The sequence below is a fragment of the Nocardia pseudobrasiliensis NBRC 108224 genome (assembly GCF_001613105.1).
Classification (GTDB): domain Bacteria; phylum Actinomycetota; class Actinomycetes; order Mycobacteriales; family Mycobacteriaceae; genus Nocardia; species Nocardia pseudobrasiliensis.
Genome location: NZ_BDBS01000068.1, coordinates 1 through 50330, shown reverse-complemented (window position 1 = coordinate 50330; position 50330 = coordinate 1). Strand labels below are relative to the sequence as shown.

Genomic DNA, 50330 nt, shown 5'->3' with positions numbered 1-50330 from the left:
GCCGCGGCCGGGACCGGTGCGGTAGCCGGGCTCGAGGCGGGCCTGTCGGCCGGACTCGGCGCGCTCGCGGGAACCGCGGCGAGCCTGAGCCAGACGGTGTCGGCGGGCGCGAATCTCAACACCGATATCGGCGCGGACCTGACGGCCGGCCTGTCCACCACCGCTGCGGCCCTCACCGATGCCACCGCCGACCTCACCGGCGCGATCAACGGCACGCTCGGCGGCATCACCGACGCCACCACCCATCTCGGCACCGACCTCTCGGCGGCCGTGAACAGCGCCACGCATGTGGGCACGGATCTCGGTGCCGCACTGGGTGGTTCGGTGAACACCGCGCTGACCGGCGCGACGAATATCGGCGCTTCACTGAGCAGCGGCCTGGAGACCGGCCTCAGCGGCGCCACCGGCGTGGCCGGAGACCTCGGCGCGACGCTGGGCGGCGCGGCCTCGACCGGCGCGCAGCTCGGCGGCAACCTGTCCGGCGCACTCGACGGCGCGGCCCATGCCGGATCGGATCTCGGTGCCGCGCTGGGCGGTTCGCTCACCGGAGGCATCGACACGGGCCTGCACGCCGGAACCGACCTGGGAACCGGACTTTCGACGGGCATCAACGGCACCCTCGACGGCGCGACGCAGATCGGCACCGGTTTGGAGACCGGTTTGTCCTCGGGCGTGAATGGCGCCCTGGGCGGTGCGGCCCAGGTGGGCACCGGGCTGTCGACCGGCGTGAACGGTGCGATCGACGGTGTCGCCCACGCCGGAACCAGTCTGGAGTCGGGGTTGTCGACCGGTGTCGATGGTGCGCTTGGTGGTGCGGCGCATGCGGGTACGGGTTTGGAGTCGGGGTTGTCGACCGGTGTCGATGGTGCGCTCGGTGGTGCCGCGCACGTCGGTACGGGTCTGGAGTCCTGGTTGTCGACCGGTGTGAATGGTGCGCTTGGTGGTGCGGCGCATGCGGGTACGGGTTTGGAGTCGGGGTTGTCGACCGGTGTCGATGGTGCGCTCGGTGGTGCCGCGCACGTCGGTACGGGTCTGGAGTCCGGGTTGTCGACCGGTGTGAATGGTGCGCTTGGTGGTGCGGCGCATGCGGGTACGGGTTTGGAGTCCGGGTTGTCCACAGGTATCGGTGGCGCGCTCGACACCGGGTTGCACGCGGGCGGGGATCTGGGTGCGGGGGTGACCGGTGGCGTCGATACCGCCGCGCACGGGGCCTCGAACCTCGGTGGGGATCTGAGCACCTCGGTCGGCGGTGGCGCGAATCCCTGGGCGGGTGTGGATGTTTCGCATGCGTTCGGCAGCGGCGTCGGCGCTTCGTTCGGTGCGGGTGGGCTGGACGGTTCCCTCGGCGGCTCCGCGAACGGCGCGATCGACAGCACCCTGGACGCGGGCGGCCACGGTTCGCTCGGCGGCGGCCTGGATACCACCGGCCACGGCTCGACGAGCCTGTTCGGCGACACCGGAGCCACGGCCACCGCGGACACCCATGCCGGCGGTGACATCACCGGCGGCCTGCTGCACTGATCGACCGACGAGTGAGGACGGGTATGACAACCGTGGTGGCCGAAACCGCATCCGGCACACCGGCATTGCCGCTGCTGACGGTGCTCGCGGAGACCATCGCCGCCGCCCGGACCGCGCATCGCGACGACCTGGTCGGCCGGCTGGAACAGCTGGCCGCCCGGGTGCGCGATCCGCGACGCCGAATCATGGTGGCCGGACTGGGCAATCAGGGCAAGAGCCAATTCGTCAACGCGCTGTTGAATCTCGAGGCATGCCCCGTCGGTGACGACGCGACCACTACGGTGCCCGTCCTACTCCAGCACGGCCCGCACCCACTGGCCGAACTCGTCCTCGCGGGCCCGGCCGGAACCGAGGCCGACGGCCGTCGAATCGAGTTGCCGCTCACCGAGATACACACGGTGACCCCGCACTCGCCGCACGGCCACGTGCTGCGCCTGGACATCCACGCGCCCAACCCACTGCTCGCCGACGGCATCGTACTCGTCGACACCCCCGCCCTCGGCGGCCACGGAAACCCCGGGGCCACAGCGGTTCTCACCATGGCCCCGACCGCCGACGCGGTACTGGTCCTCTCGGACGCCTCCACCGAACTCACCGAACCGGAGGTCGACCTCCTGGCCCGGCTGCGGCAGCTGTGCCCGGTGGTCGCCCTGGTGCTCAGCAAGATCGACCTGTATCCGCACTGGCGTCAGGTACTGGAAGCGGATCAAAATCACTTGCAGCGCAATGGTTTGGAGGTTCCGATCCTCCCCGTCTCCGCCCTGCTGCGCACCCACGCCATGCGCCTGCGCGATGAACAACTCGGCCGCGAATCGGGTTTCGGCGCACTGTTCGACTTCCTGCGCGAGCAGGTGGTGACGCGCGATCAGCTCGAAACACGTCGCGCCGCGGCCCTGGACATCTCCTCCGCCGCCGAACATGTCGCCCTGGCGCTGGGCAGTGAGCTGGTCGCCCTGCGCGATCCCGAACGCGGAGCCGCCGCGATCCGCGAATTGCGCACGGCCAAATCCCAGGCCGAGGAGCTGCACCGCCGCACCGCGGCCTGGCAGCAGACCCTCGGCGACGGCATCACCGATCTGGCCGGGGATATCGACCACGATCTGCGAGATCGCCTGCGCGCCATCGGCCGTACCGCCGAGGACTGGATCGACGACAACGATCCGGCCCGGCTGTGGGAGCAGATGGCCGATTGGCTGACCGCGACCGTCGACACCGCCGTCGGCGACAATCTGCTGTGGACACACGCCCGCGCGATGCATCTCGGCGAGCGGGTGGCCCAGCATTTCGTCGAATTCGGGGCGGTCGATCTGCCGAATGTGCACTCGGGCCCGGAATCCGGCGGCTCGCGCGTCGAATCGGTCAGCCTCGTCGATCTGGAACCGGATCTGGGGCTGGGCCACAAACTGCTGGTCGGCATGCGCGGCTCCTACGGCGGCATGGTGATGGTCGGCCTGGCCAGCACCGTCGCGGGCTTGGCGCTGATCAATCCGGTCTCACTCGGCGCCGGAGTTCTGCTGGGCGGCAAGGCCTTCCGCGACGACAAGCGGGAGCGGCTGGCCCGGCGGCGGGCGGAGGCGAAAACGGCCGTCCGGCGCTATCTCGACGATGTCAGCTTCGAGGCGGGTAAGGAGTCTCGCGATCGACTGCATCGCGTGCACCGGGTGCTGCGCGACCATTTCACCGGTATCGCCGACCGCAGCCTGCGCTCGATCAACGATTCGCTGCAGGCGGCCCAGGACGCGGCCGGGGTGGAGACGGCCCGGCGCAACGAACGCTGCGCCGAACTGGAGCACCAGCTGCGGATCGTCGCCGAACTGCGCCGCCGGGCCGGGGTGATGCTGCCGGGGTAGTACGGTGACCGCGTGAGTTTCGAGGTCACCGGCACCGCCCAGGGCATCGTGCCCGAGGCCCGCCGGTTGGTGGCGGCCGCCCGGCAGGCATTCGCGCCGCGTTCCCGCCCGGCCGCACTGCTCGACGACTGCGCGCGGCGGCTCGATCAGCCGCTGCGGGTCGCGTTGGCCGGGCAGCTCAAGGCCGGTAAATCGACGCTGTTGAACGCCCTGGTCGGCCAGGACATCGCGCCGACGGACGCGACCGAGTGCACGCGCATGGTGACCTGGTATCGCCACGGTTCCGCACCGCGCGTCACCGCCTTCGCCGCCGACGGCGTGCGCGCGAATGTGGTGGTCCGCCGCCAGCCCGGCGCCGACGGCCTGCCGGGTGCGCACGGGCTGAGCTTCGACCTGTCCGCGCTGCGCTGGGATTCCGGCGCGGCCCGCGAGGTCGACCACCTCGAGGTCGACTGGCCCGCGGCCGCGCTGGCCCGCACCACGATCATCGACACCCCGGGCACCTCCTCACTGTCGCGCGAGGTATCGATGCGGACCGCGCGGCTGCTGACGCCGGAGGATTCCGGATCGGCCGCGGCCCCGCCGGGCGCCGACGCCATCGTCTATCTGCTGCGCCGCCTGGACGCGGCCGATGTGAGCTTCCTGGAGCGGCTCGGCGCGACCGGCGGGGATTCGGGGCCGCTCGGCGTGATCGGCGTGGTCTCGCGGGCCGACGAGATCGGCGCGGGACGCATCGACGCCCTGCATTCCGCGCGCGATGTCGCCGATCGCTTCGCGGGGGAACTCGAGCGAACGGGCCTGTGCCAGTCGGTGATTCCGGTGGCGGGTCTGCTCGCCTTCGCCGCCGCCACCCTGCGCCAGCGCGAATACGATGCCTTCGAGGCGTTGGCGGCGGTGTCCGCGGAGGAATTGAGCGGGGCCCTACTGTCGGCGGACCGCTTCGCGCGCTCGGACCTGCCCTTGCCGGTGGCGCCGGAACTCCGCGCACATCTGACGGCCCGCTTCGGACTGTTCGGAATCCGCATGGCCGTCACGCTGATTCGGCTCGGCGTCCGCGACTCCGCCACGCTGGCAGCGGAATTGACCCAGCGCAGCGGCCTGGACGAGCTGCGGACGGTGCTCGATGTCCAATTCGCCCAGCGCGCCGACCAATTGCAGGCGCATTCGGCGCTGACGGCACTGGCCCGCATCGTATCCGCCCACCCCGGCACCCCGGCCGATCAGCTGCTGCCGCGGGTGCGCACCCTGCTCGCCGATGTGCACGGCTTCGCCGAACTGCGCCTGTTGGGACGGCTGCGCACCGACGAACTGCCGCTGCCCGCCGACGATCTCACCGAGCTGTATCGCCTCATCGGCGGCGCGGGCGTCGCACCGCACCTACGGCTGGGCCTGCCTGCCGACGTGGACTCCGCGACGCTGCGCGCACAAGCCCTTGCCGCCGTGCGCAAATGGCGGGCGCGGGCCCGTCACCCGCTGGCGGATCAGTTCACCGCCAACGCGTGCCTCACCGCCGCCCGCAGCGCGGAGGGCCTGGTCGAACTGCTGCGCGAACCGCCGACCACCCCGCTGCTGCGGCTCAGGCGTCCGTGACCGCGCTGGCCGGATCGATCAGGATCTTGGCGTGATGTTCCGGATTACCGAGGGCGGCAAAGGCATTGCCGACGCCGTCGAGGCCGACGGTGCCGGTGATCAGCGGGGCCGGATCGGCCTTGCCGTCGGCGATCATATGCAGCGTGTCGCGGAATTCGCCCGGGTCGTAGCCCAGGACGAAGCGCAGTTCGATCTCCTTGTTGATGGCCGTCGCGGGATGGATCGTATCGGCCTGCATACATACGCCGACCACGATCACGCGTGAGCGCGGGGGTACGGCGGTCAGGATCTGATCGATGATGCCGGGCACGCCGACACATTCGAACACGACCGCGCCCGAGGGCCCCGCGTCCAGGGTGTGCGCCAGTCGAAAGCCGTACCACCACGGCAGATTCGGGATTCGGCGCAGCCGCTCCATGGCGTCGAAGCCGAGGTTGAGCACATCGGCGGCCCCGGTGATGCGGCTCTTGCGGGGTACGGCGGACCACGGTTCGGTCTCCGCGGGGTCGACCACGACATCCGCGCCGCAGCGGGTCGCGAGTTCGCGGCGACGCTTCGACAGATCACTGGCGACAACGGTTTTCACGCCCGCCGCCTTCAACATCGTGATCACCGCCAAGCCGATCGGGCCGCAGCCGATGACATAGGCCGTCTGTTTGGTGCTGACCCGGCCCCGGCGCACGGCGTGCCAGGCGACCGCCATCGGCTCGGTGAGCGCGGCGTGGTCCGACGACAGGCCGTTCGGCACGGTGAAGGTCATCGACTCCTGCACCACGACCTGTTCGGCATAGCCGCCCGGCGCGGCCTCCGACAGGCCGGTCAGATGTGGTTCGCGGCCGCGCCGCTGGATCGGCAGCGCGACCACCCGGGTGCCCGGCTTCCAGCGCTTGCGGCAGTCCGGGCCGTATTCGACTACCTCACCGACGAATTCGTGGCCGAGCACGACCCGCTGATCCGAACGCATGAAATGGTCGTAGCCGGTCGCGCGTGCCAGGTCGGCCAATTCGTCGCAGTGCACCCGGGCGTGCAGATCCGATCCGCAGATGCCGCAGCGCACCACATTGATCAGAACCTGTCCCGGTCCCGGTCTCGGCGCCGCGAGCTCGGCGACCTCGAGCTTGCCTTCGGAACAGACCACAGCCTTCATATTCGGCACGGTACCGCGCGATCGCCGTGACAGAGGTTACTTCTCTGTCCGGTCACAGGGCGTCGCGGCGGTGTCCAACCGAATGTCGGCAATCCCGGCCGCCTGTCGAAAACGCCTGGAGCGCGCCGAATCCCGCCTCGGCGACTTCCTGAACTTCGCGCCCGGCGTCGGTCCCGTCGCACGCGACGCCCTCCCTGCGCTCGAAACGCTTCCCCATCCTCGGCGTGTGAGCCCCGAACCGAGGGGTATGCCGAGCTCGTCGAAGGGAGGTACGCGATGAGTCGATCGCAGGACGAAATCGTGCGGGCGCTGCTGGACCGGGCCGGAACCAGCTACGCGACCGAGGCCGGAATCTCCTTGGCGGACAAGCCCGCTCCGCTGTTCCAGCTGTTGATGCTCGCCCAGCTGCTGAGCACCCGCATCTCGGCGGAGATCGCGGTGGCGGCCGCCCGCGAACTGGTCGGCTCGGGCTATACCACCGCGCAGCGCGTGGCCGACGCCGACTGGCAGGAACTCGTCGACGCCCTGGGCCGCGCCCACTACAAGCGCTACGACGAGTCCACGGCCAGCCGCCTGGGCGCGAACGCGTCCTATCTACTCGACAACTACCACGGTGACCTGCGTGGACTCGCCGACGAGGCCGAACGTGACTCGGCCCGCCTGGCCCAGCTGCTGCAGAACTTCCAGGGCATCGGCCCGGTCGGCGCGGATATCTTCCTGCGCGAGGCCCAGGGCGTCTGGGATTGGATCGGCCCGCATTTCGACGAACGCGCGCGCAAGGGCGCGGACCGCCTCCACCTGCCCACCGAGCCGGAGGAACTCGCCGACCTGAGCCCAGCCGGCCGCGAGGCCGATCTGGCCGCCGCCCTCGTCCGGGTCAGCCTCGACGACACGCTCGCCGACCAGGTGCTGTCCTGACCGGACGCGCCCCACGAGCCTTCCGCTCGTCGAGTTCGGCCGTCGCGCATACGCCCATTCGAAGAAATTTCGCGGACCGGGAATCAATCCCGAGGGCCGCTCGTTGAGCTGATCGAGGCAAGATTGAGTGCGACAGGCTCAAGTCTGTGGTTGACTCGGACAGGGTCGGCGGGCAGGATTGAGCGGACTGCGCTCAGCGTTGCTGACATGGACGTCAATTAGGAGGAACCCACTATGGCTCGTGCGGTCGGTATCGACCTCGGGACCACGAACTCGGTCATCGCTGTTCTCGAAGGCGGTGAGCCGGTCGTCGTCGCCAACTCGGAAGGATCGCGCACTACGCCGTCGGTCGTCGCATTCGCGAAGAACGGAGAGGTTCTCGTCGGTCAGCCGGCGAAGAACCAGGCCGTCACCAACGTCGACCGCACCATCAAGTCCGTCAAGCGCCACATGGGCGAGGACTGGACGGTCGAGATCGATGGCAAGAAGTACACCCCCCAGGAGATCTCCGCGCGCACGCTGATGAAGCTGAAGCGCGATGCCGAGTCCTACCTGGGCGAAGAGATCACCGATGCCGTGATCACCGTCCCCGCCTACTTCGAGGACGCGCAGCGCCAGGCCACCAAGGAGGCCGGCCAGATCGCGGGCCTGAACGTGCTGCGTATCGTCAACGAGCCCACCGCCGCCGCACTGGCGTACGGCCTGGACAAGGGCGACAAGGAACAGACCATCCTGGTCTTCGACCTCGGTGGCGGCACCTTCGACGTCTCGCTGCTGGAAATCGGCGAGGGTGTCGTCGAGGTTCGCGCCACCTCCGGTGACAACCACCTCGGTGGTGACGACTGGGACGAGCGCATCGTCAAGTGGCTGGTCGACAAGTTCAAGGGCAGCTCGGGCATCGACCTGACCAAGGACAAGATGGCCATGCAGCGGCTGCGTGAGGCCGCGGAGAAGGCGAAGATCGAGCTGTCGTCCTCGCAGTCGACCTCGATCAACCTGCCCTACATCACCGTCGACGCGGACAAGAACCCGCTGTTCCTCGACGAGCAGCTGACCCGCTCGGAGTTCCAGAAGATCACCTCGGATCTGCTGGACCGCACCCGCAAGCCGTTCCAGTCCGTCATCAAGGATGCCGGGATCTCGGTCGGCGATATCGATCACGTTGTGCTGGTGGGTGGTTCGACCCGCATGCCTGCCGTCTCCGAGCTCGTCAAGGAGCTGACCGGCGGCAAGGAGCCCAACAAGGGCGTGAACCCGGACGAGGTCGTCGCCGTCGGCGCCGCCCTGCAGGCCGGTGTGCTCAAGGGTGAGGTCAAGGACGTTCTGCTGCTCGATGTCACCCCGCTGTCGCTGGGCATCGAGACCAAGGGCGGCGTGATGACCAAGCTCATCGAGCGCAACACCACCATCCCGACCAAGCGGTCGGAGACCTTTACCACGGCCGACGACAACCAGCCGTCCGTGCAGATCCAGGTCTTCCAGGGTGAGCGCGAAATCGCCTCGCACAACAAGCTGCTCGGCTCGTTCGAGCTGACCGGAATCCCGCCGGCCCCGCGCGGCGTGCCGCAGATCGAGGTCACCTTCGACATCGACGCCAACGGCATCGTCCACGTGACCGCCAAGGACAAGGGCACCGGCAAGGAGAACACGATCAAGATCCAGGACGGCTCCGGCCTGTCCAAGGAGGAGATCGACCGGATGGTCAAGGACGCCGAGGCGCACGCCGCCGAGGACAAGCAGCGTCGCGAGGAGGCGGAGACCCGCAACCAGGCCGAGTCGCTGGTGCACCAGACCGAGAAGTTCATCAAGGACAACGAGGACAAGGTCCCGGCCGATATCAAGGGCAAGGTCGAGGCGGCCATCGCCGAGGCCCAGGAGGCCCTGAAGGGCACCGACATCGCGGTCATCAAGTCCGCGGTGGAGAAGCTGGCCACCGAGTCGCAGGCCCTGGGCCAGGCGATCTACGAGTCCAGCGCGTCCGAGCAGGCCGCGTCCGGCAACGGTGCGGGCCCCGACTCGAATACCGATGACACCGTCGTCGACGCCGAGGTTGTGGAAGAGCCGGAGAAGAAGTGACGAACCAGAGCCCGGAACAGGAGCCGGTCACCATCGTGGACAACCGGAAAGTCGATCCCGAGACGGGCGAGGTTCGTGAGCCCGCGGCGGCCGATGGCGCCGCCGCGGCCCCGGCCGATTCGGCTGGGGCGAACCAGGATTCGACCCTTTCGGACAACGGTTCGGACATTCTCGCCGACACGATCAGTGGTGAGCTCGCCGAGCGCACCGCCGATCTGCAGCGGCTGACCGCCGAATACGCCAACTACCGTCGGCGCGTCGAGCGTGACCGCAAGGCGGCCGTCGAGACGGCCAAGGCCGCGGTGGTCACCGAACTGCTCGGTGTGCTCGACGATCTCGACCGTGCCCGCGCGCACGGCGATCTGGAGGCGGGACCGTTGAAGTCGGTGGCGGACAAGCTCGCCGACGCGCTGCGCAAGCAGGGCCTCGAGGAATTCGGTCTCGAGGGCGAATCCTTCGATCCGACCCTGCACGAGGCCGTGCAGCACGAGGGCGATGGACACAATCCGGTGATCGGTGTGGTCATGCGCAAGGGTTACCGCTTCGGTGACCGCGTGCTGCGGCACGCACTGGTCGGAGTCACCGATGGGGTGGCGGATCTGGCGGCGACGCCGGATGTGACGAACGCTGGCACGGATGCCGGCGCGGGCGAGCAGTAAACAGAAAGGAGGAGATGCCCGGTGAATCGGGAGTGGCTGGAAAAGGACTTCTACAAAGAGCTGGGTGTTTCCTCCAGCGCCACGCCGGACGAGATCAAGAAGGCCTACCGCAAACTGGCCCGTGATCTGCACCCGGACAAGAATCCGGGAGACAGCAAGGCCGAGGAGCGGTTCAAGGCCGTCAGCGAGGCCCATGCCGTGCTGTCGGATGCCGAGAAGCGCAAGGAATACGACGAGGCGCGCAGGCTGTTCGCCAGCGGAGGTTTCGGTCGCGGCGGATTCTCGCCGGGTGGCGGTTACGCCGGACAGAGCGGTTTCAGCGAGTTCAACCTGGGTGACATCTTCGGCGGCGCCGCGGCCGGCGCGGGCGACGGTGGCCTGGGCGATCTGCTGGGCGGTCTGTTCAATCGCGGCGGCGGAACGCGGGCGTCCTCGCGCCCGCGCCGCGGCAGCGATGTGGAGACCGAGACGACCCTCGGTTTCCGGGAGGCCGCACAGGGCGTCACCGTCCCGCTGCGGATGACCAGTCCGTCGCCGTGTACGACCTGTCACGGCAGCGGCGCCAAGCCGGGTACCAGCCCGCGAGTCTGCCCGCACTGCAACGGAACCGGCGTCATCAGCCGCAACCAGGGTGCGTTCGGATTCAGCGAGCCGTGCGACGACTGCCGCGGGACCGGATCGATCATCGACGATCCGTGCTCGGACTGCCGCGGCACCGGTATCCAGAACCGCACCCGCACAATCACCGTGCGCATCCCGCCCGGGGTGCGCGATGGTCAGCGGATTCGGCTGGCGGGTCAGGGCGAGGCGGGTCTGCGGGGCGCTCCCGCGGGCGATCTGTTCGTCACCGTGCACGTCAGCCAGGACAAGGTCTTCGGCCGCAACGGCGATGACCTGACCCTGGTGCTGCCCGTCAGCTATGCCGAATTAGTGCTGGGTACAACGGTTTCCGTGCCCACGCTGGACGGCCGGGTCGGTGTGAAGGTGCCACCGGGTACCGCCGACGGCCGGACCCTGCGGGTGCGCGGGCGCGGTGTGCCCAAGCGCGGCGGCGGCGCCGGTGACCTGCTGGTGACGGTCAAGGTCGCGGTTCCGCAGAAGCTGGACGACAATGCATCCGATGCGCTTCGGCGCTATGCCGAGGCGGAGAAGGAAGGCGGGTTCGACCCGCGTGCCGGATGGGCAGGTGCGTGATGAATGGTGACCGGACGACGGGTACCGAGTATTTCATGATCTCGGTGGCGGCTCAGCTGGCCGGTATGCACGCGCAGACGCTGCGCACCTATGACCGGCTGGGACTCGTTACGCCGCAACGCACTTCGGGCGGTGGCCGGCGCTACTCGGCTCGCGACGTGGAGCTGCTGCGCGAGGTGCAGCGGCTGTCCCAGGACGAGGGCGTCAACCTGGCCGGCATCAAGCGAATCATCGAACTCACCAATCAGGTCGAGGAACTGCAACAGCGGGTCCGCGACCTGACCACCGAGGTCGAGCGCCTCCGCTCGCGCTACCTACCCGAACTGTCCCAGCCCCAGCGCAGTACCGCCCTGGTGGTCTGGCAGCCCCGCAACAAACGCCGCTAGCTTTCCGCGAAAACACTGCACGACAGCGCCTCCGGAAGACCGGGGGCGCTGTTTTCTCCTGCTTCCCGGCCTTCTCTCGCCTTCCGGCCTTCTCTCCTTCCCGGCGAAGCCGGGACCCTTTCGCATCATTGCGATTGATTGCGCTCTATGTGCTGTGCTTTCATCTGTCCAAACATCAAAGAAGACTGAGACATTCGTGCCGAAACGGATTCGAGGGTCGCGAAAAAGTTGCCGAAAGGTCGGTTTCGTCCGTCCTCGCGGGGGCGCGAGAAAGCGAGATCGGTTGCCGCACAATCGCTGCAAATCCGAGTTTTTCAAATAGAACCGTGCAAAACGATTGAGCCACAGGCCGAAACGCCCGGCGTGTCCTAGGCAAACGGTCGGTTTCGTGCGGGATTCGCCCGCTGCTCCCTGGTTTTAGGGGAATTACAGGCGTGTTGTTTAAACGACGCGTTCCGTGGCTGGCAAACCTCGCCTACACTCGTTTGACATCGGCTGCTGTCGAGTGTCCCGCCGCATCTCACTCGCCGGCTGTGCCTGCGTTCGAGTGCGAAATGGGGTTGTGAGACAAATGGATTCGCGGACCGTCGCATTGATAAGAACGACGTTCAAGGCGGTTGCTGCGGAGGAGGGGGGACCGGAGAAGCTCGCGCGTTCGTTCTATGCGATCTTGTTCACCGAGTATCCGCATGTGCGTGATTTCTTCCCCGCCGCCCTGGACGCTCAGCGCGATCGGCTCGTCAAGGCGATCGGCTACACCATCGACAAACTCGAGGAGCCGGACAGGGTCCTGCCCTTCCTCGCCCAGCTCGGCCGCGACCACCGCAAATACGGTGTGACGGCGGAACACTATGTGGCCGTGGGCAAATCGCTACAGGCCGCCCTGTGCGCCTACGCGGGCACCGAGATGTGGACCGATGAGGTGGACCGGGCCTGGACCGAGGCCATCGGCGTCATCGCAGACACCATGATGGCCGCCGCCGATCAGGAGGACACGCCGCCGTACTGGACCGGCACCGTCATCGAACACCGTGAGGTGCTGCGCAATCTGTGTGTGGTGCGGCTGCGCCTGGATCAGCCGATGCAGTACGCGGCCGGACAGTATGTCAGCGTGCAGATCCCGGCGCGGCCGCGCATGTGGCGCTACCTGTCCCCGGCCGTACCGGCGAATGCGAACCGCGAGGTCGAATTTCATATTCGCGCCGTGAGCGGCGGCTGGGTAAGCCCGGCCATGATCGGCCACACCCGCATCGGCGATCAGTGGTTGGTCGGTTCACCGCTGGGCGGTCTGGGCGTCCCGCGCAACACCCGTCGCAAAATGCTGATGATCGGCTGCGGCACCGGAATCGCCCCGCTGCGAGCGCAACTCATGGCCATGACCCAGCGCCGTTCCAATCCGAAGGTGCACCTGTTCGTCGGCGGCCACCACCCCTGCGACCTCTACGATCTGCAGGCCCTGAGCGATCTGGCCGTGGCCAATAAATGGCTCACCGTCATCCCCGTCACCGAGAACGACGAAAACCCCTGGTGGTACTACGAATCCGAGAACAAGACCCCCGAATTGCCGGGCCTGGAACCCCGCCGCACCGGCCAGATCGGTCGGGTGGTCGCCGCCGCGGGCCCGTGGAAGGACCACGACGTCCAAATAGTCGGCTCCCCCTCGATGGTCCAGACCACCAAGTTCCGCCTCATGGCCGCGGGGACGCCCACCAAGAACATCAGGCACGATCCGCTGTTCTGAGCGGAAGGCCGATCAAACCCCTTCGTAGCGAATGGCTTCGGCGGGGGTGCCGGTGAGGATCAGGCGGTCCACCGTGGCGCGGGTCATGGCGGGGGAGCCGCAGACCAGAACCTGGTGGTGCAGCAGTGGGCCCATATCACCGATCACATCGGCGAGGGTGCCCTCCAGCATTTCGTCGACGTCGAAACCGATATCCACGCGGCAGTTCTCGTACCACTCGTCGACCCAGTTCGGATCGTTGGCGGCTTCCACCACGGGAACGACGGTGAGCCACGGTAATTCGCCCGCGAGCAGGTAGAGCATGTCGGAGGCGTAGAGGTCGCGGGGGGAGCGGCCGCCCACGAACAGGTGGGTGCGCGGGGGTTCGGGCCGGCGGGCCAGATCCAGCAGGATCGCGCGCAGGGGAGCCAAACCCGTTCCGCCCGCGATCATTACGACATCGGTGGTCCAATCGTCGACCGAGAGCCAGCCGGTCGGTTCGGTGATTCGCCACTCGTCGCCGGGGCGGGTGTCGGCGATGATCGAGCCGCTGCACCAGCCGCCGGGCACCGTGCGCACGTGGAATTCCAGCTTGCCGTCCAGCGAGGGCGGCAGGGCCGGGGACAGCCGCCGCCGCAGGCCGGGATGCTGCGGCACCTGTACCTGCACCGACTGTCCGGCCTCGAAGGGCACGTATTCGCCGATCAGCCGGATCACCGCGAGGTCGTGACGCAACCGATGATGTCCGACCACGGTCGAGGTCCACTCCTGGGCGCCGATCCGGATCTCACCGGTCTCACCGGGACCCAAAGTCACTGTGTCTCCCTCACTCGCTCACACGGGATCGGTCATGATGATCGAATCCGGTGTCCCCACTGCCAATAGCGCGCGCCTGGTGTCGGCGATCATGCGGGCCGAACCGGCGATCTGGATCTGGCGGTCGGGCCAGGCTCCGAAGCTGGCCACCACCGCCCCCAGATTACCGATCAGGCGGCGATGCATGCCGAAGGGCGGATCGGCCGGCGGGTAGGGATGCCACCACGGGTTGGATTCGTTCTCGCACACGGGAACCACCGTGAGCCACGGATTGCTCTGCGACAGCTGCCACATGTTCTCCACGTCGTACAGATCGCAGGGATAGCGACCGCCGATGAAGAAGTGCACGCGGGGATTCATGCCGCGCCGGCCCATCTCGATCAACTGGGCGCGCAGCGGGGCGACGCCGGTGCCCGCGCCGATCATCAGCACATCGCGACGGCTCTCCCGGTCCACGTGCAGACCGCCCATCGGACCCGCGATCGCCCAGCGGTCGCCGACCTGTGTCTCGTTCACGATCGCCGGACTCACCCAGCCCGTGCGGACCTTGCGGACGTGGAATTCGATCTCCCCGTACGGATTGGTCGGAATCGCGGGCGACAGGTAGCGCCACATCTTCGGCCGCTGCGGAATCGACACCGGCACGTACTGTCCGGCCTGATAGGGAATCGGGCTGTCCGACTGCAACCGCACGATCGCCAGATCGTCGAGCACTCGGCGATGGCCGACGACCGTCGCCTCCCAGAACGGTTGGGATTTGTCCGAATTCGCGCCGATCGCCATCGAGGCCGAGATGAGGATCCCGATATCGCGCCAGCCCTCTTCCAACTCGCGACTCCAACCGCCGCCGGCGCCGTGATAGGTCCGGAAGGCGGCAACCAGCGCCCGCCCCGCGATGTCGTAGTGGGCCGCTTCGACCCCGTACTTACGATGATCGCGGGCCAGTTGCTCCAGAAAGCGCTGCGCCCGATCCCAGTCCTCGAGGTGGTCGAGCACGAACTGGATGGCCGTGACCACCTTCTTCGGCATCATGTCCATGGCGGGCGGGAAGAGTTCACGCAGGTTGGGATTCTCGGCGAACATATGACCGAAGAACGCGCTGATCAACCGTTCGGGCCCGTTGGGCGCCTCGAGTATCGACCGGAAGTTGGCGCGGACCAGCGCTGCCGAACGCGCATCCACGACGACGAGCTTCCTTTCTACATGTATCTGCCCGGGGACCGCACTCTGCTCGGCGGCCCTTCGCGGTCAAGTATCCCCGAGAAAACCGTGTTCGCACGGTTATGCAGGGATTGCTTAAGCCACACCGCCTCAGATGACGAGGACCGCCTTGCCGCCACGGTCTTCGAGGTCGAGCATCTGCGGTAGTTCGACCAGCGGGCGGGCGATATCGACGGGGACCACCATGTCACCCGCGACCACGCGTTGCAACACCCGCCGCAACTCCGCCGCATCCCCGGTGGGCTCGACGTTGCCGCCCTGTAGCCCGCGGGCGCGCAGCGATTCGACATCGGCGGCCCCGACCGTGCTGAACACCTTGCCGCCGGTCCGGACGACCCGGCTCAGATGGGTCAGGGTCGCGGGGGCGGATATCGGATCGAACAGCACGTCCACGCCCTGGGGATGGTTGTCGCGAATCTGATCGACCACGGGCGCCTCGAGGTAGTCGAGGACCTCGGTCGCGCCCAGGCGGATCATCCGATCGGTGTCGTCGGGCCGGGCGACGGCGATGACCCGGGCGCCCGCGATGGCCGCGAGCTGCATGGTGAACGTGCCGACATCGCCCGCGGCGCAATTGATCAGAACCCACTGCCCCGGGGCGAGTTCGGCCGCGTCGACCAGCCGCTGCGCGGTGAGCCCGGCCGTGGGCAGCGCCGCGGCCTGCACGGTGGCGATCCCCTCGGGGATGCGTGCGACGGTGCCATCCGCGGGCGCGGTGGTGTATTCGGCGAAGCTGCCGTGTCCGGCGCGCGGGGCCAGGAAGGTGCCCACGACCCGATCGCCGACCGCGAAGGCGGTCACATCCTCACCTATCGCCGATACCGTGCCCGCGCCGTCGATACCCGGGATCATGGGGAAATCGTGCGGAAGTCTGTCGGCGAGCAGGCCGTCGATGAGCATTCGGTCGTAGGTGGTGAGCCCGGCGGCAGCGAGACGGATCAGCATCTGCCCCGATCGGGCGTCGGGAGTCGGCATCTCGGTGTGTTCCGGGGTGCCACCGAACTCGCGTACCACCATCGCGCGCATCGTCGCTCCGATCCTTTCCGGACGGAAACTTTCTGGTCACAGGGGTTGAGGATTACTCGGACGGCCCCGGACATCGTATGTGGCGACGACCGGATCGTTACGTAAGCGAGGGTTGTCGGTTTGTTTGGGCGCGTAGATTCGGCCCGGGGTCTTTTGGACGTTGCGAAGTACGCCGAAATTTTCCAGACTTGAGCGGAACAGACTCAACTCCCGCGACGTTGGATCTGTCGTAAGCGACCAGTAGGAAGGTGACCGTGGACTCGTTCAATCCCACCACCAAGACCCAGGCGGCCCTGACCGCCGCCCTGCAGGCGGCCTCGGCCGCGGGCAACCCGGAGATCCGTCCGGGCCACTTGCTGGTGGCGTTGCTGGATCAGACCGACGGCATCGCCGCCCCCCTGTTGAAGGCCGTCGGTGTCGACCCGGCAACGGTTCGGCGCGAGGCCCAGGACATCGTCGATCGGCTGCCGCGAGCCAGCGGCGCGACCACCACCCCGCAGCTCGGCCGCGAGGCGCTGGCCGCCGTGACGGCCGCGCAGCACCTCGCCACCGAACTCGGCGACGAATACGTCTCGACCGAACATCTGATGGTCGGTCTGGCCGAGGGCGATTCCGATATCTCCCAGTTGCTGCTGAAGTACGGCGCGAGCACCGACGCGCTGCGTGAGGCGTTCACCGCCGTGCGCGGCAACGCGCGGGTCACCTCGCCCGATCCCGAGGGCAGCTATCAGGCGCTGGAGAAGTATTCGACCGATCTGACCGCCGCCGCGCGCGAGGGCAAACTCGATCCGGTCATCGGCCGCGATACCGAGATCCGCCGCGTCGTACAGGTTTTGAGCCGGCGCACCAAGAACAATCCGGTGCTGATCGGCGAGCCCGGCGTGGGTAAGACCGCGATCGTGGAGGGCTTGGCCCAGCGCATCATCGCCGGCGATGTGCCGGAGTCGCTGCGCGGTAAGCGGCTGATCTCGCTGGATCTCGGCGCGATGGTCGCGGGTGCGAAATACCGCGGCGAATTCGAGGAGCGGCTCAAGGCCGTGCTCGAGGAGATCAAATCCAGTGCGGGACAGATCATCACATTCATCGACGAGCTGCACACCATCGTCGGCGCCGGAGCCACCGGCGAGTCGGCCATGGACGCGGGCAACATGATCAAGCCCATGCTGGCCCGCGGCGAGCTGCGCCTGGTCGGCGCGACCACCCTCGACGAATACCGCCAGCACATCGAGAAGGATCCGGCCCTGGAGCGCCGATTCCAGCAGGTGCTGGTCGGTGAGCCGTCGGTGGAGGACACCATCGGCATCCTGCGCGGACTCAAGGAGCGCTACGAGGTGCACCACGGCGTGCGCATCACCGACTCCGCGCTGGTGGCCGCGGCCACGCTCTCCGACCGCTACATCACCTCCCGGTTCCTGCCGGACAAGGCGATCGACCTGGTCGACGAGTCGGCCTCGCGGCTGCGCATGGAGATCGACTCGCGCCCGGTGGAGATCGATGAGATCGAGCGCGCGGTGCGTCGCCTCGAGATCGAGGAGATGGCGCTGGCCAAGGAGACCGACGAGGCCTCCAAGCAGCGACTGGAGAAGTTGCGCTCCGAACTCGCCGACGACCGCGAGAAGCTCAATCAGCTGATGACCCGTTGGCAGAACGAGAAGCAGGCCATCGACTCGGTGCGCGTGATCAAGGAGCAGCTGGAATCGCTGAAGGGCGAATCCGAGCGCGCCGAACGCGACGGCGATCTGGGTAAGGCCGCCGAACTGCGCTACGGGCGAATCCCGCAGTTGGAGAAGGAGTATGCCGAGGCCGAGCGGAAGGCCGGGGCCGCCCCCGACGGGCAGGTGATGCTCAAGGAAGAGGTCGGCCCGGACGATATCGCCGAGGTGGTGTCGGCGTGGACCGGAATTCCCGTGGGCCGCATGCTCGAGGGTGAGACCCAGAAGCTGCTGCGCATGGAGGAGGAGCTGGGCAAGCGGGTCGTCGGACAGTCCGCTGCCGTCACCGCGGTCTCCGATGCCGTGCGCCGCGCCCGGGCCGGTGTCGCTGATCCGAATCGGCCGACCGGATCGTTCATGTTCGTCGGACCGACCGGTGTCGGTAAGACCGAGCTGGCGAAGGCGTTGGCGGACTTCCTGTTCGACGACGAGCGCGCCATGATCCGTATCGATATGAGCGAGTACTCCGAGAAGCATTCGGTGGCTCGCCTGGTCGGTGCGCCGCCCGGATACGTCGGCTACGACCAGGGCGGTCAGCTGACCGAGGCGGTGCGGCGGCGGCCCTACACGGTGGTGCTGTTCGACGAGATCGAGAAGGCCCATCCGGATGTGTTCGACATTCTGCTGCAGGTGCTCGACGAGGGACGGCTCACCGACGGCCAGGGCCGCACGGTCGACTTCCGCAATACGATCCTCATCCTCACCTCGAATCTGGGTGCGGGTGGCGAGCGCGAGCATGTGATGAACGCGGTGCGTTCGGCGTTCAAGCCGGAATTCCTCAACCGGCTCGACGACGTGGTGATGTTCGAGCCGCTGAACGAGGAGCAGCTCGAGGACATCGTCGACATCCAGCTGGCGCAACTGCAGAAGCGCCTGGCCCAGCGCCGGCTGAAGTTGGATGTGAGCGATTCGGCACGGTTCTGGCTGGCCGTGCGCGGCTACGACCCGGTCTACGGCGCCCGCCCGCTGCGCCGGCTCATCCAGCAGGCCATCGGCGATTCGCTGGCCAAGGAACTATTGGCCGGTGAGGTGGCCGACGGAGATCTGGTGAAGGTCAATGTCTCCCCCGATGGGGATGGGTTGATCGTGGGCCGATGAGGCGTCGGCGGGGTCTGGGGGTTGGCCACTCCCCAGGCCCCGCCACGTGTAAAGACGGCATGTATTCGACATCTGCACCTACCCTGGTTCGCATGACGAATCCGAGCGACCCGTGGGCGCAGCGACCGGATTCGCCCGATGCGCCGACCGAGCAGGTCGGAGTGCCGGGCCGGGCGGGCGAGGTGCCACGGCACACATCGGAGTACTCGGATGCGTACGGGTACGGGAGCAGTCCGGCCGAGCCGACCCAATACTTCGAGCAGCCGCCCGGACCCAATGCCACCCGGGAGATGCCCGCGTACGACACCCAGTGGGGCGCCTACGAGAGCGGATACGGCGCGCCCGGAGGGTATGAACAGCAATGGAACTCGCCCGGTGCGCCGCCGCCGGGCGGGCCTTACGGTCCGACGGGGCTGCCGGTGCAGCCGCCCCGGCGTAAACGGACGGGATTGTGGATCGGGCTGACCCTCGCGCTTTTCGCGGTGGTCGTGCTGGGCGGAATCGCATTCGGTCTGTGGCTGGCTGGCAACGATTCGACCAGCACCTCCGCCTCGGGCACCACCACCCGCTCGGTCCCCACCCGAATTCCGGTGATCCCGCCGCAGCGCACCCCCAACGGCACCCAGCCGAGTATGCCGCCGCTGCCGGGCCTCGGCGATATCGATAGTCTCGGCGCCACGATGGGCACGATCAGGTCCAACGACGGCGCCACGCTGACCATCGACTCACTGCTCGGCGCGACCGTCACCGTGCACACCGACTCGAAAACCCAAGTGGTGAGCTCGGGTTCGGGCAAGGTTGCCGACCTGCACATCGGCGATATGGTCGTGGTCCAGGGTGACAAGTCCCCGGATGGTTCGATCCTCGCGAAGATCATCATCAGCACGGCCCTGAGCGGTCCGCGCTAGTTCCGCCCCGAACACGGGGTGCCGCGAGACCCCCTGCGGACACCGGTAGCTCTAGACTCGTGCTTGATGGCGATGACGGCGATGTGGTTCGGGCTGGCGGCGATCGCACTGGTTGGTGCGATCGTGCTGCTGTATTTCGATCGGCTCCAGCGACAGCGGACCGGTCACGTGCGTCAGGTGTGGGCGAAATCGCAGGGCTACACCTATGTCTCGGTGGAGCCGTCGCTGGCCTCGACCTGGCGGCGGGGTGCGATGGCCAAACTCGGCTACCTCTCCGCGGTCGACGTGGTCTCCGGTAACCGCCGCGGCGAGAAGTTCGTGCTGTTCGATCTGGAGGATGCGGCGACCCTGGTCGCGGTGCGTCGCCAGATCGGTTCCGATATCGATATCGACCTACGGCTGAAGACCGCCGCGCCGCCCAAGGACGCCGATCTGGAACTGCTCGGCGCGATCGGCGATCGGGTCGTGTTCGCCACCAATCCCGATATCGCCCGCCACGCCGTCGATCAGCGCATGGTCGCCTTCATCGAAACCCTCCCGGAGTCGGTGCAGCAGCTGTGGAGCGAGGGCAATTGGACCCTGGGCATGCTTCCGGTGGGCACCTCCGCCAAGGACTGGGAGGCTGCCATCGATGTGGTGCTGCGGCTGTCGGGTCTGCTGCATGTGCTGCCGCCGGTGGCCGGTGATCACGGCCGCGGTGAGGCCGAGAGCCACGAACCGCGCCCCCGCGCCGCCGCGACCCCCGAACCGGAGGGGGCCCCCGCCCACCCGGCCGGAGCCGCCCGCGTCCTGCCGCCGCAATCGCCCGAACCCGAGCCCGATTACGACGACAACTACCGCTACGAATACCGCGACGAGGACGCCGAGGACTACACCCCGCTGGTCAAAGACATTGCGGGCGAATCCGATTCGGAGCCCCCGCGCCGTCCCGCGCTGGCCGTCGTACCCGATCCCCGCAACCGCGTTCGGCGCAATTGGCCACCGGCCGAGGAACTGCCCGACGACGACGAGGCGGGCGCGGACGAATTCGAGGACACCTTCGTCGAGGACGAGCTCCCCGATCGACCCGGGGGACCGTTCCATCCCGGATTCCGCCCGTATCAGGGCCCCGCACCCCGGTGACCCCACCCGCCGCGCGTCTGCCCGGCACCTCCCGACCCGTCGCACAGGTCACCGCCCCCGCCTCAGACATCGGGCAGGCGCATGTCCCGCGGGTCCGGTCGGCGCTGAATGCCACCGCCGTGATGGAACTCACGCGCGCGGCGCTGCCCGCGATGATCGGCTACGGGGCCGCCGAGGCCCACGTCATATTCTTTACCGAGGGCCCGGCCGCGGAACCAGCCGGGCGTGCGCACCGAATTCCACCGGCGTGCCGGTATCGAGGTGTCGTCGCTGCCGAAACCGTTGTGGCTCGGCGACCTGGAGAAGAACCGGGTGATCAGCGTGCCCGGTGTGCAGTACAAAGCGCTGACGGCGGTCGCCGGACTGCTCCCGCGGTCCTTCAGGGCCGCCTCAACCGAGGCATCTTCAACGCATCCGGAAGGATTGAACATGATCGAGTCGACCGCGGACCGAGATAGATTGGCCGAGCTCGTCCGCGAGCTCGCCGTCGTACACGGCAAGGTCATCCTGTCATCGGGTAAGGAGGCCGACTACTACGTCGACCTGCGCCGGGCCACCCTGCAGCATCAGGCCGCCCCGCTGATCGGCAAACTGCTGCGGGAGCTGGTGTCGGACTGGGAGTTCGACGCCGTGGGCGGACTCACCATGGGCGCCGATCCGGTGGCACTGGCCGTCCTGCACGCGCCCGGTCGTCCGCTGGACGCGTTCGTGGTTCGCAAGGCCGCCAAGACCCACGGCATGCAGCGTCAGATCGAGGGTCCCGATGTCGCCGGCAAACGCGTTCTGGTGGTGGAGGATACGACAACAACCGGCAACTCCCCGCTGACCGCCGTGCGCGCGCTGCGCGACGCCGGGGCGACGGTGGTCGGCGTGGCGACCGTCGTGGACCGCGAGACCGGCGCCGATCAAGTGATCGCCGCGGAGGGTCTGGAGTACCGCTCGATCCTGAGCCTGAAGGATCTTTCCCTCGGCTGAACCCCTCCTGCGCTGGGCCGACGGCGTCTGCGGCCCGGCGTGAGAAGCGCATCACGCGCTGGGCCAACCCGACGGGCTGGGTTAGCCTGGACGCTGTTGGTCCGTCAGTGGTGAAGGGTCGTGTGAGGCACCGTGGTGAGCATTGCAGTGAACAGGGGTCGCCAGAATGTCGCGATGCTCGGCATCGGCGCCTACCGACCCAAGCGCATTGTCAGCAACGCCGAGGTGTGTGAGGTTCTCGACTCGACTCCGGAATGGATCTTCGAGCGCACCGGCATCCGCAACCGCCGCTGGATCAGTGGTGAGGAGACCCTGCGCTCGATCGCGGCGGCCGCGGGTGAGCGGGCGATCAGCAACAGCGGCGTCGACCGGACCAAGATCGGCGCCGTTATCCTGGCCACCTCCAGCTGGTTGAAACTGACTCCGCACGGCGCGCCCTCGGTGGCATACGACCTCGGTATCAATGGCATTCCCGCCTTCGACCTGACCTCCGGCTGCGGCGGATTCGGCTATGCCCTCGGGGTGGCCGCCGATCTGATCCGCGCCGGATCCTCGGAGTACGTGCTGGTGATCGGCGCGGAGACGATGACCGTCGGCCTCGACCCGACCGACCGCGGCACCGCGATGATCTTCGGCGACGGTGCGGGCGCGGTGCTGGTCGGGCCGAGCGAGGAGAACGGCATCTCCCCGACGGTATGGGGCAGTGACGGCGAGAACGCCGAGGCGATCTCGCAGGATGTCGACTTCCTCGAATTCATGAACAAGGCCCAGGCCATGCAGGGCACCGATCCGGCGATCGAGCCAATCGGCCGGATGTCGCTGCGGATGGAGGGGCAGCGGGTGTTCCGCTGGGCGGCGGTCACGCTGCCGCGGGCGCTGTCCACCGCGCTCGAGGTGTCCGGGGTGGCCATCGACGATATCGAGGTCTTCATCCCGCATCAGGCCAATGCCCGGATCAACGAGCTGATGAAGAAGAATCTCGGCCTCGCCGACGATATTCCGATGGCCAACGATATCGAGAACACCGGCAACACCTCGGCCGCCTCGATTCCGTTGGCCATGGAGGAGATGCTGGTGACCGGCAAGGCCAAGGGCGGGCAGCTGGCCCTGGTCCTCGGCTTCGGCGCCGGACTCAGCTACGCCGGTCAGGTGGTCACGCTGCCGCCCGCGCCCGCCGAGCCGAGCTTCTGATCGCCGATGGTTCGTCCCTTTCGCGCGGCCTACGTCGGCGCCGCGCTGGTCACGGTCTACGGCGCGGTCAGCGGTCGCGAACGGCTGCAGTGGTTTTCGAAACCGCTGCTGATGCCGCTGCTGGCGGCCGATGCGCTGCACGGCGGTCGCGCGCTCGCCCCGGCGGATCGGACCCTGCTGCTCGGATCGCTGGCCGCCGCGACGGTCGGTGACGTGCTGTTGATAGATCCCGACGACGATCGGCGATTGGTCGCGGGCGCATCGTCTTTCGCGGTGATGCAGGCCGGATATTCGGCGCTGTGGTTGCGCCGCGGCGCGCGGCCGCGGGTGCGGGTGGCCGTGCCGCGCCTGGCGGCCTGGCTCGGTGCGGCCGGGCTGCTACGGGCCAAGGCCCCGAATCTGGCTGTGCCGCTGTCGTCCTACGGAGTGACACTCGGGACGGCGGCCGTACTCGCCTCCGATCCGCGACTGGCGCCTGGGGCCGAAAACATTGCGGGAACCAATATCCCGTCCCGCGACCCGCGCAGTCGCCTCGGCGTGGGCGCGCTGCTGTTCACCGTCTCCGACGGTCTGATCGTCCTGCGTCGCCTGTTCGCCCGGGGTGCGCGGTCCCGGCGGGTGACCGAGAGTGTGATCCTGTCGACCTATGCCGCGGCCCAGTACCTGCTGACCGATCCGCGCGTCCACGAAGTCACAGACAGAGCATGATGCGGTCGCGGTCGGAGGGGTCCACCCGGATCGAAATGGTCTCTCCGACAATGATTCTCGGTCGATCGATCGGGGCAACGTCGAAGACGATGGTGCCGCGGTAACTTTCCGAGCCCGGTACGGTCAGGCGCAGATCCAGTTCGGCCAGTTCGGTGTGATGGTCGGTGGGTTCGAGCGGGTGGATCGCCTCGATGGTCGCCCAGCCCTCGAGCCCGTGGCGCAGCAGGCGGCGGTCGGCGCGGGTGGGACGCTGGGCCAGTAGCAGGCCGAGGCCGACACAGGATCCGAACGCGCCGACCAGCGCGATCAGTTGGAACGGCCACGTGCCGGGCGGCGTGTGACGCACGATCCAGCCGAGCCAGAACGCGAGCAGAACCAGGTACCCGACGGTCACGCCGAGCACGGTGCGAAGAATGCGTGTGTGGTCCATGAGACCCCTCCACCGCTTCCGGAACTCCAGGATAGGCGCGGTGTGGGGCCGGTGTTCACGACTTGAGCCGCAATACCGCGAGCACCCGGCGGTGATGCAGATCCGACGGCGGCAGCTCCAATTTCAGGAAGATATTGCCGATATGCTTCTCGACCGCGCGCTCGGTGACGGTCAGCGCGTTGGCGATCGCCGCATTGGACAGGCCCTGGGCCATGAGTTCGAGTACCTCGCGTTCGCGCGGGGTCAGCCGGGCCAGCGAATCCTGTTGTCGTGCGGCGCCCATCAGCTGACTCACCACTTCCGGATCCAGGGCCGTGCCGCCGGTCGCGACCCGGCGCAGCGCGTCGACGAATTCCCGGACGTCGGCGACCCGGTCCTTGAGCAGATAGCCGACCCCGTTCGCACCGCCCGCGAGAAGTTCGGTGGCATAGCGGGTTTCGACCCACTGCGAGAACACCAGCACCCCGGTCTCGGGGAATTTCCGGCGCAGTTCGATGGCGGCCAGCAGGCCCTCGTCGGTGAACGTCGGCGGCATCCGTACATCGACCACCGCCACATCGGGCCGGTGTTCGGCGATGACCTCGCTCAATCGGGTTGCGTCGCCGACCATGTCGACCACCTCGTGGCCGCGGTCGGTCAGCAGTCCGGCCAGCCCGTCGCGCAGGATAGCGCTGTCCTCGGCGATCACGATGCGCAGTGGCTTTGCTGGTGCGTTCATTGTGGCCCCGCAATCGGAAGGGTCAGGGTGACGACGGTCGGACCGCCCACCGGGCTGTCCACGGTCAGGTTGCCGTCCACCGCGCGGGCACGCGCGGCCAGGCCCGAAAGTCCGCCCGCCACAACGGCCTCCCCATTCGGCGCGGTGGGCTGCAGGACGCCGCCGCGGCCGTTGTCGCGCACGGCGACGGCCATGGCGCCCGCCTCGGCGGGCAGCACCGTGACCCAGGCCCGTTCGGCCCCGGCGTGTTTGACGACATTGGTGAGCAGTTCGGCGACCGAGAAGTAGGCGATGGCCTCGATCGCGGGGGACGGCCGCCGGGTCAGATGCATCCGCAGCTCGACCGGTATCGCGCAGCGGGCCGCGAGGGTTTCCAGCGCCGGTTCCAGGCCCAATTCCAATGCGGGCGGATGGATTCCACGCACCAGCTCCCGCAGTTCGGTGATGGCCTCCTTGGAACTGGCCCGGGCGTCGGCGATCAGGGTCGCGGCGTCGGCGCCCTCGGCGATGCGCTCCTCGGCGCGGCCCAGGGTCATGGCGATGGTGACCAGCCGGGCCTGGGTGCCGTCGTGCAGATCGCGTTCGAGTCGGCGCAGAGTGGCGGCGGAATCCTCGACGGCGACCCGGCGGCTCTCCTGCAGTTCGATCATGCGGCGATCGCGCGCGGTGGGCGTCAACAGGGCCAGGGTCAGCAGCCGGTGCACCCAGCAGACGCCCCGGATCAGCCACGGCAGCAGGAAGCAGGCCAATACGCCGACCGCGGACATGCCCAGGGCCCGGGGCCAGGTGTCGATGTAGTAGTCGCCGAACTGGGCCAGCGAATGATGGACGTTGCCCTCGGCGTCGACATTGGTCGGATTCGCCAGCGCCCACGGAACCACCGAGATCGCGGTGAACACCGTCATCGCGATGGTCACCATGATCACGTAGCCGCCGAAGAAGCCGAGGGCGACCTCGGCCACCAGGAAGACCAGCGCGCGCCACGAGGTGAGATCGGTGAAGACGCTGCGGAACCAGCCGAACAGCCCCGGCCGCGGCTGGAACGGCGGCGGCGCGGGAATCGGGGTGTCCAGCAGCGCGCCCGACAGCGTGCGATAGATCCGTCCCCAGACCCGACCGCCCAGCAGCACCGCCGCGAGCGGGATGCCGAGCAGGAAGATCGAGGCCCCGGCGCTGATGGGATACATCATGAGGATGTAGAGCATCGCGAATCCGCCCAGCACCATGACGACCAGCAGATAGGCGAACTCCTTCCAGGTGCGGGCCTGGAAGGGGGCGCGCAGGAAGGTGCGCGCCACGCGGCCGGACCGCTCGCCCGAGGGTGCGGCGATCGGCTCGGTATAGGTCTCGGTCATAGGTTCCATGCTGGTCGTCGCGACGTTCGCGGGCGAGGGAGCAGCCCACCGAATCGGTGGTGGGGGCAGCCACACCCCGGGGACGAGCCTAGCCCGCCGCTACGATGTCGCCCGTGAGTTGTCCCCCGCCCCCGCCGTCATGAGCACCGCCGTGCCCGAGGATCATCAGCTGCCCGGCCCCACCGAATGGGGTGAGCATCCGCACGGTGTGGGGCCGTGGGCGGAGGAGTTCGGCACGCCGCCGCCGGAGGATCCGCGCCTGGATCCCGAACTGCTCGCGCACGGCGATCGGCGCAATGTGGTCGATGCCTATCGGTACTGGCGGCGTGAGGCGATCGTCTCCGATATCGATCGTCGCCGCCACCCCTTCCATGTGGCCATCGAGAACTTCGGGCACGACGCGAATATCGGCACGGTCGTGCGCACGGCCAACGCCTTCGCCGCGGCCGCGGTGCATATCGTGGGTCGTAGGCGCTGGAATCGCCGCGGCGCCATGGTCACCGACCGCTATCAGCGCATCGAACACCACGCCGAGGTGGCCGATCTGCTGACCTTCGCCGAGCGCGAGGAGCTGATGGTGGTCGCGGTCGACAATATCCCCGGTTCGGTCCCGCTCGAGACCGCCCGGCTGCCGCGCAACTGTCTGCTGCTGTTCGGACAGGAGGGTCCCGGCGTCACCGAGGACGCGAAACAGGCCGCGGTCATGACCGTTTCGATCGCCCAGTTCGGTTCGACGCGCAGCATCAACGCCGGGGTGGCGGCCGGAATCGCCATGCACGCCTGGATTCGGCAGCACGCGGATCTGACCACGGCCTGGTAGCTATTCCGCGCGCAACGCCGCGCCGGTGATCGAATCCTTGTGCTTCGCAAGGTCTTCCGGGGCGCCCTCGTAGACGACCGAGCCGCCGCGGCGGCCCGCTCCGGGGCCCAGGTCGATCACATGGTCGGCCGCGCGGATGACATCGAGGTTGTGTTCGATGACGACCAGGGTGTTGCCCTGTTCGATGAGCCGGTCCAGCACGCTGAGCAGCGTATCGATATCGGACAGATGCAGTCCGGTGGTCGGCTCGTCCAGGACGTACAGGTCGTGTCGCTCGGGGCGGGCCAGTTCCTTGGCGATCTTCAGACGCTGACATTCGCCGCCGGACAGTGTGGTCAGCGGCTGGCCGAGGCGCAGATAGCCCAGGCCGACCTCCTCGAGGTGACACAGCGCGCGGGTGATGGCGGCATCCGACAGCCGCCGTACGGCATCGGCGACGGTCAGATCGTCGACATCGGCGATATTCAGGCCGTCGACCCGATATTGGAGTACCTCGTCGGTGAAGCGGCGGCCGCCGCAGGCCTCGCAGACCGTTTCCTGACCGTCCATGAAGGCGAGGTCGGTGTAGATCACGCCGATGCCCTTGCACACCGGACACGCACCCGCGGAGTTGGCGCTGAACAGCTGGGCGCTCACATTGTTGGTGCGCGCGAACAGCTTTCGAATCGCCGTGGCGACGCCGGAATAGGTCAGCGGCGTGGAGCGGCGGTTGGTGGTGACCGGGCGCTGATCGACGATCGTGGCCGGATGCTGGGCCACCAGTTCGGCGGCCAGACTCGATTTACCCGAGCCCGCGACGCCGGTCAGCACGGTCAGCACGCCGGTCGGAATATCGACGCTCACCTCGCGCAGATTGTTGCGGGTGGCGTTCTCGACACGCACCTTGCCGGTCGCCTCCCGGGGCGTGCGCGGGCTGCGGCGCGACCGCAGCGCGCGGCCGGTTGGGGTGTCGGCCTTCGCCAGGCCCGGGAATTCCCCCTCGAAGATCACCCGCCCGCCGTCCGCGCCCGCGGCCGGACCGACCTCCACGATATGGTCGGCGACCCGCATCACATCCGGATCGTGCTCCACCACCAGCACGGAATTACCCTTGTCCCGCAGGGATTTCAGCAATCCGGTCGTGGACCGCACATCGTGTGGGTGCAGGCCCACGGTCGGCTCGTCGAAGATGTAGAGCATCTCGATCAGGCTGCTGCCCAGATGTCGCACGGTCTTGATGCGCTGGGATTCGCCGCCGGACAGGGTGGTGGTCCCGCGGGCCAGCGACAGATAGCCCAGGCCGATCGCGGTCATGGCGGCCAGCTTGTCGTGCAGCGCCGACACCACCGGGGCGACCTCGGAATCGCGCACGTCCAGTACGAGTTCGGCCAGTTCCTCGACCTCCATGCGGGTCATCTCGCCGATGGTGCGCCCGAGTACGCGCGCCGAGCGGGCGGCCGGTTCCAACCGGTCGCCGTGGCAGTCCGGGCAGGTCCGCGAGCGCGTGAAGCGATCCAGCACAGCCTGTTTGCGGTCGGACAGATTATCGGAGGTGTGCAGGAAGATGCGCTCGAACAGCTCCACCACACTCTCGTAATCCTTCGGCAGTCCGAGCCGCTTGGCCGCCTCGCCGCCGAACAGCAGCGCCTCGCGTTCGCGTTTTCCCCAGTCCCGCAGCGGTTTGTCGCCATCGAACTGCTCATAGCCGAGATAGCGGCGCAGCCAGTACTTGCCCTCGCTGAAGCCGGGCATCAGGATCGCGCCCGCGGCGAGCGACAGTTCGTCGTCGACCAGTTTGGTCACATCCGGGGTCAGGGTTTCGCCGAGTCCGGTGCAGGTCGGGCACATCCCGGACGGATCGTTGAACGAGAAGTGGGTCGACTCGCCCACGAACGGCTCGCTGATCCGCGAGAACAGCAGGCGCAGATAGGTATACGCGTCGGTGATGGTACCCACGGTCGATCGGGCATTGCCGCCCAGACGCTTCTGATCGATCACGACCACCGGTGACAGCCCCTCGATCAGATCCACCTCGGGCCGATCCCAGCGCGGCAGGCGATTGCGGATGAACGGCGGATAGTTCTCGTTGACCTGATATCCGGCCTCGGCGGCGATCGTGTCGAACACCAGCGACGACTTCCCCGAGCCGGACACTCCCGCGAAAACCACCAATCGGTTGCGTGGCACGTCGATGTCGACGCCGCGCAGATTGTTCGTTCGTGCTCCTCGGATGCGGATGTCCTGCCTCGTCATCGGATTCATACCTCGACGCTAATCGGAGATGCGGACGGATTATGACCGCATTTACGGGAGAATGGACGTATGTCGGATACCACCCGTCGCATGCTCGAACTCCTCGCCCATCTACAAACCGGGCGGCGATTCGGCGGTACCGAACTGGCCGAGCGGCTGGGAACCAGTCCCCGGACCGTGCGCCGCGATATCGAACGGCTGCGGGAGTACGGCTATCCGGTCGCGACCCAGCCCGGCCCGGGCGGGTTCTATCGGCTCTCGGCCGGGCCCACGCTGCCGCCGATGGTCTTCGACGATGACGAGGCGATCGCGACGGTCGTCGCGCTGGGCATGCTGGCCACCGCGGAGTCCTCGGGCATCGGCGGGGCGGCCGATCGCGCCTTCGGCAAAATCGATCAATTACTGCCGAAACGCCTGCGCGCCAGGGCCGTAGCCCTGCGCAGCACGCTGGAGGCCGCGACCACGCGGGCCCCGTCGATCGATCCCGAACTGCTCGCGCGGCTGGCGGCGGCCGCCGCACACCACGAGCATGTGAGCTTCACCTACACCGCGCGCGACGGCGCGACCAGCGATCGGCGTGTGGAACCGTATCGCCAGGTCTACCGGCATCTGCGCTGGTATCTGCTGGCCTGGGACCGCGATCGCGCGGATTGGCGCACCTTCCGCATCGACCGGATCGCCGAGCTCGCCGCGCCCGGAACGACTTTCGAGCCGCGGCCGCTGCCCGCGGAATCGGCGGAGGCCTATCTGCGCTCCGAACAGAGCGCCCCGCGCCATCGCGCGGTCGCCACGGTCCGGGCGGCGGCCGATGCCGTCGCCGACGCCCTCAAATTCCAGGAGTGCGTCGTCGAGCCGATCGATGCGCACTCGTGCTCGGTGACCACGTGGGTCGACTCCTTCGAATGGCTGATTCTCAATCTGGCACTGCTCGACGCCGACTTCGTCATCGAACAGCCCGAGGAGTTCCGTCGCCGCTGCGCCGAGCTCGCGGAGCGGCTCGACGCAGCGGCCGGATCGCGGTCGCGACACATCGGGGTAACAAATCGGGAGCGAGCCGGCAAACGGGCTGGCACCATTGACCCATGATCTCGCGGAGTGATCAACCCACCCCGGAGGTGTGGGGCCAGCGGGCCGATCTCGCCGAATCCGCGATCGAGTCCCGGCATCTACGCCGACTGTGGGCGGCCCCGGGTACCGAACTCGGCGTGGTGGGCTGGCCGGCGACCCGGCGGGAACGGGCCTTCGCCTCCTGGCACTACTGGTGGCAGGCCCATCTGATCGACTGTGCGGTCGACGCCGCCAATCGCGATCCGTCCCCGGCCCGCAAGCGGCGCGTCGCCGCCCTCGCGCGTTCGCATCGGCTGCGCAACCTCACCGGCTGGACCAACAACTACTACGACGATATGGCCTGGCTCGCGCTGGCGCTGGAACGAGCGGAGCGCACCCAGGGCATCACCGAGGTGCGCGGCGGTCTGATCGCGCTGGAGAAGGATCTGCTCACCGGCTTCAATCCGCAGATCGGCGCGCTGCCGTGGCGGAAGAACTCGGATTACTACAACGCGCCCGCCAACGGCCCGGCCGCGATCGCGCTGGCCCGCTTCGGCCACTACGACCGCGCCGCCGATATCGCCGACTGGCTGGACAAGACGCTGCGCGATCCGGAATCGGGCCTGATTCTCGACGGGATCCATCTGCCCGGGGGCGAGATCGAGCGGCCGGTGTTCAGCTACTGCCAGGGCGTGGTGCTCGGGCTGGAGACCGAATTGGCCGTGCACACCGGCGATTTCGGACATATCGAGCGGGTGCGGCGGCTACTGCGCGGGGTCGAGGAGCGGATGACCGAGCGCGGCATCGTCACCGGCGGCGGTGGCGGGGACGGCGGCCTGTTCAACGGCATCCTGGTCCGCTATCTCGCGCTGGTGGCGCTCATGCTGCCGGGGACGCAGGCCGATCAGGCAGAGGCCCGGCGGTGTGCCGCGTCCATCGTGAAGACCTCGGCCGCCGCGGCCTGGGAGCATCGCCTTCAGGTCGAGGGCGAACCGCTGTTCGGATCCGACTGGTCCAGGCCCGCCCAACTGCCCACCGGCCGTTCGGGCGCTGGGTATTTCACCGCGGGCGGTTCGGTGACCGCCTCCCGCACCGCCGAACGGGATATGTCCGTTCAGCTTTCGGGATGGATGTTGATGGAGGCGGCCTACCTGGTGACGGCCGCCGGGTTCTAACGCGACTCCGACTGCGCCGGGATCGGCTGGGTTTCCAGGTCGAAATCCTCGACGGGGCGCGCCATTTCGATGCGGTACTGACGAATGCCCAGTACAGTTCCCGCGATCAGGCCGACCACCAGCGTGCCGATCACCGCGGGCAGCAGCCAGGACACGCGATCGAGGAAACCGCCCGCGTAGAAGCCGATCAGCAGCAGCACCGGCGCCCAGATCACCGCGCCGATAGAACTGGCCACGGTGTAGCGGCGATGGTCCATCCCCGCCGCGCCCGCGATCAGCGGGCACAGCGTGCGCACCCACGGAATCCACCGCGCCACGAGCACGGCCAGGAAACCGTGCCGCTGCAGCAGTTCGGAGACGCGATTCAGATTGCGCGTGTTGATATATCGCCCGTTCTTGCGGGCGACCAGGCGGTGGCCGGTGCGATGGCCGACGACGTAACCGACCTGGTTACCGGCGATCGCGGCGATCATGGTCGCGATCGCCAATCCCCAGACCTGGGCGTGGCCGGTTTCGTGGGAGGCCAGCACGATGCCTGCGGTGAGCAGCATCGAGTCGCCGGGCAGGAACAGGCCGATGATCAGTGCGCACTCGAGGAACACGAAGACGAGGACGACGGTCCAGACGAGTGCCGGCCCGGCGGACTGCAGCGGATCGAGTCCGCCCAGTGCGAGGGGTAGCGGCGTGGTTGGCAAGGTGTCAGCGCGTGGGTTCGTTGGACGGGACGGGGGTTTCGTCGATCTCGAGGACCGGTTCGTGATTGCGCAGCTTCTTCGCGATCGAGATGATGCCGGGCAGGATCGAGACGAACACGATGAGTAGGAAGATCGCCTCGACGTGGTCGCGGATGAATCCGACGTTGCCGAGGAAGTAGCCGAGGACGGTCACCCCGCCGCCCCACAGAATGCCGCCGACGATGTCGAAGGTGAGGAAGGTGCGGTAGTCCATCTTCGACACACCGGCCAGCACCGGCATGAACGTGCGCACGATCGGCACGAACCGGCCCAGGATGATGGTCTTCGGCCCGTACTTCTCGAAGAAGGCGTGCGTCTCGGTGACGTAGCGCTGCTTGAAGAAGCGCCCGTCCTCCTTGTGGAACAGCGCGGGACCGATGGCCCGGCCGATCCAGTAGGCGCACTGATCGCCCGCGACCGCGGTGATCGCCACGGCGGGCACCAGCACCCAGATCGAGACGGGCGGATGCGTATACGCGGCCAACATGCCACCGGTGAACAGCAGCGAGTCGCCCGGCAGGATCGGGAACAGCAGGCCGGTTTCGATGAAGACGATGACCAGGATGGCCGGAAGCACGGCGTTCTTCAGCCATGTCTCCGTGAGAAGGTGCATGGGGTCGAGCAGCGCTTTGATTCCGGAGCTACTCGCGACAGCATCAGATATGGCCAGCATGGTCACGGCCACCACAGTACCGGCCACCTCGCTATCGCACAGAACGTCGGGGCAACCTCACAGGCCGATCCCAGTCCCCTGCACGCTCTCGGCAGGGGTGTGATGAGGGCGGCTTTCGCCCATACCGCCCCGGAAATTAGGGTATGACCTGACAGAACGTTCATCGCCGCACAAACGGAGGTCACTCAAGTGCCCATCGCGACTCCGGAGGTCTACGCCGAGATGCTCGGTCGGGCCAAAGAGAACTCCTTCGCTTTCCCCGCGATCAACTGCACATCGTCGGAGACGATCAACGCGGCGATCCGCGGTTTCGCCGAGGCCGGCAGCGACGGCATCATCCAGTTCTCCACCGGCGGCGCCGAATTCGGCTCCGGCCAGGGCGTGAAGGATATGGTGACCGGCGCGGTCGCGCTCGCGGAATTCGCGCATGTGGTGGCCGCGCGCTACGACATCACCATCGCGCTGCACACCGACCACTGCCCGAAGGACAAGCTGGACACCTTCGTGCGCCCGCTGCTGGCCATCTCGCAGGAGCGTGTCAAGGCCGGGCAGAACCCGCTGTTCCAGTCGCATATGTGGGACGGCTCGGCGGTGCCGATCGACGAGAACCTCGAAATCGCCAAGGAACTGCTGAAGCAGACTGCCGCGGCCAACATCATCCTCGAGGTCGAGATCGGCGTGGTCGGCGGTGAGGAGGACGGCGTCGAGAACGCCATTAACGAGAAGCTCTACACCTCCTCCGAGGATTTCGAGAAGACCATCGACGCGCTCGGCGCGGGCGAGAGCGGTAAGTACCTGCTGGCCGCGACCTTCGGCAATGTGCACGGTGTGTACAAGCCGGGCAATGTGAAGCTGCGCCCGGAGGTGCTGGCCGAGGGCCAGCGCGTGGCCGCCGCCAAGCTGGGCCTGGGCGAGGGCGCCAAGCCGTTCGACTTCGTCTTCCACGGTGGTTCGGGCTCGCTGAAGTCCGAGATCGAGGATTCGCTGCGCTACGGCGTGGTGAAGATGAACGTCGACACCGATACCCAGTACGCGTTCACCCGCCCGATTGTCGGGCACATGTTCGCCAACTACGACGGTGTGCTGAAGATCGACGGCGAGGTCGGCAACAAGAAGGTCTACGACCCGCGCAGCTACCTGAAGAAGGCCGAATCCGGAATGGCCGCGCGCGTGGTCGAGGCGTGCAACGACCTGAAGTCCTCCGGCAAGTCCGTCAGCGCGAAGTAGGCGACGGGGCGAGAGTGCGGCCGGTGTGTGCGCCGGCCGCACTCTCGTGTCTTGCCGACACGAGGCTTCGACTGATTTCGTGATGACATGAGTGCCGTCGTGGATGTCCGGGTGCTGGGCCCGGTGCAGTTGCTGGTCGACGGCGTGCCCGTGCCGGTCGGCGGGCCCAAGCCGCGGGCGCTGCTGGCCTCGCTCACGGTGAATCGCCGCCGCGCGGTGTCCTCCCAGGCGCTGGCCGATCTGGTGTGGAACGAGCAGCCGCCGGAGGCCTATCTGGCCAGCCTGCAGGTATTCGTCTCGAATATTCGCAAGGCCCTGCGCAATTCGGGGGTGGATCCGGCAACGGTGCTGCGCACCGAGGCTTCCGGCTATCGGCTCGACATCCCCGACGACGCCTGCGATCTGGGCCGGTTCGAGGCGGCCCGGCGCGCCGGGGTAGAGGCCGCGACGGCCGGTGCGCACGAGCGCGCGTCCCGGCTGTTCGCCGCCGCCCTGGCCGAATGGAGCGGTAAGGCGCTCGACGATCTGGCCGGACTACAGTTCGCCGACGCCTTCGCCACGGCCATGGACGAGGAGCGGTTGGTGGCGGCCTCGGCCCGCATCGATGCCGAAATCGCCTGCGGCCGTGCGTCGGCGGTGGTCGGCGAACTGCTCGCGATGACCTCCGCGCATCCGCTGCGCGAACCGCTGTGGGCCCAGTTGATCAGCGCGCTGTATCTGTCCGGCCGTCAGGCCGACGCGCTGGAGGCGTGCCGGCGGGTGCGCGCGGTGCTGGCCGAACAGCTGGGCATCGATCCGGGTCCGGCGCTGACCGAACTCGAGAATCGGGTACTGCGCCAGGAGCCGCTGGATATTCGCGAAGTCGCCGCGGCCGAACGATTGGCCAAGGCGATGACCGAGACGGTGACCGAGGTGCCGCGCGCGGCCCGGGGCGGCCGGTTACGGCTGCCCGACGGGCGCACGGTGCCGATTCCCAAGGGCGGCATGACGATCGGCCGCATGACCGACAACGATCTGGTCCTCGACGATCCGAAGGTCAGCCGCTATCACGCGCATATCTGGTCGAGCCGGGCCGGACTGCTGATCAGGGATCTGCACTCGGCCAACGGCGTCTATCTCAACGAGCGGCAGATCGACAGCGGAGCGGTGCTCGGCGACGGCGACGCGCTGCGCATCGGCGCGACCGTGCTGCGCTTCGAGGCCGAGGGCTAGTTCTGCCAGGGGGCGCAGGCCACGCCCGTATGGTTCGGATCCAGTCGCAGATCGTATCCGGGCTGACCGGCGTACAGCGGCGCCTTCCCTGCGGCGATGACCTCCGAGCAGTTGGCGTAATAGGTCTCGTAGGTGTCTTGTTCGTGGCGATCGGTGCGCTGCCAGTCGCCTTTACTGTCGGTGGTCCAATTCGAGCCGCCCGCGCTGGGCGTGCTGTCGGTACCGCTGTTACCGGGTCCGGCGGCGAGGGCCAGCGGCGCCGAGACGACGCCCGCGGCGAGTAATCCGGCGGCCACCAGGGGCGCTGCGGAACGGCGGATATTCGAGAATTTCACGGCGACAACCCCGTTCGAGAAATGGTTCGAACCCACTGTATGCGCGTTACCTGTGAAGTATTCACAGCTTTTCTTCGGAAGTTTTCCCGGCGTGGAATGTCGCTGGTTGCCGGGTTCGTCCCGGTATGGTCGGGCGCGGGGCGAAAGGGGTTGAGCATGGCCATGCGACTGCTGGCCGCCGTCGGGGCGGTCGTCGTCGGCGCGGGTGCGCTGGTGGGTGCGCAGCATCCGCTCGCCGCCGCCGAAAAGGGCGCTGTCGCAACGCTTGCGGGTATCGGCCCGTGTGCCACCGACCCCGCGCCGGTGCATCTGCCGCTGGTACCCGAAACCCTCGAGGTTCCGGTGCCCTATCCGGTGTTCACCGTCGATCCCGGTCCGCCGCCCACCGCGGGGCCGGTGCGTTTCCCCATGGAGCTACCGCCGAATCCGTGCACCAATCCGTGCCCGGATCTCACAGATACCCCGGAACCGCCGCCCAGCCTGCTGAATCAGCTGGGAATGCCCGAAATCCTGTTGAATCCCAAGCCTTTCTTCTTCGCACTGCCCTCGGGCCCGGGGCCCGAACCGATCGCGCCGCCCCCGGCCCGGGCGAATCCGCCGATCGAACCGGCCGCGCGCGCCGTCGCGCGGCCCGCGCCGCGGATTCCGGAGATCCGCGAGGTCGCCAAGGTCACCGGCGCGGATTCGATCAATCGCACCGATAAGCGGTGGCAGGTGTACGGCACCGATCTGGGCATCATGTGGGAGAGCGCGCCCGGCGAGATCGCCATGGCCTTCGGCGATACGGTCGGCGTCGGCTTCCATCCGCCGGGCGGTATGGGTGGGGACTGGCGCAGTAATCTGCTGGCGTTCAGCAGTAATCGCGATCTGAACAACGGCATCGTCTTCGACCGCATGGTGACCGACGACCGCTGCCACGCCGCCGAGGTGCTGCCGAGCCGCAAGATGGACAATGTCGAGATCACGACCATCCCGACCTCGGGTTTCGCATTGGGTGAGCGACAGTATCTGAGCTACATGTCGATTCGCACCTGGAACAGCATGCCGGGCACGTTCTACACCAACTACGGCGGCATCGCCTATTCCGACGATCACGGTCAGACCTGGACCAAGGATCCCTACGCGCGCTGGGACAATATCTTCGGCGTCTCCAATTTCCAGGTGGGCGCGATGGTTCCGCAGGGCGACTACGTCTACATGTTCGGCACGCCCAATACCCGGCTGGGTTCGGTCGGGTTGGCCCGGGTGCCCAAGGACGCGGTGCTCAATCCCACGGCGTACCAGTACTGGCGCGACGGCAGTTGGACCCCGGTCGGCGGCGCGGGTTCGGCCGGTCCTGTCGTCGACGGTCCCGCGGGCGAGCTGTCGGTGCGCTACGACGCCGCCCGCGGGGTGTGGCAGATGAGCTATCTCGATACCGCGAAGGCGGCCATCGTTGTGCGCGAGGCGGATTCGCCGCAGGGGGCGTGGTCGGAATCGACGCAATTGGTATCGGCCACGCAGTATCCGGAGGTCTACGGCGGATTCATCCATCCGTGGTCGACCGGCTCGGATCTCTACTTCACGATCAGCACCTGGAGCGATTACAACGTCTATCTGATGCACGCCCGCCTGGAGGACTAGCTGAGCCGCACCTGCGCGATGGCCCGGCCGAACAGCTTCTTGCCGACCGAGGTGCCGCCCAGCACGACGGTCGCGGTGCGGCGTTCGGGATCGAGAGCCTTGATCCTGCCGGTGAATTCGATCTCGGCCGGGGCCGTCGGCTCGACCGGGACGAAGCCGGAGAAGCGCACGCTGTAGGTCTCGATGGCGGTCGGATCGCCCAGCCAGGCGGCCAGATAGTCCGCGCCGAGGCCCATCGTCAGCATGCCGTGCGCGACGACCGTCGGCAGCCCGGCCAGTTCGGCGGCGCGGTCGCTGAAGTGGATCGGATTGGCATCGCCCGATACGCCGGCGTAGTTCACCAGATCACCGCGGGTCACCTGGCGGGTCGCGATCGGTAGCTCGTCGCCGACCGACAGATTGTCGAAGGTCGGGGTGGTGTGCACGGCCCACTCGTTGCGGGATCCGGCCAGTTCGGGTGCGGCGGTGGCCTGTTCGAGCTCGATCGGGAACAGCACCTCCGGATCGCGGCTCGCGTCGCGGCGGTGCATGACCAGACCCTCGACCAGGCGCACGATCTCCGGATCGATCTCCTCGCCCAGCCGCGCGACGATCGTGGTGGTGGCGACCTGGACCACGATGTCCTGCTCGTCGACGACGGTGGTCTTGATGACGATGAAGTCGTTGCCGCGCATATGGCGGATCGAGACGATCTCGGCCTCGGTGCGCAGCCGGTCGCCCGCCTGGATCGGGCGATGGATCTCGAAGACCTGATCGGTCTGCAGCATCTGCGACAGGTCGTAATCGGTGAGGACGTTGTCCAGCAGCGCCTGCGTGGTGATACCGCCGATCACCGAGGTGAAGGTCGGGGGCGCGACGATGCCGGTACAACCGAGTTTGCCTGCGTCCGCCTCGTAGCGATGGGCCGGATGGTTGTTCTGGACCGCCCGCGCGAATTCGCGGATCTTCTCACGCCCGACCTCGTAGTGATCGCGGACGCGATAATGCCGACCGGCCAGTGCCGTGGATGCCGGCGCATCGGGTGCCAGCTCCGGCATATCCCTTGCTCCCTCAACTCTTACTGCGTAAATCCCTGGCGCGGGCCGTTCGTAACGATTCCGAACGGAAAGATTGGGCCCGCGAGTCCGGGACATGCTACCGATGGTGCCGGACCGAAGGCCAGCCGTCTGTGATGTTCATCGCGCGCGGAGCCGGGAGCGTGACACCGCGGCGACGAACCTCACATCAGCCCGCGGCGTTCGGGGGATCGCAGACCTTCCAGCCCTCGGGGGTGTGCTGTAGATCGAAGGTGCGAATCACCGCGCGGGTGGAATCGGCCTCGGTGTACACGCTGGCCTGCGCCGTCGCCTTCTGATCGGTGATCTGGACGGCGTCGATGGACGCGATCTTGGGGATCTTCTTCTGATCCACCGCGAGCTTGTGCACGCCGGCGTACTGATCCGGGGCGATGTTCTGATAGAAGTCGTGCAGCGCACCACAGGTGGTGTCGCGCAGCTTCGACAGGCTGCCGTCGGCCAGGGCGTCGGTATAGCCGCTCACGGCATCGCGGACCTGACCCTGCGGCGAATTGTCCTTGCCGCCCTTCAGCCCGAACACCGCGACGATCACCGCGATCACCACCACGACCGCCGCGCCCGCGGCGATCAGCCAGCGCTTGTTGCCGCTGCCGCTACCGCCGCCGGTGTCCGCGGGCTGTTGCGGCGGCGCGGCGGGCGGAACCCGGGTGGGCTGTGCGATCGGACGCGGGCTGACCGGGCGGGGAGCCTGCGGGACCGTGGGTTTCACGTCCGCGGGTGAGGGGGCGGCGGCCGGTCGCGGCGGGGTCTGGGCCGGGATCGACGGTCCCTGCGATCCCGGGTTGTTCTTCGGTCCCGTCACCGGACGCGGGGTCGGGCGCGGTTTGGCCGTGGGGCCCGCGCCGGAGGACACCACGCGATCGGTGCCCTGCTGCACGGGGGCGCGCTGGCCCGGCTGTTGGATCGGCAGCACGGTCGTGGCGGCGTCCGAGGGGTTCGAAACCTTCGGCAGTGCGACGGTTTTCGTATCGTCGCCGGGTTCGGCGGGTTTGGGGATGGCGACGGTTTTCGGGTCGGGGGCCTGCTCGGCGGGCTTGTCGACGATCTTGTCGGTCTTGGCGTCGGCCGTGCCGAACCGGACCGTCGGGGCCGCCGACTCGTCGGGTTTGTTCTCGGCCGGTTCTTTGTCCTCGGGCCGTCCCGCGCCGGTGGGGCGGAAGGCCGCGATCGCGCCCTTCGCCAGCCGTGGCGCGGCCGGATCGGCCGTTTCGGGCTTCTTCGGCTCGGCCTTCGCGCCTTCGTCGTTCCCGGCCGCGGTGGTCCGCTCGCTCTCGGCAGCGGCGGAGTCGTTGTCGCCCTTGGCCGTTGCGGGTGTGCGGGTCGGGAGCGGTGGGTTCGGCTGCGCGGGACGTGTCTTGTCGCCGCCCTCGGGGGGCGCGGACGCGTCGGGAGCGCCTCGGGCCGGCAGCGGCGGTTTCGGTTGGGTCGCTGGAGGTTCGGTAGGGCCGTTGTCGGGCGCGATGGGGCGCTTGACCGTTGTCGCGTCGCTGGACGGCTGGCCCCCGGCGTTGCCGCTCTTACCGGCTGGACCGCGCGGCGGGATCTTGATCGGGCCGACGGGAGCGCCCGCCGGAGGATTCGCGGGGCCGCGGGGCGGCAGTTTGATGGGTCCGCCCGAGGGATTGGTCGGACCCGGGCGACCGGTGGCGAACTGCGGGCGGATCTGACCGGCGGGCGGAGGCGTGGATGACTGCCCCGATGCGGCGTCCGCGGGCGGCTGAGTGCCCCGCGTCGGAAGCGCCCCGGCCGATCCCGGAGACCGCTGCGCCGGATCCGCGGCCGGGTTCTGCTGTGCACCGGGCGGACTCGCGGGGCGATTGCCGGGGTTCGGTTGTCCGCTCGGTGATCCCGCGGGCCGGTTGCCCTGGCCGGGTTGTGTATTCGCCGATTGATCGCCCGGTTTTTGCTGACCGCCCGACGATCCCGCACTGCGATTGCCCTGATTCGGTTGCCCGCTCGGCGCACCCGCCGGTTGATTACCAGGGTTCTGTGGTCCGCCGGGGTTGTTGCTGCGGTTTGGTTGCCCGCTCGCCGGTTGGTTGCCTGGGGTCTGCTGTCCGCTGGGCGATCCTGTGGGGCGGTTGCCCGAGTTCGGTTGGCCGCTCGCCGGTTGGTTGCCGGGGGTCCGCTGGCCGCTCGGCGATCCTGTGGGGCGGTTGCCCGGGTTCGGTTGTCCGCTCGGTGGATTGCCGGGGTTTGGTTGGCCGCTCGCCGGTTGGTTGCCGGGGCTCTGCTGTCCGCTGGGCGATCCTGTGGGGCGGTTGCCCGGGTTCGGTTGTCCGCCCGGCGCGCTCGCTGCTTTATTGCTCTGCTGTCCGCCAGGTGACGTTGCGGCGCGGTTGGCCGGGTTCGGTTGTCCGCTGGGCGGACTCGCTGGTGGGGTGCCTTGGTTCTGCGGTGCGTTCGGCGCGCCTGCGGGGCGGTTGCCCGGGGTGGGCGCGGTGGTGGGGTTGTTGGTCGGGTTCGGCGCGCTCGCCGGTGGGTTGCCTTGGTTCTGTTGTCCGCCGGATGAACCCGGGGGGCGATTGCCCGCGTTCGGCGGCGTGCCGGTTGGTCCGGGGCGGCCGGTGGCGGGGGTCGTGGATCCGCCCGGGCGGGGTGGGGCGGGCGGTGGGGCTACGGGTGGGCGGGCGCCTGGGGTCGAGGCGGAGGGGCGGGTGATGCGTTCGGTCTTGCCCGCGTCGGGAGTGCCTTCCGAAGATGCGGGACGCTGCTCGGCGCCGGCGGAAGACGGATGCCGGTCGGGCTTCTGGTCTTTCGGGTCGGACACTCGCTACCCCTCGCTCAACGTTCAACTGTGCACTCAGGAGGTCAGCCTAACGAGCATTCCCGGCAGCGGTGCACAATGAGCCCATGACCTCCTTCGGTGATCTCCTCGGACCGCAGCCGGTATTGCTTCCCGAAAACTCCGAAGTGGAGGAGGCGCTACTGGACAACCAGGATCCGGTCCAGGTGGCCGCCGCCCATCCGACGGCCTCGCTCGCCTGGGCCCAGCTTGCCGAGGATGCGCTGACCCGCGCCGAGGCCGCCGGCTCCGACCCCGAGGGCGCCGTGGGCCACGACACCATCGCCGCCTACGCCTTCGCCCGCACCGGCTATCACCGCGGCCTGGACCTGCTGCGCCGCAACGGCTGGAAGGGCTTCGGCCCGGTGCCGTGGAGCCATGAGCCCAACCGCGGCTTCCTGCGCGCGGTCGGCGCCCTGGCGCGCGCGGCCCAAGCCATCGGCGAGAACGACGAATACGCCCGCTGCCTGGACCTGCTCGAGGACTGCGACCCCCGCGCCGCCGCCGAACTCGGCCTCGACTGATCCACGGAATTGGTACTCGAGGCACCGTTCACGGTCGAGACCTTCCGCGAGGGCGGACGCCAGCGTTTCCACAACGGTCTGACGCGGCTGCGCAAATCCGCGCTGCCGATCGTGCAGTGCGCGGTCGGCGCGGCCCTGGCCTGGTTCGTCGCCCATCAGCTGATCGGTCATCCGCAACCGTTCTTCGCGCCCATGGCGGCGATCATCTCGATCGGCGTCTCGTTCGGCGCGCGGCTGCGCCGCTCGGTGGAACTGGTGGCGGGCGTCGCGGTCGGCATCGGGATCGGTGATCTGTTCATCTCTCGCGTCGGCGCGGGGGCGTGGCAGATCGCGCTGGTGGTCGCGGTCGCGATGGCCACCGCGGTCTTCCTCGACGGCGGCGCGGTCATCCCCATGCAGTCGGCCAGTTCGGCGGTGCTGGTGGCCACGCTCATGCCCCCGCACACCGGCGGCGGTACCAACCGCATGATCGATGCGCTGGTCGGCGGATTCGTCGGCATCGTCGTGGTGGCGGTGATTCCGCTGCATCCGGTGCGCCGCGCCCGCCAGCAGGCCGCCGACATCCTCGCCGTGGTGGGCAAGTCGCTGACCGAATGCGCCGACGGCCTGCTCGAGCAGGATCCCGAAAAGATCAAGCTCGCACTGGAATCCGTGCGCGGCACCCAGCCGCAGATCGATGGCCTGCGCAATGCGCTCGAGGGCGGTCGCGAGGTCAGCCGCATCTCCCCGCTGTACTGGAATTCGCGTCGCCGCCTGGAGACGATCCGGGCCTCGGCCGATCCGCTCGACAATGCCGTGCGCAATACCCGGGTGCTGCTGCGGCGCGCGCTGACCCTCGTGCGCGATGACGAGATCCTCGATCCGCGCATGATCGAGGAGATCGAGGAACTCGGTAAGGCCGTCGATGTGGTGCGCCGCTACATGCTGGCCGATCCGGACGAACAACCCGATGCCGCCGAGGCGAACCGGGTGCTGCGCCGCGTGGCCAAGGGCGCTACCAAAGATCTCGTCGCAGGCGCGGGGCTGTCCGCGCACGTCGTCTTCGCCCAGTTGCGTTCGACCGTGGTGGATCTGATGCAGGTGTGCGGTGTCAAGCGCCTGTCGGCCATCGCGCTGCTGCCGCCGACGGTATCGCATCCGTATGTCACGCCCGAGGACTAGCGAGTAGGCGCGGGAAAGTACTTCGGGTAGCGCGCTACTCGTGTTCGCGATCGGTCACGCCCGTAGCTTTTGTGTTGACCGCGCCGACGAGGGGTGGTGTGGTCGAAACTTCGCGAGGGATGCGCGACGTCGAACGGCCGCCGGTGGTGTGGGCGGCCGGTACCGGGTCCGATGGTCGCACTCCCGAGCGGAGCCGGGTCGCTCGGCTCGAGCAAGGCGGGTCGGGCGACCCTCCTTCGCCGGGCCGTCGGCGGAGCAAGGGGGCCGCCGACGGTTCGGTGTCAATGCGACCAGAAGGTCACCAGATACAGCCCGGCGTCGTGCCACAGCGGCGGCACACCGGACAGCCGGAACAGCGCGTCCACGAGCGCGAAGAAGGCATTGGCCACCGGCCGCAGACCCCACAGCACGGCGAACAGCAGCAGCATGCCGTAGGGCTTGAGCTGATCCAGCGACCGCCGCGTCTGATAGCTCAGCGAGGGTTCCAGAATTCCGTATCCGTCGGTGCCCGGAATCGGCAGCAGATTCAGAACGGTCGCGGTCACCTGCAGAAATGCCAGGAAGCTCAATCCGAACCAGAACGCCCCGTGTGAAGTCGCCGAGCCGAACAGCCGGACGATCACCAGCAGCACCACCGCGCAGAGCGCGTTGACCGCGGGACCGGCCCCGCTGATCATGCGCTGGACGCGCGGGGAGAACAGATGGGAATGCACATAGACCGCACCGCCGGGCAGCGCGAAGCCGCCGAGTGCGATGAATACGATGGGCAGGCCGATCGACAGCAGCGGATGGCTGTACTTCAGCGGATTGAGCGTCAGATAGCCGCGCAGTTCCACCTCGTGATCACCGGCCCGCCACGAGGTGTAGGCATGTCCGAACTCGTGCAGGCATACCGAGACGATCCAGCCGAAGACGACCATCACGAATACGCCGATACTGGCCTGCGTCGAGGTCCAGTCCTCGGCGTACCAGGCCACCGCGCCGCCGGCGATGGTCAGCCCGACGATCAACAGGAAGATCGGACTGGGGCGCACCGCCCCGGATGTGCGTCGGGTGCCGAAGGATCGGTTCATCGCACAAGCATCCAGGGCTGATGGTGGCGATAGAAGCTCGAACGCGGGACCGTGCGGTCGGTGGCGACGCCGTCGCGGGTCACCATCGCGCCCGGGGTGCCCACCTGAACCGCGCGCCCGGCGATCCAGCGCCGCCTGCGCAATCCGCGCTGGACGGCCGCGCGCACGCCGGGTTCCTCCAGCGTCGGCGAAACATGCAGGGCCGTAACCTTTCCGGTGAACAGCCGGATGTCGTCGACATACGCCTCGCCCTCCAGCTTGTCCCCGTCGCGGCCGGTGATCGTGGCGCGGCCGACCAGCACCGTGCCGGTGTCGTCGCGGATCAGCGGGGTCGGCAGCGGCTTGCCTTCGAGCGCTCGTTTGGCCGCGGCCGAGCCGGTTCCGGTCTGATAGGCCCGCGAACCGTAGGTGCGATCGACTGGGACGTAACCGATTTCCACATGCAATCGTTCGGTGCGCAGCAGATGGGTAAGTACCGCGGCCAGGCCCGCGTCCTCGCCGAGCACGATCAGGCGCGGCAAACTGTCGGCGGCCAGGACGGGCAGCAGTTCATCGATCGCGCTGCTGTCGGGAATGGCCGCGGTCTGGGTCATGGGCAGCGACGCGAGCGCGATCGGCACCGGCGCACCATTGCAGCGGAGAACATGGGTACTCAACTGCGGTACACCCTCCTCGGACCTGACAACTGCATCGTCCTTGCTGCGTCGGGCAGGCCGGCGACCCACCTTCGGCTGCCACCATAGCCCGCATTACCCCTGCCTCGCTTCGCTCGGCGGGGACAAGGGTGTTGGCCGCGTGGCGGGATGGTGGTGGCGGGATGGTGGTGGCGGGATGGTGGTGGCCGCGTGGCGGGATGGTGGTGGTCGTGTGGCGGGGTGGTGGTGGTCGTGTGGCGGGGTGGTGGTGGTCGTGTGGCGGGGTGGTGGTGGTCGTGTGGCGGGGTGGTGGTGGTCGTGTGGCGGGGTGGTGGTGGTCGTGTGGCGGGGTGGTGGTGGTCGTGTGGCGGGGTGGTGGTGGTCGTGCGGCGGGTGATGGTGGTCTGTGGCGGGGTTTTGCGGTGCGGGCCGGTTCGGGGAAACGATCTTGGGTTGTATGTCGTTGCCGTCGGAACCTTGGTTCACCTATCTATTAGACTGTGCTCCCGGCCACCGCCTCGGAAACGGCAGGTAGCTGCAGCACCACGGGTGTTGCGCGTCGAACCGTAGGAGTCTCGAAATGCCGGCAATCGTCCTGATCGGCGCCCAGTGGGGCGACGAGGGTAAGGGCAAAGCCACCGATCTGCTGGGTGGGCGAGTCCAATGGGTGGTTCGCTATCAGGGCGGTAACAATGCCGGCCATACCGTCGTACTGCCCAACGGCGACAACTTCGCGCTGCACCTGATCCCCTCCGGCATCCTCACCCCGGGCGTGACCAATGTCATCGGCAACGGTGTGGTGGTGGATCCCGGTGTGCTGCTGGACGAGCTGGCCGGACTCGAGGATCGCGGCGTGGACACCTCGCGGCTGCTGCTGTCGGCCGACGCGCATCTGATCATGCCGTACCACGTGGCCATCGATAAGGTCACCGAACGCTTCCTGGGCAACAAGAAGATCGGCACCACCGGCCGCGGTATCGGCCCCTGCTACCAGGACAAGGTCGCGCGCGTGGGCGTGCGCGTGGCGGATCTGCTGGACGAGAAGATCCTCACCCAGAAGGTCGAGGCCGCACTGGAGTTCAAGAACCAGGTGCTGGTGAAGATCTACAACCGCCGCGCCCTGGATCCCCAGCAGGTCGTCGACGAGGTGCTCACCAAGGCCGAGGGCTTCGCACACCGCATCAGCGATACCCGCCTGCTGCTCAACCAGGCCCTCGAACAGGGTGAGACCGTCCTGCTGGAGGGTTCGCAGGGCACGCTGCTCGATGTCGACCACGGCACCTATCCCTATGTGACGTCGTCGAATCCGACCTCGGGCGGCGCGGCCGTCGGATCCGGTATCGGGCCCAACAAGATCGGCGCAGTCCTCGGCATCCTCAAGGCCTACACCACCCGTGTCGGTTCGGGCCCGTTCCCGACCGAACTGTTCGACCAGTCCGGCGAGTACCTCGCCAAGACCGGCGGCGAGGTCGGGGTGACCACCGGCCGCGCGCGGCGCACCGGCTGGTTCGACGCCGTGATCGCCCGCTACGCCACCCGCGTCAACGGCATCACCGATTACTTCCTCACCAAGCTGGACGTGCTGTCGAGCCTGGACCGCGTGCCGATCTGCGTGGCCTACGAGATCGACGGCGAACGCGTCGAGCAGATGCCGACCACTCAGACCGAATTCCACCACGCCAAGCCCGTTTACGAGGAAATGCCCGGCTGGTGGGAGGACATCTCCGGCGCCCGCACCTTCGAGGATCTGCCCGCCAACGCGCAGGCCTATGTGCGTCGTCTCGAGGAACTGTCCGGCGCCCGCGTCTCCTGCATCGGCGTCGGCCCGGGCCGCGACGAAACCATCGTGCGGCACGACGTTCTGGGTCAGTAGCAGGTCAGCGGGGCCAGCGGATCCGCCGCGTGCGGGGTGAGGGCGGCATAGGCGGCCGCGATGGACTTCACCCCCAGGCGCAGATCCGCCTCCTCGCGGGTGAACGGCAGCCGCAGGAAGCGTTCGAACGCGCCCTGGACGCCGAAACGCGGTCCCGCGGCGAGCAATACGCCGTGATTGGGAGCCGTGGCGGCCAGGGCGGTGGAGACCGGCGCGGGCAGCTGCACCCACAGCGACATCCCGCCCGCACCCGCCACGGCCCGCCAATCCGGCAGCTCCTCGGCCATCGCGTCGAGCAGAGCCGCTCGGCGCGAACGCAATTGGTCGCGACGGTGGGCCAGGATGGCGTCGGCGTGTTCGAGTAGGTAGCCGGTGGCCAGCTGATCCATCACCGGCGTACCCAGATCCATACTGGAGCGGGTGCCGAGCAGTTTGGTGATCAACGCCTGATTGGTGCGGATCCAGCCGACGCGCAGGCCGCCCCAGAACGACTTGGACGCCGAGCCGATCGTGACGATCTCCGAAGCGCGCGCGAAAGCCGCTGCGGGCGGGGGGTTCTCGCCGTCGAGCTGCTGATCGACCATGGACTCGTCGACAATCACCGTCATGCGCGTCTCGCGGGCGATGGCGGCCAGTTCGGCGCGCGCCTCGGCATCCATCAGCAGCCCGGTCGGATTGTTGAAATCCGGTACGAGATAGGCCGTGCTGGCTGCGGTTTGCCTTGCGGCGCTGCGGATTCCGTCCAGATCCCAACCGGCCTCGGGATGTTCCGGGCGCAGCGGCACCGGCACCGGGCGAGCGCCGACGTCGCGGATCGCCTCGATGGCATTGGGATAGGTCGGATGGTCGATCAGCACCCGTTCGGCCGGTGCGGTCAGCACATTGAGCAGCAGCCGCAGGCCGTGCTGGGCGCCCAGGGTGATCAGGATCTGGTCCGGATCGGTGGGCAGGCCGCGTTCGGTGTAGCGGCGCGCGACCTGCTCGCGCACGCTCAGCACGCCGACCGGATCCATACCGTGCGTGCCGAGGTAGAGCGGAAGTCCTTGGAGCGCGGAGGCATACGCGTCTGTCATCTCCGGTGGCGCGGACATGGCGGCGTAGGTCATATCGATCGTCGGCAGTTCGTCCGAGGACATCATCGCCAGAATGCTGCGGTTGGGCTTGTTCCCGTCGTGCTTGACGCTGGCGGGCAGCGCGACCGTACTGCGCGAACCCTGACGGCTGATCAGATAGCCGTGTTCGCGCAGCAGCGTGTAGGCCGAGGTGACCGTGGTGCGGCTGACACCCAGCGCGGTGGCCAGATCGCGCTCGCTCGGCAGGGCCACCCCCAGCGGGGCGCGGCCGTCGTGGATCAGCAGCCGAATCCCTTCGGCCAGAGCCAGATACGCCGGGCGGGCCGAGCGGCGGGTCGAGCCCTCGTCACCGTCGTCGTGGCGCCAGCGGCCCAGATCCCGGGTGAGGGTGGCCGCGCTGATCACACGTAATGCCATGCAGGCCAGTATTGCCCTGCTGGATATGTATTTCAAGTCCAGCTGCGGCGACGATGGCCGCATGCTCGCAGTATTGATCGTCGGGGTGATCATCCTCGTGACCGTCGCGGCGCTCCGCGACTACGCGCCGAGGCCACAGGAACGGGCGGCCTTTCGTCGGGCGAGCCTGACGCTGCGCCACTCGCTCACCGATTGGGACGCCGCCCGCGAACCGAGGGGGCCAGTGTCCACAACTGGACCGCTCGACGAGCTGACGCCAACAACTTGAGGCCAGTGTTGGGAAAGTGGCTATTCAGTGCGGGTCCAGATGGTCGCAAGATGGGGATATGTTCTCCTTCCTCGTCGCTCTGGCCGTCGTGGTGGCCTTCGCTGTCGTCGTGTATCGGTATGCCCCCAAGCGTGGTGAACGGGCCGCGGAACTGCTCGAGCGATTCCGTCCACATGCGCCGATGGCGGACTGGTCGATGTCGTATTACGACGATCAGCGTCAACTCTCGGATCTGGCCGCGGCGCAGGCGCACAGGGAGGCGGTGCCCTGCGCGAGCGCGGTGGCCTCACATCGCCTGGGTGTGCTGCGCCGGGCGGTCCAGTTCTGAGTAACTGGCCCGACTCTGTCGAGAATGTCGGTCCGGTACGGCAGACTGACCGTATGCCCGAACCGGACCGGCCGGCAGTCTCGGCCGCGCTTTTCGACTCTCCGATCGGCGTCTGCGCCATCGCCTGGACCGACGCCGGGGTGGCGCGGTTCCTGCTCCCCGAGTCCACGACCGAGGCGACCCGAAAGGCAGTCCTGCGCCGCTACCGCGGCCGCGAGGTGCGCGAGGCCGAGCCCACCGAGGTGATCGCCCGCGCCATCGAGGACATTCGCGCACACCTCATGGGCACACTCGACGACCTGCGCTGGATTCCGCTGGACCACAAGGGTATTCCGGAGTTCGACCGCGCCGTCTACGAGGTGACCCGGGCCATCGACCCCGGCCACACCCTCAGCTACGGTCAGGTCGCTGCCCGCATCGGCCAGCCACACGCCGCCCAGGCGGTCGGTCAGACCTTGGGCCGCAACCCGATTCCGCTGATCGTTCCCTGCCATCGCGTCCTGGCCGCCGACCATGCCCTGCACGGCTTCTCCGCACCGGGCGGCCTGGACACCAAGGAGCGCCTGCTGGAAATCGAGCGCACTCCGGGCTTCGGGGAACCGACGCTGTTCTGAGTCGGCTAGGGCTGTGGCGTAGGCGGATTGATCGCGTTCTGCAGATCCTGGACCATCGAGTCCGGGACACCGTCCGGGACGGGGGCCTCGAATTCGCCGATGCGCACGCTGCGTGGCGGAGGCGGCGGCGGGGGAGTCTCGGTCTTCTGCGGCGTATTGGGACGCGGGCGCGGAGCCGGGGCGGGAGCGGGGGATTGCGGTGTGGCGGCACGTAATTCGGCCGGCTCCTCGGTATCCGGCGCGGTGGTCACGCCGGGTTGCACCGGGCCGGGTTCGGCCTGCGCCAACCCGCTGTAACCCAGGGCGATCGCGAGGGGCAGCGCGGCCAGACCGATACGAATTCCAGCCATCACATTCCTACTTCGACGCTTCACGTCGAGACCACCACCCTCCCCGGGTTTCCTGCAGAGCCGATCACGACCGAAGTCGCTTGCTGCATCGTAGTCGCCGCCCGCCCCCCGATCCATCCCACAACCCCGAATGCCCTGCTACGCGACGGCTTTCACCAGCCCCAGGACCCCTCACCCTCGAACCCGGCGGGAGTCGAGGCGACGCTCTCGGAATCCGGGCTTTCGCTCTATCCGGCCGAACCGCGACCGCGGTGGAACGAACCCGATTGCCCACCCGTGACGGCGATCCACAGCCCAGTGCCTCTTGCCCACGAGCCCGGCCCGAGCCGCGGCGACGCTCCCGGAATCCGGGCCCTCGCCGTACCCGGCCGAACCGCGGCCGCGGTGGAACAAACCCGATTGCTCAGCCGTGACGGCGATCCACAACCCAATGCCACAGCGTCCGCACTTCGCTCTGCCGCACGGTTGTCGCTTCGACCGCATCCGACCTCGAGCCACCAACTGAAATGCCAGCCTTGCGGCATCGACTGCGGTGGGATGGGGTCGGGCGGACGGTTATCGAAAAGTCCTGCACCGCAGCGTCGACCGCGCCGTCGCGGCGGGTTGTCAGACCGCCGCGCCGAAAGCGGTGCCCGCCGCACCGCCGATGACGCCGCCCGCGATGCCGCCCGCGACGGCCGCCGGAACGCCCAGAACCGCTGCGCCGATCGCCGCACCGGCCAATACGCCGACGC

The 50330-nt window shown here is 68.1% G+C and carries 45 protein-coding genes; 27 read left to right on the top strand and 18 right to left on the bottom strand.

The features are described 5' to 3' along the window. The 3 genes from NP4_RS41860 to NP4_RS37260 form a co-directional block, all read left to right on the top strand. A partial coding sequence (locus NP4_RS41860) for a beta strand repeat-containing protein (protein WP_373863901.1) occupies nucleotides 1-1521 on the top strand: 1521 nt, incomplete at its 5' end. A gap of 23 nt (nucleotides 1522-1544) precedes the next feature. Beyond that, the gene (locus tag NP4_RS37265) at nucleotides 1545-3371 is read left to right on the top strand and encodes a dynamin family protein (protein WP_068008523.1); all 1827 of its coding nucleotides are present in this window, start codon (nucleotides 1545-1547) and stop codon (nucleotides 3369-3371) included. Between the two features lie 12 nt (nucleotides 3372-3383). Beyond that, the gene (locus NP4_RS37260) at nucleotides 3384-4961 is read left to right on the top strand and encodes a dynamin family protein (protein ID WP_373863900.1); all 1578 of its coding nucleotides are present in this window, start codon (nucleotides 3384-3386) and stop codon (nucleotides 4959-4961) included. Here NP4_RS37260 and NP4_RS37255 read toward each other — a convergent pair. Continuing rightward, nucleotides 4948-6108, bottom strand: a complete 1161-nt coding sequence (locus tag NP4_RS37255; RefSeq protein ID WP_068008519.1) for a zinc-binding dehydrogenase — start codon at nucleotides 6106-6108, stop codon at nucleotides 4948-4950. The two genes, NP4_RS37260 and NP4_RS37255, sit on opposite strands and share 14 nt — an antisense overlap. A 276-nt stretch (nucleotides 6109-6384) precedes the next feature. Here NP4_RS37255 and NP4_RS37250 point away from each other — a divergent pair, with 276 nt between their 5' ends. The 6 genes from NP4_RS37250 to NP4_RS37225 all read left to right on the top strand — a co-directional run bounded on the left by NP4_RS37250 (nucleotide 6385) and on the right by NP4_RS37225 (nucleotide 13082). After that, complete coding sequence (locus tag NP4_RS37250) at nucleotides 6385-7026, top strand: HhH-GDP family DNA glycosylase (protein ID WP_068008517.1); 642 nt, start codon at nucleotides 6385-6387, stop codon at nucleotides 7024-7026. 234 nt (nucleotides 7027-7260) lie between these two features. After that, nucleotides 7261-9102 carry a molecular chaperone DnaK gene (gene dnaK / locus NP4_RS37245; protein ID WP_068008514.1) on the top strand — a complete coding sequence of 614 codons (1842 nt, stop codon included), beginning with the start codon at nucleotides 7261-7263 and terminating at the stop codon, nucleotides 9100-9102. Continuing rightward, entirely contained in the window at nucleotides 9099-9761 is a 663-nt protein-coding gene (gene grpE / locus NP4_RS37240; protein WP_068008511.1) for a nucleotide exchange factor GrpE, read from the top strand. Before dnaK ends, grpE begins: the two co-directional genes overlap by 4 nt. A gap of 21 nt (nucleotides 9762-9782) precedes the next feature. Then, nucleotides 9783-10955, top strand: coding sequence for a molecular chaperone DnaJ (gene dnaJ, locus NP4_RS37235; RefSeq protein WP_068008508.1), 1173 nt, complete (start codon nucleotides 9783-9785; stop codon nucleotides 10953-10955). Then, complete coding sequence (locus NP4_RS37230) at nucleotides 10955-11341, top strand: heat shock protein transcriptional repressor HspR (RefSeq protein WP_062515108.1); 387 nt, start codon at nucleotides 10955-10957, stop codon at nucleotides 11339-11341. The genes dnaJ and NP4_RS37230 overlap by 1 nt, the downstream gene beginning before the upstream one ends. A 571-nt stretch (nucleotides 11342-11912) precedes the next feature. Then, the gene (locus NP4_RS37225) at nucleotides 11913-13082 is read left to right on the top strand and encodes a globin domain-containing protein (RefSeq protein ID WP_068008504.1); all 1170 of its coding nucleotides are present in this window, start codon (nucleotides 11913-11915) and stop codon (nucleotides 13080-13082) included. A 12-nt stretch (nucleotides 13083-13094) separates the two neighbouring features. Here NP4_RS37225 and NP4_RS37220 read toward each other — a convergent pair whose 3' ends face one another. From NP4_RS37220 to NP4_RS37210, 3 genes are all read right to left on the bottom strand, one after another. Beyond that, a complete protein-coding gene (locus NP4_RS37220; protein WP_245998463.1) occupies nucleotides 13095-13877 on the bottom strand; it encodes an FAD-binding oxidoreductase in 783 nt (260 codons plus the stop codon). An 18-nt stretch (nucleotides 13878-13895) separates the two neighbouring features. Next, nucleotides 13896-15059 (bottom strand): FAD-binding oxidoreductase, encoded by a 1164-nt coding sequence (locus tag NP4_RS37215; protein WP_062515103.1) that lies wholly within the window; start codon nucleotides 15057-15059, stop codon nucleotides 13896-13898. Nucleotides 15060-15188: 129 nt separating this feature from the next. Beyond that, entirely contained in the window at nucleotides 15189-16115 is a 927-nt protein-coding gene (locus NP4_RS37210) for an NADP-dependent oxidoreductase (protein WP_245998465.1), read from the bottom strand. 263 nt (nucleotides 16116-16378) lie between these two features. Between NP4_RS37210 and clpB the strand changes: the two genes are divergently transcribed. From clpB to NP4_RS37195, 3 genes are all read left to right on the top strand, one after another. After that, nucleotides 16379-18934, top strand: a complete 2556-nt coding sequence (gene clpB / locus NP4_RS37205) for an ATP-dependent chaperone ClpB (protein WP_068008554.1) — start codon at nucleotides 16379-16381, stop codon at nucleotides 18932-18934. Between the two features lie 92 nt (nucleotides 18935-19026). Further along, on the top strand, nucleotides 19027-19842 hold the full coding sequence (locus NP4_RS37200; protein ID WP_068008496.1) for a DUF5666 domain-containing protein: 816 nt from the start codon (nucleotides 19027-19029) through the stop codon (nucleotides 19840-19842). A 66-nt stretch (nucleotides 19843-19908) separates the two neighbouring features. Then, complete coding sequence (locus tag NP4_RS37195) at nucleotides 19909-20964, top strand: TtfA family protein (protein WP_373863899.1); 1056 nt, start codon at nucleotides 19909-19911, stop codon at nucleotides 20962-20964. Between the two features lie 62 nt (nucleotides 20965-21026). On the opposite strand, the gene NP4_RS41400 is transcribed toward NP4_RS37195, so the two are convergent. Next, nucleotides 21027-21395: a hypothetical protein gene (locus tag NP4_RS41400; protein WP_156524972.1), complete on the bottom strand. Its 369-nt coding sequence runs from the start codon at nucleotides 21393-21395 to the stop codon at nucleotides 21027-21029. Between NP4_RS41400 and pyrE the strand changes: the two genes are divergently transcribed. From pyrE to NP4_RS37180, 3 genes are all read left to right on the top strand, one after another. Continuing rightward, complete coding sequence (gene pyrE / locus NP4_RS37190; RefSeq protein WP_068008546.1) at nucleotides 21394-21939, top strand: orotate phosphoribosyltransferase; 546 nt, start codon at nucleotides 21394-21396, stop codon at nucleotides 21937-21939. The two genes, NP4_RS41400 and pyrE, sit on opposite strands and share 2 nt — an antisense overlap. A gap of 132 nt (nucleotides 21940-22071) precedes the next feature. Then, nucleotides 22072-23130 (top strand): beta-ketoacyl-ACP synthase III, encoded by a 1059-nt coding sequence (locus tag NP4_RS37185; protein ID WP_068008493.1) that lies wholly within the window; start codon nucleotides 22072-22074, stop codon nucleotides 23128-23130. A 6-nt stretch (nucleotides 23131-23136) separates the two neighbouring features. After that, a complete protein-coding gene (locus tag NP4_RS37180) occupies nucleotides 23137-23838 on the top strand; it encodes a lysoplasmalogenase (RefSeq protein WP_068008489.1) in 702 nt (233 codons plus the stop codon). Here NP4_RS37180 and NP4_RS37175 read toward each other — a convergent pair. From NP4_RS37175 to NP4_RS37165, 3 genes are read right to left on the bottom strand one after another with little or no spacing between them, the layout of a single operon-like run. Further along, nucleotides 23822-24268, bottom strand: a complete 447-nt coding sequence (locus tag NP4_RS37175; protein ID WP_068008485.1) for a hypothetical protein — start codon at nucleotides 24266-24268, stop codon at nucleotides 23822-23824. The two genes, NP4_RS37180 and NP4_RS37175, sit on opposite strands and share 17 nt — an antisense overlap. A gap of 55 nt (nucleotides 24269-24323) precedes the next feature. Then, nucleotides 24324-24986: a LuxR C-terminal-related transcriptional regulator gene (locus NP4_RS37170; RefSeq protein ID WP_082876557.1), complete on the bottom strand. Its 663-nt coding sequence runs from the start codon at nucleotides 24984-24986 to the stop codon at nucleotides 24324-24326. Further along, nucleotides 24983-26341 carry a sensor histidine kinase gene (locus tag NP4_RS37165; RefSeq protein ID WP_245998467.1) on the bottom strand — a complete coding sequence of 453 codons (1359 nt, stop codon included), beginning with the start codon at nucleotides 26339-26341 and terminating at the stop codon, nucleotides 24983-24985. Before NP4_RS37165 ends, NP4_RS37170 begins: the two co-directional genes overlap by 4 nt. Nucleotides 26342-26480: 139 nt before the next feature. On the opposite strand from NP4_RS37165, the gene NP4_RS37160 reads away from it, so the two are divergent. Continuing rightward, nucleotides 26481-27161 (top strand): TrmH family RNA methyltransferase, encoded by a 681-nt coding sequence (locus tag NP4_RS37160; RefSeq protein ID WP_068008478.1) that lies wholly within the window; start codon nucleotides 26481-26483, stop codon nucleotides 27159-27161. Here the strand turns inward: NP4_RS37160 and NP4_RS37155 are convergent, their stop codons facing one another. After that, on the bottom strand, nucleotides 27162-29402 hold the full coding sequence (locus NP4_RS37155; RefSeq protein WP_307598987.1) for an ATP-binding cassette domain-containing protein: 2241 nt from the start codon (nucleotides 29400-29402) through the stop codon (nucleotides 27162-27164). A 60-nt stretch (nucleotides 29403-29462) separates the two neighbouring features. Here NP4_RS37155 and NP4_RS37150 point away from each other — a divergent pair, with 60 nt between their 5' ends. Both NP4_RS37150 and NP4_RS37145 read left to right on the top strand, forming a co-directional pair. Next, complete coding sequence (locus NP4_RS37150; protein ID WP_245998469.1) at nucleotides 29463-30479, top strand: helix-turn-helix transcriptional regulator; 1017 nt, start codon at nucleotides 29463-29465, stop codon at nucleotides 30477-30479. After that, nucleotides 30476-31615, top strand: a complete 1140-nt coding sequence (locus NP4_RS37145) for a glycoside hydrolase family 76 protein (RefSeq protein ID WP_068008468.1) — start codon at nucleotides 30476-30478, stop codon at nucleotides 31613-31615. Before NP4_RS37150 ends, NP4_RS37145 begins: the two co-directional genes overlap by 4 nt. On the opposite strand, the gene NP4_RS37140 is transcribed toward NP4_RS37145, so the two are convergent. Both NP4_RS37140 and NP4_RS37135 read right to left on the bottom strand, forming a co-directional pair. Beyond that, nucleotides 31612-32310 (bottom strand): DedA family protein, encoded by a 699-nt coding sequence (locus NP4_RS37140; protein WP_068008464.1) that lies wholly within the window; start codon nucleotides 32308-32310, stop codon nucleotides 31612-31614. The genes NP4_RS37145 and NP4_RS37140 overlap by 4 nt on opposite strands. Before the next feature lie 4 nt (nucleotides 32311-32314). After that, nucleotides 32315-33013 carry a DedA family protein gene (locus tag NP4_RS37135; RefSeq protein ID WP_082876560.1) on the bottom strand — a complete coding sequence of 233 codons (699 nt, stop codon included), beginning with the start codon at nucleotides 33011-33013 and terminating at the stop codon, nucleotides 32315-32317. Nucleotides 33014-33211: 198 nt separating this feature from the next. Here NP4_RS37135 and fbaA point away from each other — a divergent pair, with 198 nt between their 5' ends. Both fbaA and NP4_RS37125 read left to right on the top strand, forming a co-directional pair. Next, nucleotides 33212-34249, top strand: a complete 1038-nt coding sequence (gene fbaA, locus NP4_RS37130; protein WP_068008461.1) for a class II fructose-bisphosphate aldolase — start codon at nucleotides 33212-33214, stop codon at nucleotides 34247-34249. A gap of 87 nt (nucleotides 34250-34336) precedes the next feature. Continuing rightward, nucleotides 34337-35461 carry a BTAD domain-containing putative transcriptional regulator gene (locus NP4_RS37125; protein WP_068008456.1) on the top strand — a complete coding sequence of 375 codons (1125 nt, stop codon included), beginning with the start codon at nucleotides 34337-34339 and terminating at the stop codon, nucleotides 35459-35461. Here the strand turns inward: NP4_RS37125 and NP4_RS43010 are convergent. Further along, nucleotides 35458-35796, bottom strand: coding sequence for an excalibur calcium-binding domain-containing protein (locus NP4_RS43010; protein WP_068008452.1), 339 nt, complete (start codon nucleotides 35794-35796; stop codon nucleotides 35458-35460). The two genes, NP4_RS37125 and NP4_RS43010, sit on opposite strands and share 4 nt — an antisense overlap. 156 nt (nucleotides 35797-35952) lie before the next feature. Here NP4_RS43010 and NP4_RS37115 point away from each other — a divergent pair, with 156 nt between their 5' ends. Beyond that, on the top strand, nucleotides 35953-37419 hold the full coding sequence (locus NP4_RS37115; RefSeq protein ID WP_068008448.1) for a glycoside hydrolase family 183 protein: 1467 nt from the start codon (nucleotides 35953-35955) through the stop codon (nucleotides 37417-37419). Here the strand turns inward: NP4_RS37115 and NP4_RS37110 are convergent. After that, the gene (locus tag NP4_RS37110; RefSeq protein ID WP_068008444.1) at nucleotides 37416-38456 is read right to left on the bottom strand and encodes a fused (3R)-hydroxyacyl-ACP dehydratase subunits HadA/HadB; all 1041 of its coding nucleotides are present in this window, start codon (nucleotides 38454-38456) and stop codon (nucleotides 37416-37418) included. The two genes, NP4_RS37115 and NP4_RS37110, sit on opposite strands and share 4 nt — an antisense overlap. 187 nt (nucleotides 38457-38643) lie before the next feature. Continuing rightward, the gene (locus NP4_RS43005; RefSeq protein WP_245998471.1) at nucleotides 38644-41265 is read right to left on the bottom strand and encodes an Rv0361 family membrane protein; all 2622 of its coding nucleotides are present in this window, start codon (nucleotides 41263-41265) and stop codon (nucleotides 38644-38646) included. Between the two features lie 83 nt (nucleotides 41266-41348). Here NP4_RS43005 and NP4_RS37100 point away from each other — a divergent pair, with 83 nt between their 5' ends. Both NP4_RS37100 and NP4_RS37095 read left to right on the top strand, forming a co-directional pair. Next, nucleotides 41349-41804, top strand: a complete 456-nt coding sequence (locus NP4_RS37100; RefSeq protein ID WP_068008441.1) for a DUF3151 domain-containing protein — start codon at nucleotides 41349-41351, stop codon at nucleotides 41802-41804. Between the two features lie 9 nt (nucleotides 41805-41813). Then, complete coding sequence (locus tag NP4_RS37095) at nucleotides 41814-42965, top strand: FUSC family protein (RefSeq protein ID WP_082876556.1); 1152 nt, start codon at nucleotides 41814-41816, stop codon at nucleotides 42963-42965. 281 nt (nucleotides 42966-43246) lie between these two features. Here the strand turns inward: NP4_RS37095 and NP4_RS37090 are convergent, their stop codons facing one another. Together NP4_RS37090 and NP4_RS37085 are read right to left on the bottom strand one after the other, a co-directional pair. Continuing rightward, a complete protein-coding gene (locus NP4_RS37090; RefSeq protein WP_068008437.1) occupies nucleotides 43247-44038 on the bottom strand; it encodes a site-2 protease family protein in 792 nt (263 codons plus the stop codon). Beyond that, on the bottom strand, nucleotides 44035-44694 hold the full coding sequence (locus NP4_RS37085) for a hypothetical protein (protein WP_068008432.1): 660 nt from the start codon (nucleotides 44692-44694) through the stop codon (nucleotides 44035-44037). Before NP4_RS37085 ends, NP4_RS37090 begins: the two co-directional genes overlap by 4 nt. A gap of 559 nt (nucleotides 44695-45253) precedes the next feature. Here NP4_RS37085 and NP4_RS37080 point away from each other — a divergent pair. Continuing rightward, complete coding sequence (locus tag NP4_RS37080) at nucleotides 45254-46546, top strand: adenylosuccinate synthase (RefSeq protein ID WP_068008428.1); 1293 nt, start codon at nucleotides 45254-45256, stop codon at nucleotides 46544-46546. Here NP4_RS37080 and yczR read toward each other — a convergent pair. Beyond that, a complete protein-coding gene (gene yczR, locus NP4_RS37075) occupies nucleotides 46540-48036 on the bottom strand; it encodes a MocR-like transcription factor YczR (protein WP_068008423.1) in 1497 nt (498 codons plus the stop codon). The two genes, NP4_RS37080 and yczR, sit on opposite strands and share 7 nt — an antisense overlap. Here yczR and NP4_RS37070 point away from each other — a divergent pair. Genes NP4_RS37070 through NP4_RS37060 form a run of 3 tightly spaced genes read left to right on the top strand, consistent with a single transcriptional unit; the run spans nucleotide 48008 to nucleotide 49246 of the window. After that, nucleotides 48008-48304 carry a hypothetical protein gene (locus NP4_RS37070; RefSeq protein WP_147288076.1) on the top strand — a complete coding sequence of 99 codons (297 nt, stop codon included), beginning with the start codon at nucleotides 48008-48010 and terminating at the stop codon, nucleotides 48302-48304. The two genes, yczR and NP4_RS37070, sit on opposite strands and share 29 nt — an antisense overlap. A 58-nt stretch (nucleotides 48305-48362) precedes the next feature. After that, on the top strand, nucleotides 48363-48632 hold the full coding sequence (locus NP4_RS37065) for a hypothetical protein (protein WP_068008414.1): 270 nt from the start codon (nucleotides 48363-48365) through the stop codon (nucleotides 48630-48632). A 53-nt stretch (nucleotides 48633-48685) separates the two neighbouring features. Continuing rightward, a complete protein-coding gene (locus NP4_RS37060) occupies nucleotides 48686-49246 on the top strand; it encodes a methylated-DNA--[protein]-cysteine S-methyltransferase (protein ID WP_068008410.1) in 561 nt (186 codons plus the stop codon). Nucleotides 49247-49251: 5 nt separating this feature from the next. Here NP4_RS37060 and NP4_RS37055 read toward each other — a convergent pair whose 3' ends face one another. After that, complete coding sequence (locus NP4_RS37055; protein ID WP_068008406.1) at nucleotides 49252-49596, bottom strand: hypothetical protein; 345 nt, start codon at nucleotides 49594-49596, stop codon at nucleotides 49252-49254. Between the last annotated feature and the right edge of the window lie 734 nt (nucleotides 49597-50330).

What these genes read in the sequence shown, in the direction of transcription:
- NP4_RS37090 (WP_068008437.1), bottom strand. Translation starts at nt 44,038, where the DNA reads ATGAACCGATCCTTCGGCACCCGACGCACATCCGGGGCGGTGCGCCCC.
- NP4_RS37180 (WP_068008489.1), top strand. Translation starts at nt 23,137, where the DNA reads ATGGTTCGTCCCTTTCGCGCGGCCTACGTCGGCGCCGCGCTGGTCACG.
- NP4_RS37100 (WP_068008441.1), top strand. Translation starts at nt 41,349, where the DNA reads ATGACCTCCTTCGGTGATCTCCTCGGACCGCAGCCGGTATTGCTTCCC.
- NP4_RS41400 (WP_156524972.1), bottom strand. Translation starts at nt 21,395, where the DNA reads ATGTTCAATCCTTCCGGATGCGTTGAAGATGCCTCGGTTGAGGCGGCC.
- NP4_RS37250 (WP_068008517.1), top strand. Translation starts at nt 6,385, where the DNA reads ATGAGTCGATCGCAGGACGAAATCGTGCGGGCGCTGCTGGACCGGGCC.
- NP4_RS37265 (WP_068008523.1), top strand. Translation starts at nt 1,545, where the DNA reads ATGACAACCGTGGTGGCCGAAACCGCATCCGGCACACCGGCATTGCCG.
- NP4_RS37175 (WP_068008485.1), bottom strand. Translation starts at nt 24,268, where the DNA reads ATGGACCACACACGCATTCTTCGCACCGTGCTCGGCGTGACCGTCGGG.
- NP4_RS37115 (WP_068008448.1), top strand. Translation starts at nt 35,953, where the DNA reads ATGGCCATGCGACTGCTGGCCGCCGTCGGGGCGGTCGTCGTCGGCGCG.
- NP4_RS37230 (WP_062515108.1), top strand. Translation starts at nt 10,955, where the DNA reads ATGAATGGTGACCGGACGACGGGTACCGAGTATTTCATGATCTCGGTG.
- NP4_RS37200 (WP_068008496.1), top strand. Translation starts at nt 19,027, where the DNA reads ATGACGAATCCGAGCGACCCGTGGGCGCAGCGACCGGATTCGCCCGAT.
- NP4_RS37165 (WP_245998467.1), bottom strand. Translation starts at nt 26,341, where the DNA reads ATGACCGAGACCTATACCGAGCCGATCGCCGCACCCTCGGGCGAGCGG.
- NP4_RS37210 (WP_245998465.1), bottom strand. Translation starts at nt 16,115, where the DNA reads ATGGTGGTACGCGAGTTCGGTGGCACCCCGGAACACACCGAGATGCCG.
- NP4_RS37110 (WP_068008444.1), bottom strand. Translation starts at nt 38,456, where the DNA reads ATGCCGGAGCTGGCACCCGATGCGCCGGCATCCACGGCACTGGCCGGT.
- NP4_RS37145 (WP_068008468.1), top strand. Translation starts at nt 30,476, where the DNA reads ATGATCTCGCGGAGTGATCAACCCACCCCGGAGGTGTGGGGCCAGCGG.
- NP4_RS37060 (WP_068008410.1), top strand. Translation starts at nt 48,686, where the DNA reads ATGCCCGAACCGGACCGGCCGGCAGTCTCGGCCGCGCTTTTCGACTCT.
- NP4_RS37170 (WP_082876557.1), bottom strand. Translation starts at nt 24,986, where the DNA reads ATGAACGCACCAGCAAAGCCACTGCGCATCGTGATCGCCGAGGACAGC.
- NP4_RS37150 (WP_245998469.1), top strand. Translation starts at nt 29,463, where the DNA reads ATGTCGGATACCACCCGTCGCATGCTCGAACTCCTCGCCCATCTACAA.
- pyrE (WP_068008546.1), top strand. Translation starts at nt 21,394, where the DNA reads ATGATCGAGTCGACCGCGGACCGAGATAGATTGGCCGAGCTCGTCCGC.
- NP4_RS37125 (WP_068008456.1), top strand. Translation starts at nt 34,337, where the DNA reads ATGAGTGCCGTCGTGGATGTCCGGGTGCTGGGCCCGGTGCAGTTGCTG.
- NP4_RS37080 (WP_068008428.1), top strand. Translation starts at nt 45,254, where the DNA reads ATGCCGGCAATCGTCCTGATCGGCGCCCAGTGGGGCGACGAGGGTAAG.
- NP4_RS37160 (WP_068008478.1), top strand. Translation starts at nt 26,481, where the DNA reads ATGAGCACCGCCGTGCCCGAGGATCATCAGCTGCCCGGCCCCACCGAA.
- NP4_RS37255 (WP_068008519.1), bottom strand. Translation starts at nt 6,108, where the DNA reads ATGAAGGCTGTGGTCTGTTCCGAAGGCAAGCTCGAGGTCGCCGAGCTC.
- yczR (WP_068008423.1), bottom strand. Translation starts at nt 48,036, where the DNA reads ATGGCATTACGTGTGATCAGCGCGGCCACCCTCACCCGGGATCTGGGC.
- NP4_RS37155 (WP_307598987.1), bottom strand. Translation starts at nt 29,402, where the DNA reads ATGAATCCGATGACGAGGCAGGACATCCGCATCCGAGGAGCACGAACG.
- NP4_RS37065 (WP_068008414.1), top strand. Translation starts at nt 48,363, where the DNA reads ATGTTCTCCTTCCTCGTCGCTCTGGCCGTCGTGGTGGCCTTCGCTGTC.
- dnaK (WP_068008514.1), top strand. Translation starts at nt 7,261, where the DNA reads ATGGCTCGTGCGGTCGGTATCGACCTCGGGACCACGAACTCGGTCATC.
- NP4_RS37195 (WP_373863899.1), top strand. Translation starts at nt 19,909, where the DNA reads ATGGCGATGACGGCGATGTGGTTCGGGCTGGCGGCGATCGCACTGGTT.
- NP4_RS37055 (WP_068008406.1), bottom strand. Translation starts at nt 49,596, where the DNA reads ATGGCTGGAATTCGTATCGGTCTGGCCGCGCTGCCCCTCGCGATCGCC.
- NP4_RS37225 (WP_068008504.1), top strand. Translation starts at nt 11,913, where the DNA reads ATGGATTCGCGGACCGTCGCATTGATAAGAACGACGTTCAAGGCGGTT.